The sequence below is a fragment of the Streptomyces sp. TAA486 genome, assembly GCF_000426165.1.
Map to the genome: position 1 here is coordinate 378,894 of NZ_KE384503.1, position 57,671 is coordinate 436,564.

46 protein-coding genes, 1 tRNA gene and 1 pseudogene (2 of these 48 cut by a window edge) are annotated in these 57,671 nt (G+C 71.0%); 22 read left to right on the top strand and 26 right to left on the bottom strand.

The window, feature by feature from the left end:
* Positions 1 to 775, bottom strand: partial view of a LacI family DNA-binding transcriptional regulator gene (locus I004_RS0129490; protein ID WP_028438418.1) — the 5' portion only. 377 nt of this gene lie to the left of the window's left edge; only the first 775 of its 1,152 coding nucleotides appear in the window; it begins with the start codon at positions 773 to 775; the stop codon falls past the left edge of the window.
* 344 nt (positions 776 to 1,119) lie between these two features.
* On the opposite strand from I004_RS0129490, the gene hisC reads away from it, so the two are divergent.
* From hisC to cydD, 4 genes and pseudogenes are all read left to right on the top strand, one after another.
* Positions 1,120 to 2,199, top strand: a complete 1,080-nt coding sequence (gene hisC / locus I004_RS0129495) for a histidinol-phosphate transaminase (protein WP_028438419.1) — start codon at positions 1,120 to 1,122, stop codon at positions 2,197 to 2,199.
* A 275-nt stretch (positions 2,200 to 2,474) separates the two neighbouring features.
* On the top strand, positions 2,475 to 4,001 hold the full coding sequence (locus I004_RS0129500; RefSeq protein ID WP_028438420.1) for a cytochrome ubiquinol oxidase subunit I: 1,527 nt from the start codon (positions 2,475 to 2,477) through the stop codon (positions 3,999 to 4,001).
* A 10-nt stretch (positions 4,002 to 4,011) separates the two neighbouring features.
* Positions 4,012 to 5,013 carry a cytochrome d ubiquinol oxidase subunit II gene (gene cydB / locus I004_RS0129505; RefSeq protein WP_028438421.1) on the top strand — a complete coding sequence of 334 codons (1,002 nt, stop codon included), beginning with the start codon at positions 4,012 to 4,014 and terminating at the stop codon, positions 5,011 to 5,013.
* Between the two features lie 13 nt (positions 5,014 to 5,026).
* A pseudogene (gene cydD, locus I004_RS36940) lies at positions 5,027 to 8,611 on the top strand (thiol reductant ABC exporter subunit CydD); the annotation flags it as partial.
* On the opposite strand, the gene I004_RS40625 reads toward cydD, so the two are convergent.
* Together I004_RS40625 and I004_RS0129520 are read right to left on the bottom strand one after the other, a co-directional pair.
* Complete coding sequence (locus tag I004_RS40625) at positions 8,580 to 9,620, bottom strand: HAD family hydrolase (protein ID WP_106965465.1); 1,041 nt, start codon at positions 9,618 to 9,620, stop codon at positions 8,580 to 8,582. The pseudogene cydD and the gene I004_RS40625 sit on opposite strands and share 32 nt — an antisense overlap.
* Before the next feature lie 82 nt (positions 9,621 to 9,702).
* The gene (locus I004_RS0129520) at positions 9,703 to 10,653 is read right to left on the bottom strand and encodes an LLM class flavin-dependent oxidoreductase (RefSeq protein ID WP_051345596.1); all 951 of its coding nucleotides are present in this window, start codon (positions 10,651 to 10,653) and stop codon (positions 9,703 to 9,705) included.
* A 302-nt stretch (positions 10,654 to 10,955) separates the two neighbouring features.
* On the opposite strand from I004_RS0129520, the gene htpX reads away from it, so the two are divergent.
* Positions 10,956 to 11,867, top strand: a complete 912-nt coding sequence (gene htpX, locus I004_RS0129525) for a zinc metalloprotease HtpX (protein WP_028438423.1) — start codon at positions 10,956 to 10,958, stop codon at positions 11,865 to 11,867.
* A 37-nt stretch (positions 11,868 to 11,904) separates the two neighbouring features.
* The gene (gene pspAB, locus I004_RS0129530) at positions 11,905 to 12,543 is read left to right on the top strand and encodes a PspA-associated protein PspAB (protein WP_028438424.1); all 639 of its coding nucleotides are present in this window, start codon (positions 11,905 to 11,907) and stop codon (positions 12,541 to 12,543) included.
* 65 nt (positions 12,544 to 12,608) lie between these two features.
* On the opposite strand, the gene I004_RS0129535 is transcribed toward pspAB, so the two are convergent.
* The 8 genes from I004_RS0129535 to I004_RS0129570 all read right to left on the bottom strand — a co-directional run bounded on the left by I004_RS0129535 (position 12,609) and on the right by I004_RS0129570 (position 23,730).
* Positions 12,609 to 14,087: a cryptochrome/photolyase family protein gene (locus tag I004_RS0129535; protein ID WP_028438425.1), complete on the bottom strand. Its 1,479-nt coding sequence runs from the start codon at positions 14,085 to 14,087 to the stop codon at positions 12,609 to 12,611.
* Positions 14,088 to 14,164: 77 nt separating this feature from the next.
* A complete protein-coding gene (locus tag I004_RS0129540; protein WP_051345575.1) occupies positions 14,165 to 15,751 on the bottom strand; it encodes an FAD-dependent oxidoreductase in 1,587 nt (528 codons plus the stop codon).
* Entirely contained in the window at positions 15,748 to 17,025 is a 1,278-nt protein-coding gene (locus tag I004_RS36950) for a lycopene cyclase family protein (RefSeq protein ID WP_051345576.1), read from the bottom strand. Before I004_RS36950 ends, I004_RS0129540 begins: the two co-directional genes overlap by 4 nt.
* A gap of 19 nt (positions 17,026 to 17,044) precedes the next feature.
* A complete protein-coding gene (locus tag I004_RS0129550; protein WP_028438427.1) occupies positions 17,045 to 18,037 on the bottom strand; it encodes a DUF5914 domain-containing protein in 993 nt (330 codons plus the stop codon).
* Positions 18,034 to 19,014, bottom strand: a complete 981-nt coding sequence (locus I004_RS36955; RefSeq protein WP_037978248.1) for a phytoene/squalene synthase family protein — start codon at positions 19,012 to 19,014, stop codon at positions 18,034 to 18,036. Before I004_RS36955 ends, I004_RS0129550 begins: the two co-directional genes overlap by 4 nt.
* Entirely contained in the window at positions 19,001 to 20,683 is a 1,683-nt protein-coding gene (gene crtI, locus I004_RS36960) for a phytoene desaturase family protein (RefSeq protein WP_078511911.1), read from the bottom strand. The genes I004_RS36955 and crtI overlap by 14 nt, the downstream gene beginning before the upstream one ends.
* Positions 20,684 to 20,779: 96 nt before the next feature.
* Positions 20,780 to 21,952: a MerR family transcriptional regulator gene (locus tag I004_RS0129565; protein WP_051345577.1), complete on the bottom strand. Its 1,173-nt coding sequence runs from the start codon at positions 21,950 to 21,952 to the stop codon at positions 20,780 to 20,782.
* Positions 21,949 to 23,730 (bottom strand): SDR family oxidoreductase, encoded by a 1,782-nt coding sequence (locus I004_RS0129570; protein ID WP_028438429.1) that lies wholly within the window; start codon positions 23,728 to 23,730, stop codon positions 21,949 to 21,951. The genes I004_RS0129565 and I004_RS0129570 overlap by 4 nt, the downstream gene beginning before the upstream one ends.
* A 374-nt stretch (positions 23,731 to 24,104) precedes the next feature.
* Between I004_RS0129570 and I004_RS36965 the strand changes: the two genes are divergently transcribed.
* From I004_RS36965 to I004_RS0129605, 7 genes are all read left to right on the top strand, one after another.
* Positions 24,105 to 25,145, top strand: a complete 1,041-nt coding sequence (locus I004_RS36965) for an ABC transporter ATP-binding protein (protein ID WP_486580649.1) — start codon at positions 24,105 to 24,107, stop codon at positions 25,143 to 25,145.
* Positions 25,135 to 26,073: an ABC transporter permease subunit gene (locus I004_RS0129580; RefSeq protein WP_028438430.1), complete on the top strand. Its 939-nt coding sequence runs from the start codon at positions 25,135 to 25,137 to the stop codon at positions 26,071 to 26,073. The genes I004_RS36965 and I004_RS0129580 overlap by 11 nt, the downstream gene beginning before the upstream one ends.
* Positions 26,070 to 26,987: an ABC transporter ATP-binding protein gene (locus I004_RS0129585; RefSeq protein WP_028438431.1), complete on the top strand. Its 918-nt coding sequence runs from the start codon at positions 26,070 to 26,072 to the stop codon at positions 26,985 to 26,987. Before I004_RS0129580 ends, I004_RS0129585 begins: the two co-directional genes overlap by 4 nt.
* Positions 26,988 to 27,001: 14 nt before the next feature.
* On the top strand, positions 27,002 to 27,724 hold the full coding sequence (locus tag I004_RS0129590) for an ABC transporter permease subunit (RefSeq protein WP_028438432.1): 723 nt from the start codon (positions 27,002 to 27,004) through the stop codon (positions 27,722 to 27,724).
* A gap of 191 nt (positions 27,725 to 27,915) precedes the next feature.
* The gene (gene pheA / locus I004_RS0129595) at positions 27,916 to 28,845 is read left to right on the top strand and encodes a prephenate dehydratase (protein WP_028438433.1); all 930 of its coding nucleotides are present in this window, start codon (positions 27,916 to 27,918) and stop codon (positions 28,843 to 28,845) included.
* A gap of 570 nt (positions 28,846 to 29,415) precedes the next feature.
* Positions 29,416 to 30,693 carry a serine--tRNA ligase gene (gene serS / locus I004_RS0129600; RefSeq protein WP_028438434.1) on the top strand — a complete coding sequence of 426 codons (1,278 nt, stop codon included), beginning with the start codon at positions 29,416 to 29,418 and terminating at the stop codon, positions 30,691 to 30,693.
* Positions 30,690 to 31,544, top strand: coding sequence for an HAD family hydrolase (locus I004_RS0129605; protein ID WP_486580624.1), 855 nt, complete (start codon positions 30,690 to 30,692; stop codon positions 31,542 to 31,544). The genes serS and I004_RS0129605 overlap by 4 nt, the downstream gene beginning before the upstream one ends.
* A 20-nt stretch (positions 31,545 to 31,564) precedes the next feature.
* Here I004_RS0129605 and I004_RS0129610 read toward each other — a convergent pair whose 3' ends face one another.
* The gene (locus tag I004_RS0129610; protein ID WP_028438436.1) at positions 31,565 to 32,563 is read right to left on the bottom strand and encodes a helix-turn-helix transcriptional regulator; all 999 of its coding nucleotides are present in this window, start codon (positions 32,561 to 32,563) and stop codon (positions 31,565 to 31,567) included.
* Positions 32,564 to 32,775: 212 nt separating this feature from the next.
* On the opposite strand from I004_RS0129610, the gene I004_RS36970 reads away from it, so the two are divergent.
* Together I004_RS36970 and I004_RS36975 are read left to right on the top strand one after the other, a co-directional pair.
* Positions 32,776 to 33,468 carry a TIGR03086 family metal-binding protein gene (locus tag I004_RS36970; protein WP_078511928.1) on the top strand — a complete coding sequence of 231 codons (693 nt, stop codon included), beginning with the start codon at positions 32,776 to 32,778 and terminating at the stop codon, positions 33,466 to 33,468.
* A complete protein-coding gene (locus I004_RS36975; RefSeq protein WP_051345579.1) occupies positions 33,461 to 34,894 on the top strand; it encodes an FAD-binding oxidoreductase in 1,434 nt (477 codons plus the stop codon). The genes I004_RS36970 and I004_RS36975 overlap by 8 nt, the downstream gene beginning before the upstream one ends.
* Before the next feature lie 99 nt (positions 34,895 to 34,993).
* On the opposite strand, the gene efeB is transcribed toward I004_RS36975, so the two are convergent.
* The 6 genes from efeB to I004_RS0129650 all read right to left on the bottom strand — a co-directional run bounded on the left by efeB (position 34,994) and on the right by I004_RS0129650 (position 41,703).
* Positions 34,994 to 36,244, bottom strand: a complete 1,251-nt coding sequence (gene efeB / locus I004_RS0129625) for an iron uptake transporter deferrochelatase/peroxidase subunit (RefSeq protein WP_028438437.1) — start codon at positions 36,242 to 36,244, stop codon at positions 34,994 to 34,996.
* Between the two features lie 212 nt (positions 36,245 to 36,456).
* Positions 36,457 to 38,619 (bottom strand): copper resistance protein CopC/CopD, encoded by a 2,163-nt coding sequence (locus I004_RS0129630; RefSeq protein WP_028438438.1) that lies wholly within the window; start codon positions 38,617 to 38,619, stop codon positions 36,457 to 36,459.
* 11 nt (positions 38,620 to 38,630) lie between these two features.
* The gene (locus tag I004_RS0129635; protein WP_028438439.1) at positions 38,631 to 39,116 is read right to left on the bottom strand and encodes a copper chaperone PCu(A)C; all 486 of its coding nucleotides are present in this window, start codon (positions 39,114 to 39,116) and stop codon (positions 38,631 to 38,633) included.
* Positions 39,113 to 39,772 carry an SCO family protein gene (locus tag I004_RS0129640; protein WP_028438440.1) on the bottom strand — a complete coding sequence of 220 codons (660 nt, stop codon included), beginning with the start codon at positions 39,770 to 39,772 and terminating at the stop codon, positions 39,113 to 39,115. Before I004_RS0129640 ends, I004_RS0129635 begins: the two co-directional genes overlap by 4 nt.
* 145 nt (positions 39,773 to 39,917) lie before the next feature.
* The gene (locus I004_RS0129645) at positions 39,918 to 40,652 is read right to left on the bottom strand and encodes a YcnI family protein (RefSeq protein ID WP_028438441.1); all 735 of its coding nucleotides are present in this window, start codon (positions 40,650 to 40,652) and stop codon (positions 39,918 to 39,920) included.
* Between the two features lie 109 nt (positions 40,653 to 40,761).
* Positions 40,762 to 41,703: a hypothetical protein gene (locus I004_RS0129650; protein WP_028438442.1), complete on the bottom strand. Its 942-nt coding sequence runs from the start codon at positions 41,701 to 41,703 to the stop codon at positions 40,762 to 40,764.
* Positions 41,704 to 41,948: 245 nt separating this feature from the next.
* On the opposite strand from I004_RS0129650, the gene I004_RS36980 reads away from it, so the two are divergent.
* Positions 41,949 to 42,431, top strand: coding sequence for an ATP-binding protein (locus I004_RS36980; RefSeq protein WP_078511914.1), 483 nt, complete (start codon positions 41,949 to 41,951; stop codon positions 42,429 to 42,431).
* Between the two features lie 81 nt (positions 42,432 to 42,512).
* Here the strand turns inward: I004_RS36980 and I004_RS0129660 are convergent, their stop codons facing one another.
* From I004_RS0129660 to I004_RS0129670, 3 genes are all read right to left on the bottom strand, one after another.
* Positions 42,513 to 43,514 carry a PP2C family protein-serine/threonine phosphatase gene (locus I004_RS0129660; RefSeq protein WP_051345597.1) on the bottom strand — a complete coding sequence of 334 codons (1,002 nt, stop codon included), beginning with the start codon at positions 43,512 to 43,514 and terminating at the stop codon, positions 42,513 to 42,515.
* A gap of 228 nt (positions 43,515 to 43,742) precedes the next feature.
* Positions 43,743 to 45,185: an aminopeptidase P family protein gene (locus I004_RS0129665; protein WP_028438444.1), complete on the bottom strand. Its 1,443-nt coding sequence runs from the start codon at positions 45,183 to 45,185 to the stop codon at positions 43,743 to 43,745.
* Between the two features lie 129 nt (positions 45,186 to 45,314).
* Complete coding sequence (locus tag I004_RS0129670; protein ID WP_486580628.1) at positions 45,315 to 46,808, bottom strand: PP2C family protein-serine/threonine phosphatase; 1,494 nt, start codon at positions 46,806 to 46,808, stop codon at positions 45,315 to 45,317.
* 614 nt (positions 46,809 to 47,422) lie between these two features.
* Here I004_RS0129670 and I004_RS0129675 point away from each other — a divergent pair.
* On the top strand, positions 47,423 to 48,199 hold the full coding sequence (locus tag I004_RS0129675) for a bifunctional DNA primase/polymerase (RefSeq protein ID WP_028438446.1): 777 nt from the start codon (positions 47,423 to 47,425) through the stop codon (positions 48,197 to 48,199).
* Positions 48,200 to 48,468: 269 nt separating this feature from the next.
* The gene (locus tag I004_RS0129680) at positions 48,469 to 49,023 is read left to right on the top strand and encodes a hypothetical protein (protein ID WP_028438447.1); all 555 of its coding nucleotides are present in this window, start codon (positions 48,469 to 48,471) and stop codon (positions 49,021 to 49,023) included.
* 240 nt (positions 49,024 to 49,263) lie between these two features.
* On the opposite strand, the gene I004_RS0129685 is transcribed toward I004_RS0129680, so the two are convergent.
* The 3 genes from I004_RS0129685 to I004_RS0129695 all read right to left on the bottom strand — a co-directional run bounded on the left by I004_RS0129685 (position 49,264) and on the right by I004_RS0129695 (position 52,182).
* Positions 49,264 to 50,235: a DUF5926 family protein gene (locus I004_RS0129685; protein ID WP_028438448.1), complete on the bottom strand. Its 972-nt coding sequence runs from the start codon at positions 50,233 to 50,235 to the stop codon at positions 49,264 to 49,266.
* Between the two features lie 363 nt (positions 50,236 to 50,598).
* Entirely contained in the window at positions 50,599 to 51,123 is a 525-nt protein-coding gene (locus I004_RS36985; RefSeq protein WP_078511915.1) for an ATP-binding protein, read from the bottom strand.
* 240 nt (positions 51,124 to 51,363) lie between these two features.
* Positions 51,364 to 52,182 (bottom strand): glycerophosphodiester phosphodiesterase, encoded by an 819-nt coding sequence (locus tag I004_RS0129695; protein WP_051345581.1) that lies wholly within the window; start codon positions 52,180 to 52,182, stop codon positions 51,364 to 51,366.
* Positions 52,183 to 52,386: 204 nt separating this feature from the next.
* Between I004_RS0129695 and I004_RS0129700 the strand changes: the two genes are divergently transcribed.
* From I004_RS0129700 to I004_RS0129715, 4 genes are all read left to right on the top strand, one after another.
* Complete coding sequence (locus I004_RS0129700; RefSeq protein ID WP_028438451.1) at positions 52,387 to 53,952, top strand: trypsin-like peptidase domain-containing protein; 1,566 nt, start codon at positions 52,387 to 52,389, stop codon at positions 53,950 to 53,952.
* A gap of 57 nt (positions 53,953 to 54,009) precedes the next feature.
* Positions 54,010 to 54,096, top strand: a tRNA-Ser gene (locus tag I004_RS0129705).
* Between the two features lie 295 nt (positions 54,097 to 54,391).
* Positions 54,392 to 55,000, top strand: coding sequence for a helix-turn-helix domain-containing protein (locus I004_RS0129710; RefSeq protein ID WP_028438452.1), 609 nt, complete (start codon positions 54,392 to 54,394; stop codon positions 54,998 to 55,000).
* Complete coding sequence (locus I004_RS0129715; protein ID WP_028438453.1) at positions 54,997 to 56,313, top strand: MFS transporter; 1,317 nt, start codon at positions 54,997 to 54,999, stop codon at positions 56,311 to 56,313. The genes I004_RS0129710 and I004_RS0129715 overlap by 4 nt, the downstream gene beginning before the upstream one ends.
* 423 nt (positions 56,314 to 56,736) lie before the next feature.
* Here the strand turns inward: I004_RS0129715 and I004_RS39710 are convergent, their stop codons facing one another.
* On the bottom strand, positions 56,737 to 56,916 hold the full coding sequence (locus I004_RS39710) for a hypothetical protein (RefSeq protein WP_158677143.1): 180 nt from the start codon (positions 56,914 to 56,916) through the stop codon (positions 56,737 to 56,739).
* A 699-nt stretch (positions 56,917 to 57,615) separates the two neighbouring features.
* A protein-coding gene (locus tag I004_RS40010) for a hypothetical protein (RefSeq protein WP_486580632.1) crosses the window boundary here: on the bottom strand, positions 57,616 to 57,671 show its 3' portion. 796 nt of this gene lie beyond the right edge of the window; the window shows 56 of its 852 coding nt (coding positions 797-852); the start codon falls outside the window, past its right edge — the gene reads right to left on this strand; its stop codon occupies positions 57,616 to 57,618.

Sequence of the window (57,671 nt, forward strand, 5' to 3'; positions counted from 1 at the left end):
CGAGCAGCCGGTCGGCGGCGACGGCGCCCGCGCAGTGGTCGTGCGCCGGGTAGTGCTCGTAGACGGGTTCCTGGCCCACGCGGGCGCACCAGTCGAAGTAGGCGGTGGTCGACAGCCGCGTGTAGGTGTCGGTGCTGGTGCCGGTCAGCAGCCCGATGCGGCGTGCGCCTGCCTCGGAGAGATGGTCGAGGAGGCCGCGGACGGCCTCCTCGTGGTCGTTGTCGACCCATGCGGCGACGGGCAGCGAGCCGCTGGGGCGTCCGTCGGAGACGACGGGCAGACCTGAGCGGACGAGTTCCATGACGACCGGGTCCTCGTCGGAGGGGTCGATGACGACGGTGCCGTCGAGTGCCACGTTCGACCACAAGTCGTGCCGCGAGGTGGCGGGCAGGATCACCAGGGCGTATCCGCGGGCGAGCGCGGCCGAGGTCGCGGCCCTGGCCATCTCTGCGAAGTAGGCGAACTCGGTGAAAGTGAACGGTTCTTCGCCGTACGTGGTGACCGTGAGCCCGATCAGGCCGGACTTGCCGGTGCGGAGCGTGCGGGCGGCGGCCGAGGGGCGGTAGCCGAGGCGCTGGGCGACCTCGCGCACGTGGCTGCGGGTGGCGTCGGGGAGGCGGCCCTTGCCGTTGAGCGCGTCGGAGACAGTCGTGATCGAGACACCGGCCGCGGCGGCGACATCGCGGATGCCCGCGCGCCCGCTCAGCCGGCTCCCCCCGCGTGCCCGGCGCGAGGCCGATGCCCGGCTTACCTGATGCTTCTCTGCTGCTGTCATGGCGCCCCGATCGTAGGCCCGTGGCGGAGGGGGTGCGGGACACTTCGGGGGAACCCCAGAAGGCACGATTCTGCATGTGCTGACCAAGCCAACAGCCTTGGAATACATGAAAGTTGACGACCCATCATGAACTTTGGCCTCCTCCGGGGGCGATTGCGCCGACGGACACGGCCATGTTGCGAGGAGGTCTCAACTCACCTTCATGAGTGATGCGCGCCACGGCTCGAGCCACCAGCGCGGAAGTGCGTGAGGGGGCTCATGATGCAAGCCCGTACGCCCCCTGTCGGATTCCTCTTAGGGTTAGCAGTATTGATGTTGGTGGCAGGGACGAGGAGGAGTCAGCGGTGAGTGAGAACAAGCCCAGGCTGCGCGGCGCGCTCGAAGGCATTCCCACGTACAAGCCGGGCCGGCCGGCCGCCTCGGGGCCCGCGGCGTTCAAGCTGTCCTCGAACGAGAACCCGTACCCGCCGCTCCCCGGCGTGCTGGAGACGATGACCGCCGCGGCCGGCACCGCCAACCGCTACCCGGACATGGCCTGCACCGGCCTGATGGAGGCGATCGGAAGCCGCTTCGGCGTTCCCGTCGAGCACGTGGCCACCGGCACCGGCTCCGTCGGCGTCGCCCAGCAGCTGCTACAGAGCACCGCGGGCCCGGGCGACGAAGTGATCTACGCCTGGCGTTCCTTCGAGGCGTATCCGATCATCACCCAGATCTCCGGCGCCTCGTCGGTACAGGTGCCCCTCACGGACGCCGAGGAACACGACCTGGACGCCATGGCCGGCGCCGTCACCGACCGCACCCGGCTGATCTTCGTCTGCAACCCCAACAACCCGACGGGCGTTGCCATCCCGGGAGACTCCCTGGAGCGGTTCCTCGACCGCGTCCCGGACGATGTCCTGGTCGTGCTGGACGAGGCCTACCGCGAGTTCGTGCGTGACGAGGCCGTCGTCGACGGCCTGGACCTCTACCGTGACCGCCCCAACGTGTGCGTGCTGCGCACCTTCTCCAAGGCATACGGACTCGCCGGTCTCCGGGTCGGCTTCGCGGTCGCCCACGAACCGGTCGCCGCGGCGCTGCGCAAGACCGCCGTGCCGTTCGGCGTCAGTCAGGTCGCCCAGGACGCCGCGGTCGCCTCGCTGCGCAGCGAGAACGAGCTGCTCGAACGCGTCGAGGGGCTCGTCGCCGAGCGTGCACGCGTCTCGCGTGAACTGGTCGCGCAGGGCTGGACGGTTCCGGAGTCGCAGGCCAACTTCGTCTGGCTGCGGCTCGGTGACCGTACGACCGCTTTCGCCGAGGCCTGCGAGAAGGCGGGCGTGATGATCCGGCCGTTCCCGGGTGAGGGCGTACGCGTCACGGTGGGGGAGAACGAGGCGAACGACCTCTTCCTGCAGACAGCGGCCTCCTTCCGCAAGAGCGAGTTCTGAGCGCACCGCCCCCATCACGCGAACCAACAGTCACGCGAATCACGCGAACCCCAGCCACGCGAACCCGAGCCCCGCGAACGGCCGCCGCACCAGGAGCGACGGCCGTTCCGCGTTTCGGGGGACCCCCTTGCCGTGTCCGAAAAGCCCGGTCGTAATATCTCTTGTGAATGTGAACGCATTCACGAGTACCACTTGTGGACCGGTCAAAGCTGTCCGAACGCGGACGAACATCACGCCGGACACCGGCCACAGCCGCGAGGCAAAGGAGAGAGCCGGTGGAGTTGGCAGCACTGGCGCCGGAGACCCTGGCGCGCTGGCAGTTCGGCGTCACGACCGTCTACCACTTCCTGTTCGTGCCCCTGACGATCTCCCTCTCCGTGTTCGTCGCCGGACTGGAGACGGCGTGGGTGCGCACCGGCAGGGAGAAGTACCTCAGGGCCACCAAGTTCTGGGGCAAGCTATTCCTGATCAACATCGCCATGGGTGTGGTGACCGGCATCCTGCAGGAGTTCCAGTTCGGCATGAACTGGTCGGACTACTCCCGCTTCGTCGGGGACGTCTTCGGGGCCCCCCTCGCCTTCGAGGCGCTGGTGGCCTTCTTCTTCGAGTCCACCTTCATCGGCCTGTGGATCTTCGGCTGGGACAAGCTGCCCAAGGGCCTCCATGCGGGCTGCATGTGGATGGTGGCCCTCGGCAGCGTCCTGTCCGCGTACTTCATCCTCGCCGCCAACTCCTGGATGCAGCATCCCGTCGGCTACCGCATGAACCCGGAGAACGGTCGTGCCGAACTCACCGACTTCGTCCGGGTGCTGACACAGAACACGGCGCTGGCGCAGTTCGGGCACACCCTCGTCGCCGCCTTCCTCACCGGCGGGGCGTTCATGGTGGGCATCGCCGCGTACCACCTGATGCGGGGGCGGCATGTGTCCGTGATGCGCTCCTCGCTGCGGCTCGGCCTGGTCGTGATGGTGGTGGCCGGAGTGCTCACAGCGGTCACCGGCGACCGGCTGGGGAAGATCATGTACGACCAGCAGCCGATGAAGATGGCCTCCGCCGAAGCGCTCTGGGAGACCCAGGGGCCCGCGCCGTTCTCGCTCTTCGCCGTCGGGGACGTCGACGAGGGCCACAACGAGGTCGCGATCGAGATCCCCGGACTGCTGTCCTTCCTCGCGCACGACAACTTCTCCGAGGAAGTGCCCGGCATCAACGACACCGACGCGGCACTGCGCGAGAAGCACGGCGACAAGCTCGGCATCGACGACTTCCGGCCCAACATCCCGCTCGCCTACTGGTCGTTCCGGTGGATGATCGGCTTCGGGATGTCCTCCTTCGCGCTCGGCGCCGCCGGGCTGTATCTCACCCGGCGAAGGCTCTGGCTCTCACCGGGTCTGCGCACCGCCGACGACGAGGTCCCGCGTCTCGCCCTCACCCGCGACCGTGAACTGGGTACGGCACTCACCCGCTGGTACTGGCGGCTCGCGCTGCTGACCATGCTCTTCCCGCTGATCGCCAACTCCTGGGGCTGGATCTTCACCGAGACCGGCCGTCAGCCCTGGGTCGTCTTCGGCGTGCTGCCCACGGCCGCGGGTGTCTCGCCCAGCGTCAGCCAGGGCGAGGTCATCACCTCCATGAGCGTCTTCATCGCGCTGTACGCGCTGCTGGCCGTCATCGAGATCAAGCTGCTGGCGAAGTACGTCAAGGCCGGTCCGCCGGAGCTGACCGAAGCCGACCTCAACCCGCCCACCCGGATCGGCGGACACGACACCGACGACCCCGACCGGCCCATGGCCTTCTCGTACTGAGGAGCACGCGATGCAGCTTCACGACCTCTGGTTCGCGGTGATCGCCGTGCTGTGGACCGGCTACTTCTTCCTCGAAGGCTTCGACTTCGGCGTCGGAGTCCTCACCCGCCTCCTCGCCCGAGACCGCGGGGAGCGGCGCGTACTGATCAACACCATCGGGCCCGTCTGGGACGGCAACGAGGTGTGGCTGATCTCGGCCGCCGGCGCCACCTTCGCCGCCTTCCCCGACTGGTACGCGACGCTCTTCTCCGGCTTCTACCTGCCGCTCCTGGTCATCCTGGTCTGCCTCATCGTCCGAGGCGTCGCGTTCGAGTACCGCGCCAAGCGCTCCGGGACGACGTGGCAGGACCGCTGGGAGTGGGCGCTGTTCGTCACGTCGCTGCTGCCGGCGTTCCTGTGGGGTCTCGCCTTCGGCAACCTCGTGCGGGGCGTACCCATCGACGCGGACAAGAACTTCGCCGGGGACCTCGCCGACCTTCTCGGCCCGTACGCGCTGCTCGGCGGGCTCGTGACGCTCACCCTCTTCACCTTCCACGGCGCGGTGTTCACCGCGCTCAAGACGACCGGCGACATCCGTCCGCGCGCCCGGCGTCTGGCCACCATGCTCGGCCCGGTGTGCGCCGTGCTCACCGCGGCCTTCCTCACCTGGACGCAGCTGAACTCCGGCGGCAGCGTGAGCTTCGTCGCCTCCGCGGCCGCCGTGGGCGCTCTCCTCGCCGCCGTCGTGGCCAACGCCGCCGGCCGGGAGGGCTGGGCCTTCGGCCTGTCGGGGGTGACCGTCGTCGCCGTGACGGCCGCGCTCTTCATCGCGCTCTTCCCGGACGTCATGCCCTCGTCGCTCGACCCGCGCTGGAGCCTGACCGCCGAGAACGCCGCCTCCAGCCCGTACACCCTGAAGATCATGACGTGGTGCGCGGCGCTCGCCACACCCGTCGTGATGCTGTACCAGGGCTGGACGTACTGGGTCTTCCGCAAGCGCATCGGGACCCGGCACATCGCCGGGAACCACTGATGGGGAGTCACCGATGAGGCCCGTCGATCCGCGGCTGCTCGCCCACGCCCGCACCACCCGTGTCTTCCTCGCCACGTCCGTGGTGCTGGGGCTCGTCTCGGCGCTGCTCGTCATCGGGCAGGCCGTGCTGATCGCGGACATCGTCGTCCGCGCGTTCCGGCACGACGCCGGCGTACACACCCAGCTCCTGCTGCTTCTCGCGGTGACCGCGGGCCGTGCCCTGGTCTCATGGCTCACCGAGCTCGCGGCGCACCGCTCGAGCGCGGCGGTGAAGTCCGAGCTGCGCACACGCCTCCTGGACCATGCCCTGGCCCTCGGGCCCGCCCGGCTCCCGGGCCGCCGCACCGGCGAGCTGGCCAACCTCGCCACCCGCGGGATCGACGCCCTCGACGGCTACTTCTCCCGCTACCTTCCCCAACTCGCCCTGGCCGTGGTCGTACCCGTCGCCGTACTGGTCCGCGTCGTCACCGCCGACTGGATCTCGGCGGCGGTCATCCTCGTCACCCTCCCCCTCATCCCGCTGTTCATGGCCCTCGTCGGCTGGGCCACGCAAGCTCACACGGACCGCCAGTGGCGCCTGCTCTCCCGGCTGTCCGGCCACTTCCTGGACGTCGTGGCGGGACTGCCCACCCTCAAGATCTTCGGCCGCGCGAAGGCGCAGGCCCGCAACATCCGCGTCATCACCGACGACTACCGGCGCGCCACCCTGCGCACCCTGCGTATCGCCTTCCTCTCCTCCCTGGTCCTGGAACTCCTCGCCACGATCTCGGTGGCGCTGGTGGCGGTCGGCATCGGGATGCGGCTGGTGCACGGCGAACTCGACCTCTACACGGGCCTGCTCGTCCTCGTCCTCGCGCCGGAGGCCTATCTGCCGCTGCGCCAGGTCGGCACCCACTACCACGCTGCCGCCGAGGGGCTGTCCGCCGCGGAGGAGGTCTTCGCAGTCCTCGACGAACCGCTCCCGCACGGTTCCGGCGCCCCTGCCCCCGACCTGCGGACGGCCACCCTCACCGTCGACGGGCTCCGCGTGCGCCACGAGGGCCGCGCCCACGACTCGCTGCCCCCGACGGACCTCACCCTGCGGCCCGGTGAGACGGTCGCCCTGACGGGACCTTCCGGCGCGGGCAAGTCGACGCTGCTGCAGGCGGTGCTGGGCTTCGCACGGCCCGCCTCGGGCGCCGTGCGCGTCGACGGCACAGACGTCCGCGACCTCGAACTCGGCGGCTGGCACGCCCAGATCGCATGGGTGCCCCAGCACCCGCACCTCTTCGCGGGCACGGTCGCGGACAACGTCCGCCTGGCAGAGCCCGCCGCCACCGACGCGCAGGTCGCCGCCGCGCTGACCGCCGCGGGAGCGAGCCTCGATCCGGACACGCCCCTCGGTGAGGCCGGTGCCGGAATCTCCGCTGGTCAGCGCCAACGCGTCGCCCTGGCACGGGCGTTCCTCACCGACCGGCCGCTCCTGCTGCTCGACGAGCCCACGGCGGCCCTCGACGGAGAGACGGAATCGTCGGTCGCCGAGACGCTGCGCCGCGTCTCGGAGGACCGCACGGTCCTGCTCGTCACGCACCGCCCGGCCCTGCTGGGCACGGCGGACCGCGTGGTCACCCTCGCACCGCCGGTGCCCGCCGCATCCCTGACCGGCCCGCTGCCGAATGCGACGTCCGCGGCCACAACTCACCTGCGTACGCGGTCCGTTGACGTGGAGGACGGTTCGGCGGACGCACAGGGGGACGGGCCGGCGGAGGCGACCCGTGAGACCCCCGGTCCGGGGACGGGCGACGATCCCGGCGCGCACCGTCCCGGCCGCGAGCGCGGTCCCGGGCCCCGCCTGGCGGTCGCGGCCGTCCTCGGTTCGCTCGCCCTGCTCTGCGCCGTCGGCCTCATGGCGACCTCGGGCTGGCTGATCTCGCGCGCCTCGCAGCAGCCGCCGGTGCTGTATCTGATGGTCGCCGTCACCGCCACACGCACCTTCGGCATCGGCCGCGCCGTGTTCCGCTACGCCGAGCGGCTCGTCTCGCACGACGCGGTGCTCCGCGTGCTCGCCGACGTACGGGTCCGCATCTACCGCAGGCTCGAACCCCTCGCCCCGGCCGGCCTCCGGTTCATGCACCGAGGAGACCTGCTCACCCGCCTCGTGAGCGACGTCGACGCCCTGCAGGACCGTTTCCTGCGCTGGCTGCTGCCCGCCGTCGTCGCGGCGGTCACAGGACTGGCGGCCGTCGCGTTCACCGGCGCGCTACTGCCCGCCGCGGGTGCGGCGCTCGCCGCCGGACTGCTGGTGGCCGGGGTCGCCGTCCCGGCTCTCACCGGCGCGCTCTCGCGTCGCGCGGAGCGCAGACTCGCCCCGTCGCGGGCCGCGTTGACGACCCAGGTGGTCGATCTCCTCACCGGCACCGGGGAGTTGACCGTCGCGGGCGCACTGCCCGCGCGCAAGGCCGCGGCCCGCGCGGCGGATCGGCGCCTCACCCGGATCGCCGCCCGCTCCTCCGCGGCGACGGCGCTCGGGTCCGGTCTGGCGACCCTCGCGTGCGGCCTCACCGTCACCGCCGCCGCATGGGCCGGTGCAGCGGCGGTCCACGCGGGGCGGCTCGACGGGGTGTGGCTCGCCGCCGTCGTGCTCACGCCGCTGGCGGCGTTCGAGGCGGTCAACGGCATGCCGCTCGCCGTCAGTCACCGGCAGCGCGCCGCGCGCTCGGCCCGGCGCGTGCGGGACGTCGTGGACGCTCCGGAACCCGTGCGGGAACCCGAACACCCCCTGCCCGCGCCCGCGTCACCGTTCCCGCTCGTGCTGCGCTCGGTCACGGCGCACTACCCGGACACGGAAGACCCGGAGCACCGGGGGCACCGGCACCCGGAGCAGCAGAGCACCCAGCGCTCGGACGCCGGGAGGCGGCAACTGGCCCCGCCCCTCGCGGACTTCGACCTGCGGCTCACACCCGGCCACCGCGTCGCCGTCGTCGGCGCGTCCGGCTCCGGCAAGACCACGCTGGCCCGTACGCTGCTGCGCTTCCTCGACGCGGAGAGCGGTTCGTACACGCTCGGCGGCGCACCCGCCGAAGGCGGCGTACCGGCGAACGCGCTGCACTCGGACACCGTGCGGCGCTTCGTGGGCCTGTGCGCACAGGACGCCCATGTCTTCGACAGCTCGCTGCGCGAGAACTTGCTCCTCGCGCGCAAGGACGCCACGGACGACGAGCTGCGCAGTGCTCTCGCGAGGGCCCGTCTGGACTCCTGGACGGCCATGCTCCCCGAGGGCCTGGACACACTCGTCGGGGAGCACGGCGCCCGCCTCTCCGGCGGGGAACGTCAACGGCTGGCGCTGGCCCGTGCGTTGCTCGCGGACTTCCCCGTGCTGGTACTGGACGAGCCCGCCGAACACCTCGATCTGCCCACGGCGGACGCGCTCACGGCGGACCTGCTCGTCGTCACCGAGGGCCGCACCTCCGTCCTCATCACGCACCGGCTGAAGGGTCTTGAGGCGGTGGACGAGGTGGTCGTGCTCGACGCGGGCCGCACCGTCGAACGCGGCACGTACGCCGAACTGGCCGCAGCCGGCGGGCCGTTCAGCCGGATGCTTGCCCGTGAAGCGGCGAGCGGCGCACCGGCGCACCGTGCCCGTCCGGACCGCCCCGCGCCCCAGTCGGACCGGCGTCCTGCCGCCGCCGCCCGTACCGGAGCAGCAGCCTCTCGATGATCTCGGCGACACCGTCGGCCTCGTTGGACGACGTGTGGTTCGCGGTCGCGGCGAGTACGTCGGGATGTGCGTTCGCCATCGCGTACGAGGTGCCGGCCCAGCTCAGCATGTCCAGGTCGTTCTGCATGTCACCGAACGCGACGACCTCCTCGGGGCTGACGCCCCGCTGCGCGCAGCACCGCGCCAGCGTGCTGGCCTTGCTCACGCCCGAACCGCTGATCTCGAGCAGTGCGGACTTGCTGGAGCGGGTGAACTGCGCGTGCGCGCCGGCCGCCCTGCGTCCCACGGCGAGGAACTCGTCCGGTTCCAGCTCCGGGTGGTGGGCCAGCAGCTTCAGCACGGGTTCCTCGTGCTCCGGGCCCAGCAGCTTCTCCACGGGCGCGACTGTCCCGAACAGGTCGCGGTGCAGTGCCGGGTACTCCGGGTCGAGGTGGAGCCCGCCGCTGCGTTCGACGGCGAAGCACACACCGGGGGCCGCCTCGCGCAGCGCGCCGACAACGGCGAGTGCGTCGTAACGGCCCAGCGCCCGGACGTCGACGACCTCGCCCCCGCGGTGCAGGTCGACCACAGCGGCGCCGTTCGCGCAGATGGCGAGGCCGTGGCCGTGCACATGCTCTCTGACGACGTCCATCCAGCGGGCGGGTCGGCCGGTCACGAAGAAGACGTCGAGCCCCGCTGCCTCTGCGGCGGCGAGGGCGGCGACCGTACGTTCGGAGACCGTCTTGTCGTCACGCAGCAGCGTGCCGTCGAGGTCCGTGGCGATCAGGCGGGGGCGCACGGCCCGGTCGGTGGCGGCCGGAGACACGACCGCCGGGGCGGCGGCGTGCCGGGCCTGAAGGGAATCGACTGCCGGATCGGCGGGAGGCGCGCTGGGTGCGCGGAATGCGGGCGGCTCAGTCACAGCGACCATCTTCCCGCATATGCACGCACACCAGTGCGGAGGGTGCCCCTGATGAGCGGCGAACGGGGCATGTGCCCTCCCGACCGCCCCTCTACTGCTGTGGTGCCGTACCCCTGAGCTGTGCGATCCCCTCGGTGGCGATGCGCTCGAAGACCGTCTCGTCGGCGGCGAACTGCGAGTCGGCAATCGGCCAGTGGAGGACGATCTCGGTGATGCCCGCCTCCGCGTACTTCCCCGCGAAATCGACGAAGGCGTCGACGGACTCCAGGGGCGTCCCCGGCACGAATCCCGTGAGCAGGACCTTCTCCAGATCCGACGCGTCCCGCCCCGTCTGGTCGCAGGCCGTGCCGAGCCGGACGATCTGGTCGCGTACGGCCTGGAGCCCCTCGGCGGGGGTGCCCGTCGCGGCGATGCGCGGATCACCCGTGGTCACCCAGGACTGCCCGTAGCGCCCGGTGAGCAGCATGCCGCGCGGGCCGGTGGCGGCCACGGCGAAGGGCAGGCGGGGGCGCTGCACGCAGCCGGGGATGCCGCGCACCTCGTCCGCCGAGTAGAAGGTGCCCTCGTAGGAGACGACAGGTTCGCGGAGCAGTCTGTCCAGCAGCGGCACGAACTCGGCGAACCGGTCCGCGCGCTCACGCGGCGTCCACGGCTCCTGGCCGAGCGCCGTCGCGTCGAAGCCGTTGCCGCCCGCGCCGATGCCGAGGGTGACGCGGCCGCCGCTGATGTCGTCCAAGGACATCAGTTCCTTGGCCAGCGTCACGGGGTGCCGGAAGTTGGGCGAGGTGACGAGGGTGCCCAGGCGCAGACGTGACGTGGCTGCCGCGGCCGCAGTGAGGGTGGGCAGGGCACCGAACCACGGTCCGTCGCGGAAGTTGGCCCGCCATGAGAGGTGGTCGTAGGTGTAGGCGGTGTCGAAGCCCAGCTCTTCGGCGCGCTGCCACCGCTCACGTCCGCCCTCGTGCCAGCGCAGGACGGGAAGGATCACGGTGCTCAGTCTCGGGACGCGCTCGGTCCGCGGGGGAAGAGGGGGAGGTGCCATGGCGCCGAGCCTACGGCGGGCGGCTCGGGACCGGTCGCGCCGGGTGTCGCGCCGGGTCAGCTCCCGGCTGCTCTCCGTCATTCGCCAAAACGAACGTAAAGAGTGGACAATTAGCACATAAGTGGCGTACTGGAACACCGCCCGACCCCTGGTGCGGGAGAACGGCCCGCTTCCGGAGGAGGACGGTACGGCACGCCATATGGAGGTGCGCGGAGCCGCGCCGCCGCGAAGCGCCGCAGCCCGGCGCACGCAGGGCGGTCCGGTGGGCCCGCTTCCGTAGGAGTGAGGGAGGAGCGTCCGTCATGGCAGCAGCTCGTGGGCGATACGTCGCCGACCGTGGACTGACCAGCCGCATGGTGGTCACGATGTTCCTCATCGGGCTGCTCTATGTGCTGCTGGTGGGCGTGCTGATCGCGGCGCTGGGCAACGCGTGGCCACTGATCGTCATCGCGGTGGGCGGCCTCTTCATCGCCCAGTTCTGGTTCAGCGACCGCATCGCGGCCTTCAGCATGGGGGCCCGTGAGGTGACCCCGGAGCAGGCACCCGAATTGCACGGTGCCGTGGACAGGCTCTGCGCGCTCGCCGACGTGCCGAAGCCGAAGGTGGCCATCGCCGAAAGCGATGTGCCCAACGCCTTCGCCACGGGACGAAGCCAGCGCAATTCGATGGTCTGCGCGACGACGGGCCTGATGCGGCGCCTGGAACCGGAGGAGGTCGAAGGCGTCCTCTCGCACGAGCTGTCGCACGTCGCGCACCGCGACGTCGCCGTCATGACCATCGCCTCGTTCCTGGGCGTCTTGGCCGGCGTGCTGACCAGGGTCGCGCTGTTCAGCGGACTCAGCGGAGCCGGGCGCAACGACCAGAGCGGCCTCGGCATCATCCTGCTGGTGATCCCTCTGGTGAGCATCCTCGTCTACATCCTCAGCTTCCTGCTGACCCGGCTGCTCTCGCGCTACCGCGAACTGTCCGCGGACCGCGCGGGTGCGCTCCTCACCGGTCGGCCGTCCGCGCTTGCCTCCGCGCTGACCAAGGTCACGGGTCAGATGGCCCGAATCCCGACCCGCGATCTGCGCAAGGCCGAGCCCTTCAACGCCTTCTTCTTCGCACCCGCCTTCTCCGGCGAGACCATCGCGACGCTGTTCTCCTCCCACCCGCCGCTGGAGCGGCGCCTGGAGCAGTTGAGCCGCATCTCGACGCAGCTCGGGCAGCAGTGAGCAGCACCGTCGCACCAGTACGAGGGACGTGAACCCCGTGGGCCTTCTCGACGCACTTCTGGGCCGCAGCAAACCCGTGCGCCCCGACCTCGACCAGCTCTTCGCCCTCCCCGCGGCCGCCGTCACACTCCAGGCGGGCGCGGACCTCGTACCGACCGGACTGGGATCGGTGTGCTTCGCGAGCGTGGAGGGTGGAGCCTTCAAGCAGCTCCAGCGGGACGTACGGCGGTTGCTGGACGCCGACCTCTCCCGGGGTCCCCGGCACGAAGCTGAACCCCAACGGGGCGGAATCCCGGTGGAGTTCAGCCAGGACGAGTACGGCTACACCTGGCTGTTGGCCCGGCACGAGCCGGAGGAGACGGTCGAGCTCGTCAACGATCTGCACGCGGTGAACACCCTGCTCGAGGAGAACGGGTTCGGTCCGCAGCTGCTGTGCTCCCTGGTCGGCTTCCGGGGTGCGGAGGAGACGGAGAGCGAAGGGGCGGCGGCCCGCTCCCTCGCCCTCGTCTACCTCTACAAGCGCGGCACCTTCTATCCGTTCGCCCCGCAGCCCGGGCGCAAGGAGAAACGGGACAGCACTCTGGAGCTCCAGATCCGCGGGCTGCTGACGGACGACCTGCCCATCGAACCGGACCTCGGCCGGTGGTTCCCCGTCTGGGGAGCGCCGGGACTCTGAGGTCCCCCCTGCGGCGGTCCGCGATGAGCCCCTGCGGCCGTCCGCGCCGGGCGTGCCGCAGCGCTTCAGGGACGCTGCCGGGTGCGTTCCCGCGCGACCACCTCGTCCAGGTCTGTGATGCGGTGGAGGTTGCGCAGCTGTGGTGCGAGGCGCCAGTTGCCGGCGAGGCGCTTCTCGTTGCGGGAGAGGAACCACCAGTACCCGGCGGTGTACGGACACGCGTCGTCACCGGTGCGTGCGGACGGCCGGTAGACGCAGCCATGGCAGAAGTCGCTCATCCGGTTGATGTAGGCGCCGCCGGCCGCGTAAGGCTTCGTGGTGATCGTGCCACCGTCCGCGTACTGGGACATGCCGATGACGTTGGCGGCCATGACCCATTCGTAGCCGTCGACGAAACAGCGATGGAACCAGTCGGAGAGTTCGGCGGGGTTCCAGCCCCGTTGCAGGCCGTAGTTGCCGAGCACCATCAGACGCGGGATGTGGTGCGCCCAACCCCGGTCGCGCACGTCCCCGAGCACGGTCGACAGGCAGCGGGCCCGGACGTCGTCGGCGTCGAGCCCGGCGAACCAGTCCGGCAGGCGCCGCCTCGCCCGCAGCGCGTTGCGCCGGGCGTATCCACGTCCGAAGTGCCAGTACGTGTGCCATACGTAGTCGCGCCACCCGATGACCTGGCGGACGTATCCCTCCGCGCTGCGAAGGGGCACCCTGCCCTCGCGCCATGCCCTCTCGGCCGCACGTACGCACTCCAGGGGGTCCAGCAGGCCGAGGTTCAGGGCCGCCGACAGCCGGCTGTGGCTCATGCTGGAGTCGCCGGCCAGCATGGCGTCCTCGTAGGGGCCGAAGGTGGGCAGCCGCTCCTCGACGAAGTGCTGCAGCGCACGTCGTGCCTCGGCCCGGGTCGCGGGGAACTGCCGGGGTCCGTCACGTCCGACGAAGGAGACCTCGCCCATGCGTTCGGCGGCGTCCAGGTCGGCCCGCACCTCGGCGTCGATGTCGTCCTCGTCCGGGATGTAGGGCGTGGGCAGCGGCAACTCGGCGGCCGCGGGTGGCGGCTCCCTGTTCTCCTTGTCGAGGTTCCACTGCCCGCCGGCGGGTTGGTCGACGTCCATCAGGAGGCCGGTCGCTCTGCGGGCGCTGCGGTAGAAACTCTCCATGATCAGCGGCTTGTTGCCGCGCCGGGCGGCCCACTCCTCGAAGTGGTCGCGCCCGGTGGCGAATCCGCGTGACGGGAGGACCGTCACCCCGTCGAGCCCTTGCACGAATTCCGCGGCCGCACGCGAGGTGGGTCCGCAGACCGTCAACGGGCCCCGCACACCGGCGAGCGCTTCGGTGTAGGTGTCGGCCTGCACGAACAGCGCCCGCTCGCCCAGCTCGGCGGCCCTGTGCCGCAGGGCCGAGAGGACCAGATGGGCCTTCTGCCGGTGGAAGCGGCGGCGGCGCAGCACCGCTCGCGACTCGATCAGCAGCACCGGCTGGTCCTTCCCGTCCAGGAAGTGCGGGCCCAGCTGGTCCGCGAAGCACCAGCGGCGCTCTGGATCTGCCATCCATCCACACTGCGGCAGCGTGGCGTGCTCCGCACACGCGGGCGGGCGGCCGGAGGACGGCGCCCACGACGCAGCCGTCAGCCCAGCCGGCTCAGCGCGCGCAGCGCGGCGGAGCGGCCCGCCACCGGCACCGACCACAGTGGGTGCCCCCGAACGCCCCAGGTGGCCAGCAGCGCGTTCGCGGCCTGGAACCCGGTGGTCGCCGCCCGCTCCATCAGTGCGACCGGCAGCCGCGTGCGCACCAGGTCCCCGGCGACCACGAGCCGCGGGTGGCGGGTGCGCACGCCCGGCCTGTCCGCGTATCCGCCGACGGGGAAATGGGGGCAGTCCTGCTGCCATTCGTGACGTACGTCGACGGTCCCGGCTCGTGCCGTCTCGGGGTAGACGCGGGATAGTTCGTGCCGCGTGCGGGCTTCGACCGCGGTGCGGTCGCGGCCGACGGGTACGGCGTACGCGTGCAGCTCCACCACCGAGCCGCCGCTTCGCCGGGCCCAGCGGGCGGCCTCGCCCTCCCACCGGTCGAGGACGCTGACGTTGTCGAGGGGCCCGTAGCCGCTCGTACCGAGGAAGCCCGGCCTGCCGGGAGCCACGGGCCGGTCCAGCCAGTAGCGCGAGACGAGGAAGGGCGGGGCCTGGCGCAGGCGCGCGACGCCCGCGCGCCAGTGCTCGTCCCCGAGGCGGGGGGAGCCAGCGACGAGGGTCTGCAACCCCCTGCTGTCGAGGGCCAGGACGCAGGCGTCGTAGCGGTGCACCTCCGGGTCCGCGTCGTCCGGGCGAGCGGAGAGGGACAGCGCGAAGCCGTCGCCTTCGGGCACGAGCGAGCGCACCCCGACGCCGGTACGGACCGTGACGCCGAGCTTGCCGAGGCGGCGCGCGAGCGGATCCCACAGGGCGAAGGGGAAGGGCTCTGCGGGGACGTCGAAGAGCAGGCCTTCCGCCGACCCCAGGAAGTAGATGTGGAACATCAACACGAGCTCCGCGGCGGACAGTTCGCGCGGGTCGGCGAAGAAGCTCCGGGAGAACACCTCGAAGGCCAGGTCACGGGCCTCGTCGGGAAAGCGGACCCTGTCCAGGAACTCCGCCGCGCTGACCTCGTCCAGCCGCCGGTAGACCTCCGGCACCCGCACGTCGAGAAGGGGCAGCGCCGCCCTCGGGTTCATCCTCGCCATGCCGGAGAGCGTGAAGGTGGGGCTGCGCGCCACGAATCCCAGCACGCTCCACGGCGGGGTGCGCGGTACCCGCCGGAAGCTGTCGGACGGGCCGCCGGCGCGCCGCAGCGGGTAGTCGGGCAGGGGCACGAGCGTGCCGGCGCCACAGCCGGTGCCGGAGTCGTCGTCCGTACGCCGCAGCAGACCCCGCAGGTTGTAGTACTGGCGGAAGAAGGCGTGGAAGCCGCGGCTCATCGTCGCGGTGCTGCCGTCGGCCAGCCGCGTGTGCCACCCGCGCAGCCGCCCGCCCAGCGTCGCCCGCTCCTCCAGGAGGTCGACGCGTACGCCGCGTTCGGCCAGGGCGGTGGCGGCGGCGAGCCCGGCGATGCCGCCGCCCACGACGGCGGCGCGGGGCGCGGGCTCGCGGACGTGCGGGGCCCCGGCCGCCGCCGGCCAGAGGACTGCCCGCCGGTCCCGGATGTGCAGCGGCGGCCGTGGCCGGTGGCCGTGCCTCACGCCTGCACTCCCCCGTGCTCGACGGCCGCGGACCGGACGCCCGAAGAAGGCCGCTCCGCCTGTGCTGCCCGGCGCGGTACGAAGGGGAGTTCGCCCAGCGTGCGGACCATCGGGAGGACCGGGGCGCGTAGGCCGATCGCCCACTCCTGCGCGGGAGTCGAGCGCCCTTCGAGGAAGTGCAGCACCCGGTCCAGGGGGTTGCGCCGGAAGAGGTCGGTGAAGAAGGCCGCGCCGTCGATGCGGCCGGTCGCCAGAGCCCGCAGCAGGACGGCGTCCATGGTGCGGTGGCGCCACGAGTGCGCTTCCGGCGGCAGCGGCGTACGGCCGGCCCCGTACGCGGCGGCGACGGCCGTGGCCTGGCGCTGGAGCGCGGCGAACGCGTAGCCGGTCGACGGCCGCACGGCGCCTCCCGCGGCACCGATGCGGAAGACCGACCTGCCGGCTCGGCGCCGGAAGACGCCGTCGGTCATGGGGATGACGCCGTGCTCGGTCGCGGTGACGGTGTAGTCGCCGAGCCGCCGGGTGTCCTCGAGGTAGCGGCGCAGCGCGGTCTCGTACGCACGGGTGCTCGCCACCGAGGTGGAGAAGACCGTGTACTCGACCAGGGCCTCGTCCTCCGAGAGGGGCAGGAGGTAGACGAACGCGAGGCCCCCGGGCGGCGGTTGTGGCGTACGGAAATCCATCAGCTGGGCCACGGACGGGTCGAAGCAGGCCCGCCTGGTCTGCACGAACCACCCGCGGAAGTGCTGCAACAGCGTGGTGCGGGCCGGGGGCAGCCGCCGTGGCGGGCGCGAGTCGAACACCCAGCGGCTGAGGAGCCGGAACGGCCGTCCGTCCGCGTCCACCCCGGTCGTCTCGCCGCCCCCCGGCACGTCGCGGATTCCGGTGACCGTACCGGTCAGGCGTCGCACCCCGGCCGACGAGGCCAGCCGCGCCCCCAGTTCACGCGTGTAGGCCGTGGAGCGGAGCATCTTGTACGTCGTCCCGCAGGCGCCCGTGGTCGTACGCCCGTCCCCGTCCGTGACGGACAGCCGCGTCCACGCGGCGGTCAGGAGATCGTCGAATTCGCCCGGCCCCTCTTCCCAGAAACACCAGGTCCGCTCCGGGCTGCGGAGCGGCCCCGGGGGCGGCTCGACGAGCAGGACGCGGGGGGCCGCCCGCCCGGCGCCGGCCGCGCCGCTCACCAGGCGCCACGCGAGGGACAGGCCGGATGCCCCGGCCCCGACCACGACGACGTCGGCGTCCGCGTCGGTGTCCGAGTCGGTGTCAGTCATCGGCACGTCCTTTCCGCAGTCAACCCGGGAACCGTCCCGCACTGATCAACTGCCGCCTGCGCTCGGCGTATGCGAGGTCGTCGCGCCAGAGTCGTGCCGCGGCCCGGCGCATGAGGGGGCGCAGCAGCGGCGCGGCAAGCCGGGCAGCGGCGAAACCCCTGCGCTCGGACGTGGCGAGCACGGCCTCGATCACCGCGGTGCGCGGCCGCGGATGCCCGGGAGGAGTCAGCGGGGTGGCGTGCGTCTCCACGGCGGACGTGGCTCCCTCGCCTTCGAGGATGTGCATCACGACGGTGCGCGGTTCCGGGGCGGCGAAGGCGGCGCGCACCGGGATGCCGGTACGGGCCGGCAGCCGGTAGGCGACATCGACGAGGAAGCGGTCGCCGTTGTGCGCTTCGGGCTCCTCCACCACCGTCAGCCGGGCGAAGGCGTACGGGTGGAACCACGAGCCGTGCCAGGGATCGAGCCGGTTGGCGACGACGTCCTCCGGCTCGCAGCCGCCGACCTGTGTGACCACCGCGTCGAGGGTCTTCGCGGCGGTCGGGCGGTCCGGCAGCACCGGCAGCGGCGTGGGCTCCTCGCCTCCCACCTTGTCGAGCCGCACCCAGGCCAGGACCCCGTCGTCGTATGAGGGGAAGAGATGCCAGTCGCCCATGCCGCCTTCGTCCAGGGCCAGGCCGTGCCACCGGCAGACGAGGCGGCCACCGCACAGCGCGGCCTCGCGCAGCGGAGCACCGAGATGAGGGCATGCGCCGGGTGCCGCCCGCAGGGCGCCCGCGGAGTTCCGCCAGACCACGAGCTCGACCCCCGCGACCGTGCGGCCGATCGGACGGTCGTCGGGGACGTCCCGAGAGGAGGCGAGCACGTACCAGTTGCCGGAAGGGCGGTTGACGGCCCGCTTCAGCGCGTCCGCGATGAGGGAGGGGCGGGCCGCCTGCCACGTCGGCGGCTGCTGCTCCCATGCAGAGGCGGGGAGGAGCCGCCGCGGGCTGCGCCGGCCGGGCCGCGTCAAGGGAGCACCGTCCCGGGCAGCGCGCCACGCCGTTCGGGGAGGGGTGTGCGGCGTGCGCGCAGCGCGGCGGTTCTGGCGAGGGCGGGGAGCAGGGCTCGCGCCTTGCGGCCGCGGGGGACGACCGTGCGCCGGTGCATGACGGCGCAGTCGGCGGCCTCGATCTCGTCGAGGATGCCCCGGTAGAGGAGCAGAGCCGTCTCCACGCACGGGCGGGAGACCGGATGCAGCATGGGGACGCCACGGGCGGCGTGCTGGTAGATCTCCCGTGTCGTGTCGGCGAGTTCGCGCACCGCCGCCCGCACACGCCCGTCGTTGCGCCGGTGGAGACGGCACCAGCGCAGCAGCTCCCGGTCCACGCCGTGCGCCGCCAGCAGGTCCTGCGGGAGGTAGATGCGGTGGCGGTCGAGGTCTTCTCCGACGTCGCGCAGGAAGTTCGTCAACTGGAAGGCGATTCCGAGCGATGCGGCATGCGGTCCGGCCTCATCAGGGGGCGCGACGGTGCCGAGCACCGGAAGCACCTGGAGCCCGATGACGGCAGCCGAGCCGTGCATGTAGTCGCGCAGGTCCTCGTACGTGCCGTACTCGGCGACGGTCAGGTCCATGCGCATCGAGCGCATGAAGTCGCTGAAGTGCTGCGGGTCGATGGCGTAGCGGACGGCGGTGTCGGCGAGGGCCGCGATGACGGGGTGTGTGCTGAGGCCGGAGCGCAGCGCGGCACGCAGGTCGGCGTCGAGCCGCAGCAGGCGGGCGCCGCGCTCTTCGAGGGAGATCGCCGGGTCCGGGGCGTCGACGATGTCGTCGGCCCACCGGGCGAAGCCGTACAGGGCGTGCACCGCGGGGCGCTGGCGGGGCGTCAGGAGGCGGGTGGCGAGGAAGTACGTCTTGCCGTCACGGGCGTTGAGCTCCCGGCAGCGTGCGTACGCGGCGCGCAGCGCGGGATCGAGGAGGCCCGCCGCGTTCAGCTCACCTCTGAGCATCGGCCTCGCCTTTCGGGGTGGTGACAGCGGGCCCGGAAGAGGGCGGGCCGGGCGGTACCGGTGTGATGCGGGTGCCTGTGCCGGCGCCTGTACGCGTACGGATGCGGGCGCGGGTGGCCGTGCGTGAGCCGGGGCCGGGGCCGGTGCTGGTGCTTGCGCGCGCGGGTGCGGGCGGTGCAGGTGTGCGGGTGTGCGTACCGGTGATGCGGGCGGCGGCGAGCTTCCCGGAGACGATCACGGTCGGCACGCCGACACCGGGCGTGGTGCCGCAGCCGGCGAGTACGACGTTCTCCCAGCCGGAAGGCAGGTTCTTGGTCCGGAACGGGCCTGTCTGCGCGAGCGTGTGGGCCGCGGAGAACGGCGTCCCCGCCGCGTGGTGCTGCGCGGCCCAGTCGGCCGGGGTCACCAGCCGTTCCGTCTCCAGGTCCTGGCCGAAGCCCTCCAGACCGCGGCCGTGCAGCACGGCCTGAAGGCTCTCGCGGTAGCGGGGCGCGATGGCATGCCAGTCGTGCGAGCCCGTCACCAGGTTGGGGCAGGGGGCCAGTACGTAGTGCAGGTGCCGGCCCGGTGGCGCGAGGGAGGGGTCCGTGACGGTCGGGCTGGTGATCAGCAGTGAGGGATCGCTCATCAGCTCACCGGTGCGGGTCAGCTGGCGGAACGTGTCGTGCCAGGTGTTGCCGAAAGAGATGGTGTGGTGGGCCAGTTGGGGCCAGGTGCGGCGCCCTCCCGCGTGCAGCACGACCGCGGACGGCGCGTAGCGCAGCGGCAGCGCGCGTCGCGGGGCGCCGCCCAGCAGCCGGTGGGTGACGGGCAGATCGCAGGTCAGGACCAGCGCGTCGCAGGGGATCCGCTCCCCCTCGGCGGTGTGTACGGCTGCGGCCCGGCCCGCGGGGGAGCGCTCGACGCTGGTCACGGCGGTGCTGTATCGGAAGGTGACGCCGGCCCGCTGCGCGGAGGCCGCCATGCCGCGGGGCACGGCGTACATGCCGCCGCGCGGGAAGTACACACCGGCCACGGTGTCCATGTAGGCGATGACCGCGTACGCGGCGAGCGCGCGGGTGGGCGGCACACCCGCGTAGAGGGCCTGGAAGGAGAAGATCCGCCGCAGCCTCTCGTCCCGGACGAAACGGGAAATGCGGCCGTGCCAGGTGGCGAAGCCGCCCAGCGCGGCCAGCCGGGCGAGGTCGGGGGTGAGCAGTCCGAGCGGGGAGTCGAAGTTGGCGTCGATGAAGGAGCGCATCTGCACGCGGTAGATCTGCTCCAGCCAGCGTCGCAGTCGCCGGTATCCCGCCGCCTCGGCTGCGCCCGCCGCGCGGTGGATCTCCGCCTCCATGGCCTCGGGCTCGGTGTGCACGTCGATGTGCGTACCGTCGGTGAACTGGGCGCGGTACGCGGGATGCAGCGCGAGCAGCTCGATGTGGTCGGACATCACTTCGCCGACGGCCCCCATCGCCTCCTCGATGAGGTGAGGCATGGTCAGCACCGTGGGGCCGGTGTCGAGGAGATAGCCACGGTGCTCGATGCGCCCGGCCCGTCCGCCGGGGCCCGGGGCGCGCTCGACGACCGTGACGCTTCGCCCCGCTCCCGCCAGGTGCAGGGCGGTCGAAAGACCGGAGAGGCCCGCACCGACCACGACCACGTGGTCGGTACGGCCGGGCAGCGTCCTCATCGGTCCACGGTGGCCCGTGGTGGCCCGCACGCGGGCCAGTGGCGCGCCGGGTGGGCGGGTGATTCGGTCAGACGTCGGTCAGTACTTCGGCCGGTACTAGGGAGAGCTGGGCGGTCTTCCGGAGGCCGCGGGCCGGGCAGCAGCGAGGAGATCCATGGCGCGGGAGTGCACCTCGCGCTCCGTGGCCGCCGTGATGAAGGCGCCGGCATGCTCCTCACCGACCAGTTCCCGTACGGCGGCGAGGGTCGCCGCGGGCAGCCGTACGGGTTCGGTGGCCGCCGACTGAGACGCCGGCGGCGCCGCCGACGGGGGCGTCGTTACGGAAACTGCGGGTGCGGGTGCGGGTGCGGGTGCGGGTCCGGATGCGGGACTGGGAGCCGAAGCGGCAACCGGCGCCCGTGCCGCAGCTTGCCCCGGTGCTTCCGTGCCCGGCGCTGCGATGCCCGGTCCTTCCCTTCGCGGTCCTTCCGTTCCGACCGTCGCCGCTTCCTGCGACCCCGCCGCCCGCCGCAGGTGCTCGCGCAGGCTGCGGGAGGCGAACGTCCGCATGGCGCGGGCCAGTTCGGCGTCGACCGTCTGCTTCGCCAGCGGGCGCAGCCGGCGTACGAGACCGGCCGCTTCCGAGGCGTCCTCGTCCGAGGGACGGGTGTGCAGGCACCGGCGGAAGATGTGCTCGCCGGTGAGTTCCATGAAGCGGGCCGCTATGCCCTCCACCTGGGTGCGCAGCTCGCGGAGGTGCTCGGTGAGCGCGAGCAACGGCACGCCCGCCCGGTGCAGTTCGGCGGCCACGGCCAGCTCCTGCGGGCTGGGGAGGAGATATTCCCCCGGCCTGTCCGGCAGCGGCACCAGCACGCCCAGCTCGACCGCCTCGGCCACGGCGTCGTCGCTGTCACCGGAGCTCTCGCCGAAGAGTTCGTCCAGCTCGGCGCGGGTGACGCGCTCCGGCTCCTCGTCCGTCCACGGTCCTTCGACCTCCGAGACGAGCCCCAGCACACCGCTCAGACCGCGGCCTTCGTCCCATGCCTCCAGCAGGTCCTTGATGGATACGAGCGTGTATCCACGCTCCAGCAGCGCGGCTATCTGCCTCAGCCGCGTGAGATGGGTGTCGTCGTAGACGTTGGCCCGTCCGCGTCTGCCCGGCCGGGGGAGCAGGCCGCGGTCCTGGTAGGCGCGGATCGTCCGGACCGTGGCGCCGCTGTGCCCCGCCAGGTCCTCGATGCGGTAGTCACCGCCGGCCCGTTCGACGAGGCCGTCCTGGCCCGCCGTCACAGCGGCGGCTCTATCCGGGCGATCGCGCGCAGTACTCGCGGTGAGAGCCGGGAGAGCACGCGGACACCACGGGCCTCCGGCGTCACCGGGACGACCGCCTGGTTGCGTACGACGGCCCGCATGATCACCCTGGCGACCTTCTCCGGCGGGTAGTTCCGCAGCTTGTACAGGCGGGTCACTCGTTCCCGGCGGCGCCGCTGTCCGGCCTCGTCGAGGCCGACGAAGCGAGCCGTCCTGGTGATGTCGGTGTTGACCGGCCCCGGGCAGACCGCGGTGACACCGATGCCCCGCCCTGCCAGCTCGGCCCGCAGGCACTCGCTCAGCATCAGGACCGCCGCCTTCGACGTGCCGTACGCGGGCAGCAGCCGCGTGGGCTGATAGGCCGCGTCCGAGGCGACGTTGACGATGTGTCCGCCCTGGCCCCGCTCCGCCATCTGCTTGCCGAAGAGGCGGCAGCCGTGGATGACGCCCCACAGATTGACGTCCAGTGTCCGCTTCCAGTCCTCGACGCTGGTGTCGAGGAAGGGACCGGAGACGCCTATGCCGGCGTTGTTGACGAGGACGTCCACGACTCCGTGGTCGGCCGCGACCCTCTCGGCGAGCTTCTCCATCTGCTGCTGGTCGCTCACGTCGGCGGTCTCCGCCCAGGCCTGCGGAGCTCCGGCCCGCTCCGCCGACTCCGCCGTCCGCGCGGCCCGTTCGCCGTCCACGTCGACCGCCACGATCCGCGCACCGGCAGCGGCGAACGACAGAGCCGTGGCCCGGCCGATGCCGCTTCCCGCTCCTGTGACCAGCACGAGCGAGCCGCCGAACCGCTCCGCGTACGGCCCGCTGCCCTCGTACACCCGCACGGGCTCGCCGGGCCCGGCGGCCCGGCCTGATTCCTGCGCCTCGACGAAGTCACGGATCCAGACGGCGAGTTGATCGGGCCGGGTGCGCGGGATCCAGTGCTTGGCGTCCAGCGTGTGCCGGACGAGGCCGGGCGCCCACGACTCGACGTCGTCGTAGAGCCGTTCGCTCAGGAAGGCGTCGCGGGTCGGGGTGATCAGCTGGACGGGCACGTGGGCATGGCAGTCGTCACGGGGGTGCCGCAGCCTGAAGCGCACGTTGTCGCGGTAGAGCCATGCGCCGTGCGCGGCGTCGCGCCCCAGCGAGGACGTGGGGTAGCCGTCCGCCGGCAGCTTCTCCGCCCTGCGCAGCAGCTTCGGCCAGGCCCGTGACAGCGGCCCCCTCCAGGCCAGTTCCGGCAGCACCGGCGTGTGCAGCATGTAGATGTACCAGGAGCGGGCGCCCTGGCCTGCGGCCTGCGCGAGCCGCCGCGGCGTCGGACGGCTCATCCGCTTCTTGATCCAGTGGCCGAAGTGGTCGAGGGACGGGCCGGACATCGAGGTGAACGAGGCGACCCGGCCCCTGGTCTCCTCCGCGGTGGCGAACTCCCAGCCCTGTACGGACCCCCAGTCGTGACCCACCACGTGCACGGGCCGCCCGGGAGACACGGCGCCCGCCACGGTCAGGAAGTCCTGCGTCAGCTTCTCCAGGGTGAAGCCGCCGCGCAGCGGCCTGGGGGCGGAGGAGCGCCCGCAGCCCCGTACGTCGTAGAGCACCACGTGGAAGCGGCCGCTGAGCCGCCGGGCGATCTTCGACCAGACCTCTTTGCTGTCCGGGTAGCCGTGGATCAGCACGACGGTGGGGGCCTGCGCATCGCCCAGCTCCGCCACGCACAGCTCGACGCCCTCCGGTGTGCGTACCCGCCGCTCGCGCGCACCCTCGAGAGCCAGGTCCGGGCCCGCCTCCCGGGACCGGCCCCGGGACGGGCCCGCTCCCCGCGCACCGTCCGCGCCGTTGACCCTGCCGCCGTCCCGCTCGCTCACAGATCCCCCAGCCCCTCGAGGCCGGCAGGGACCGACGTCCCTGCCGCGCCCGTGTATTCGACACCGATCAATGTGACAACGGACGATGGCGGAGTCAATAGACCACTCAAGGCTGTGGATACCAGGGGTAACTCCGAGGTGCTGTGCCTGACCGGCAGGGTTTTCGCCTCACTTGTCCTACGACCCCCTTAAGGGAGCATCACCCTTCGGTACCAGTCGGATCCAGCCCCCCAGAGGGACGTGACACATGGCTCGTAGGCCATAGCGTCAGGAGGGTGACTGTGATTGCTATCGAAAGCCTGACCAAGCGGTACCCACGGGTGACCGCGCTGGACCGGCTGACCGTGGGCATCACACCGGGTGTTACCGGCCTGGTGGGCGCCAACGGGGCCGGAAAATCGACCCTTATCAAGATCTTGCTCGGTCTCTCCCCCGCGACCCAGGGCGGCGCCACTGTCCTCGGACTGGACGTGGCACGGGAGGGCGCGGCGATCCGCGAGCGCGTCGGATACATGCCCGAGCACGACTGTCTGCCGCCCGACGTCTCCGCGACCGAGTTCGTCGTCCACATGGCGCGCATGTCCGGACTCCCCTTCACCGCCGCACGCGAGCGCACGGCCGACACCCTGCGCCACGTCGGTCTGTACGAGGAGCGCTACCGCCCCATGGGCGGCTATTCGACGGGCATGAAGCAACGCGTCAAGCTCGCACAGGCCCTCGTGCACGACCCGAAGCTGGTCCTGCTCGACGAGCCGACCAACGGCCTCGACCCCGTCGGCCGCGACGAGATGCTCGCGCTGATCCGCCGCGTCCACACGGACTTCGGCATCTCCGTGCTCGTCACCTCCCACCTGCTGGGCGAGCTGGAACGCACCTGCGACCACGTCGTCGTCATCGACGGCGGCAAGCTGCTCCGTGCCTCCAGCACGGCCGACTTCACCAAGAGCACCGCGTCCCTGGCGGTGGAGGTCACCGACACCGACGCCCACCCGGACGGTGCGGAGGCGCTGCGCTCCGCGCTGGCCGCCGCCGGGCTGTCCGCGCAGCTTCCCGGCACGGCCGGCGCCCCCGGTGCCGGACATGTGCTCATGGTCGACGCCACCGACGAATCGGCGTACGACACCGTCCGCGACACCGTCATAGAACTCGGCCTCGGCCTGGTGCGGATGGAACAGCGCCGCCACCACATCGCGGAGGTCTTCAACACGGAGCCCGGCGCCGGGGCTTCCGCCCCCTCCGCCGACGCCCTGACCAAGGGCGGCGGTCCCGCATCCGACCGCGAACTCCAGCCGCAGAAGGGAGGCAGCGGCGATGTCGCCTGAGCCTCACGGCAGCACGCCCGTCGCGACCGCCGGCAAGCCGCCGGGGCAGCGCGGCGAGGACGTCATCCACAACATCGGCTACCGCAACTACGACGGTCCCCGGCTGGGCCGCGGATACGCCCGCACCTCCCTCTTCGGGCAGTCGCTGCGCGGCGCGTACGGGCTGGGCCGCTCGGCCAAGTCCAAGGTGCTGCCGATGATCCTCTTCGCGGTCATGTGCGTACCCGCCGCGATCGTCGTCGCCGTCACGGTCTTCACGAAGGCCAAGGAGATGCCGATCGACTACAACGCCTACGTCATCCAGATGCAGCCCGTCATCGGCGTCTACATCGCCGCGATGGCACCACAGGCCGTCTCACTCGACCTGCGCTTCCGCGTCGTGCCGCTCTACTTCTCGCGGCCCATCCAGCGCGGGGACTACGTCGGCGCCAAGTACGCGGCGCTCTCCGCCGCGATCTTCGTCTTCACCGCGACGTCCGTCCTCATCCTCTACGTCGGGGCGATGCTGGCGAAGCTCGACTTCGGCAACGAGACGAAGGGCTTCGCGTACGGACTCGTCTGCTGCGCCGTCTTCTCCGTGCTGCATGCCGGCATCGCGCTGACGGTGGCCGCGGCCACACCGCGTCGCGGCTTCGGCGTGGCGGCCATCATCGCCGTGCTGACCATTCCGTACATGCTCGTCAACGTGCTCCAGGGGATCCTCGCCTCCCAGGACAACACGGACTCCATCGGCTGGATCGGCCTGGCGTCGCCCGGGTCGCTCGTCGACGGCCTGCAGAGCAAGTTCCTGGACGGCAAGCACGCGTTCCCGGGCGGCCCGCCCGACCTGACGAGCGCCCAGGCGTCCGCGTACGCCCTGCTCACCGTCGTGCTCATCGCCGGCACGTACGCCCTGCTGCTGCGCCGCTACCGAAAGGCCGGGCTGTGACTACTCTGCACATCGACCACACCTCCCGCTGGTTCGGGAACGTCGTCGCCGTCAACGACATCACGATGGACATCGGCCCGGGCGTGACGGGCCTGCTCGGCCCGAACGGTGCGGGCAAGTCCACACTCATCAACATGATGGGCGGGTTCCTGCCGCCCTCGACGGGAAGCGTCACGCTGGACGGGGCGCCGATCTGGCGCAACCAGGAGGCGTACAAGGAGATCGGCCTCGTTCCCGAGCGTGAGGGGATGTACGACTTCCTCACCGGCTGGGACTTCGTCCTGGCCAACGCGGAACTGCACAAGCTGTCCGACCCGGCCGCGGCCGCCCGCAAGGCGCTGGCCACCGTCGAGATGGAACAGGCGCAGGACCGCAAGATCTCCACCTACAGCAAGGGCATGCGCCAGCGCGTGAAGATGGCCTCCGCCCTGGTGCACGACCCGTCGGTGCTGCTGCTCGACGAGCCGTTCAACGGCATGGACCCGCGTCAGCGCATGCAACTGATGCAGCTGCTGCGGCAGATGGGCGACTCGGGCCGCACCGTGCTCTTCTCCTCGCACATCCTGGAGGAGGTCGAGCAACTCGCGTCCCACATCGAGGTCGTCGTCGCCGGCAGGCACGCGGCCAGCGGCGACTTCCGCAAGATCCGCCGCCTGATGACGGACCGCCCGCACCGCTACCTCGTACGCTCCAGCGACGACCGGCGCCTCGCGGCGGCCCTCATCGCCGACGCATCCACGGCGGGCATCGAGCTCGACTGGAACGAGAAGGCGCTGCAGATCCAGGCCATCGACTTCGGCCGGTTCACCCAGGTCCTTCCCCGGCTCGCCCGCGAGCACGGCATCCGGCTCTACACGGTCTCGCCCTCGGACGAGTCCCTGGAGAGCGTCTTCTCGTACCTCGTCGCGGCCTGAAGGGAGCCCTCTCGATGTACAACAAGACAGTCGCAAGGCTCACCTACAGGGGACTGCTGGGACGCCGCCGCGCGCTGCTGCTCTGCGCGCTCCCGCTGCTGCTGCTCGTCGTCGCCCTGGCCGTGCGCATGCTCGGCGACGTGGACGACGACGTCACCAAGCAGCTGCTCGGCGGCTTCGCGATGGCCACGATCGTCCCGCTCATCGGTGTCGTCGCCGGTACGGGCGCCATCGGCCCTGAGATCGACGACGGCTCGGTGGTCTACCTGCTGGCCAAGCCGATCAGGCGCTCCAGCATCATCGTGACGAAGCTGGTGGTCGCGATCGGTGTGACGGTCGCCTTCTCGGCCGTCCCCACGTTCGTCGCGGGCTACATCCTCAACGGCAACAGCCAGCAGATCGCCACGGCCTACGCGGTCTCCGCCGCGGCCGCCTCCGTCGCCTACAGCGCGCTGTTCCTGCTGCTGGGCACGGTCTCCCGGCACGCCGTGGTGTTCGGTCTGGTCTACGCCCTGATCTGGGAGACCCTCTTCGGCAGCCTGGTGCCGGGGGCCCGGGAGCTGTCCGTACAGCAGTGGGCACTGACGCTGGCGCAGAAGGTCGGCGGCAGCGGCGCGGGCATCACCTCGGAGGTGGGCATCGCCACCGGCGTGACGCTGCTGGCCGTCGCCACCGTCGGCGGCGCCTGGTACGCGGCCCGCCGGCTGCGCGTCTTCACGCTCGCCGGGGAGGAATGAGAGCAGCCGCCACCGGCGGCACACGCGGGGTGGGGGTCACGGTCACGCGACCGTGGCCCCCACGCTCGTGTCGTCCCGGTACACGGCCCGTCACGCCGTGCCGACCGCCTCGCGTCAGCGCGCGCCGGGCCCGCCGCCCGGCAGATGAGACGCCGGAAACGCTCCGTCCCCGACGCGGCTAACGTGGGCTCATGTCACCAGCGAGCCGCTATACGTACCTCGGTCCCGAAGGAACCTTCACCGAGGCCGCCCTGCACACCCTCCCGGAAGCGGCCACCCGCGAACTGACGCCGATGGTGTCCGTGCCCGTGGCCCTCGACGCCGTACGCAACGGCGAGGCCGCGGCGGCCTTCGTCCCGATCGAGAACTCGGTGGAGGGCGGTGTCACCGCGACCCTCGACGAGCTGGCGAGCGGCCGGCCCTTGATGATCTACCGCGAGGTGCTGCTTCCCATCGCCTTCGCACTGCTGGCCCGCCCGGGCACTCCGCTGGAGAGCATCAAGACGGTGACGGGGCACCCCGTCGCACAGCCGCAGGTCCGGCGCTGGATGGGGGAGCACCTCCCCGACGCGCTGTGGGAGTCCGCGGCGTCCAACGCCGACGGTGCGCGGCTGGTCCAGGAGGGCCGCTACGACGCGGCCTTCGCCGGTGAGTTCGCGGCGGCCACGTACGGCCTCGAGCCCCTGGTGACGGACATCCACGACGCGGACAACGCGGCCACCCGGTTCGTACTCGTGGGACGTCCGGCGCGGCCCGCGGCGGCGACCGGCTCGGACAAGACCTCGGTCGTCTTCTGGTTGCGCGACGACCATCCCGGTGCGTTGCTGGAGGTGCTGCAGGAGTTCGCGTCGCGCGGCGTGAACATGATGCGCATCGAGTCGCGGCCGACCGGCGAGGGGATCGGCCGCTACTGCTTCTCGGTGGACTGCGAGGGCCATCTGCAGGACCGCCGGGTGGGGGACGTGCTCATGGGCCTGAAGCGCGCTTGCGAACAGGTGCGCTACCTCGGCTCGTATCCGCGGGCGGACGGCGGGCACGCCTCTGAGCGTCCGGGCACGACGGACGCCGAGTTCGTGGAGGCGGCCGACTGGCTGACGCGCTGTCTGGACGGGCGGGGCTGAACGAAGCTGTCCCGGCGCGCCGCGCCGGGACAGCCGGTGCAGCGCTCAAAGTTATCCACAGGCACTCGTGTGGGCTGTGCACAACCCGGGAGACCGAAACGGGCAATATCGACAAAACCGCATGGAGACCACAAACGTGTCCCCAACGCGTCCAGGGCGGTTTCGTCACAGCAATTCTCCTGGATCACTCTTCGGTGTGAGTCAACCCCCCTCGAATGAGTGCTTGTTACAGGTTTGTTCCGGGATATCCCGGGTCTCGGAGGATTCCCAGGAACGATCTCCTCCGCAATCCACAGGCCCCACCCGAGCCCTGTGGACAACGATGGGAAGAGTCCGGCGTGCTGTGGATAAGTCCCCGGTCCTCATCACTCCCGACGCTGCGTCAACTCCCTTCGGGGGCGGGTGACATGGCAGGTGAGAGCGCCTCCGCCGACCATGCGCACCTCCCGTGCGGGGTGCCTGTGGCCGTCCCGCACTGCACCTCAATTCCGGCATAGCGCGGCAATTCTCGTGAATTCACCAGGCCGGTACTCGGTCGAGCCGAGGTGGTCCCACCGGTACCCTGACGGGGTGATTGACCTCCGACTCCTCCGCGACGATCCAGACCGTGTCCGCGAATCCCAGCGCGCCCGTGGAGAGGACGTCGGCATCGTCGACGACCTGCTCGCCGCGGACGAACGGCGGCGGTCGTCCGGTGTCAGGTTCGACGAACTGCGCTCCGAGCAGAAGCAGCTGGGCAAGCTGATCCCCAAGGCCGAGGGCGACGAGAAGGCCGAACTGCTCAAGAAGGCCGGCGAGTTGTCCGCCGCGGTGAAGGCCGCCGACGCCGAGCAGAACGAGGCCGCCGAGGAGACCCAGCGCCTGCTGCGCCTGCTCGGCAACGTCGTGTACCCCGACGTGCCGGTCGGCGGCGAGGAGGACTTCACCGTCCGCGAGACGATCGGCTCGCCCCGCGACTTCGCCGCCGAGGGATTCGAGCCGAAGGACCATCTCGAACTCGGGCAGCTGCTCGGCGCGATCGACGTCGAGCGCGGCGCGAAGGTCTCCGGCTCGCGCTTCTACTACCTCACCGGCATCGGCGCCCTGCTGGAACTCGCGCTGGTCAACGCCGCGATCGCCCAGGCCACCGAGGCCGGCTTCACGCCCATGCTGACCCCGGCGCTCGTCAAGCCGCAGGCCATGGACGGCACCGGCTTCCTCGGCCAGGCCGCGCAGGACGTCTACCACCTGGAGAAGGACGAGCTGTATCTGGTCGGCACGTCCGAAGTCCCGCTCGCCGGCTACCACATGGACGAGATCATCGACGCCTCGCGGCTGCCGCTGCGCTACGCCGCCTTCTCGCCCTGCTTCCGGCGCGAGGCCGGGTCGTACGGGAAGGACACCCGAGGCATCTTCCGCGTCCACCAGTTCGACAAGGTCGAGATGTTCTCGTACGTCGCACCGGAGGACTCCGAGGCGGAGCATCTGCGCCTGCTGGAGTGGGAGAAGCAGTGGCTCACCGGGCTCGGGCTGCCGTTCCAGGTGATCGACGTGGCGACGGGCGACCTCGGCTCCTCCGCGGCCCGCAAGTACGACTGCGAGGCGTGGATCCCGACGCAGGGCAAGTACCGCGAGCTGACCTCGACCTCCGACTGCACCGAGTTCCAGTCCCGCCGGCTGTCCGTCCGGATGCGCGAGGGCAAGCAGGTGCGGCCGCTGGCGACGCTCAACGGCACGCTGTGCGCGGTGCCCCGCACGATCGTCGCGCTGCTGGAGAACCACCAGCAGGCAGACGGTTCCGTCCGGGTGCCGGAGCTGCTCCGCCCGTATCTGGGCGGGCGGGAGCTCCTGGAGCCGGTGAGCCAGTGACCGGGACGACCGGGGTGACCCACGATTCCGGCGGCTCCGGAAGCGCGGGCCCGTTCCCGTACCGGCTTATCGCGACCGACCTCGACGGCACACTGCTGCGTGACGACGAGACGGCCTCGCCCCGTACGCGCGCGGCGCTGGACGCCGCGGCAGCGCGCGGCGCGGCGCACATCGTGGTGACGGGGCGTTCCGTGCCGTGGACGACGCACATCCTGGCCGACCTTGATTACCACGGGCTCGCGGTGTGCGGACAGGGCGCCCAGGTCTACGACGCGGGCGCGGAGCGTGTGCTGACGTCGGTGACGCTGGACCGGAGACTGGCTCAGCTGGCCATCGACAAGATCGAGGCGGAGACGGGCCCGGTGCTCGTTGCCGCTTCGCAGGACGGCATGGACGGTGAGGTGCTGATCGGCCCCGGCTACCGCGAACAGGGCAAGGGCCTGCCGGTGGTCCTGTGCGCCGACCGGGACGAGCTGTGGTCGGCGCCGCTGAACAAGCTGTACCTCCAGCATCCCGTCCTCGGCGACGACGAGCTGGCGAAGGCCGCGAGCGCGGCGGCGGGCGACCTGGTGAGCATCACGATGTCGGGCCAGGACCTGGTGGAGATGCTTCCGCTGGGGCTCAGCAAGGCGAAGGGCCTGTCGATCGCCGCACGGCGGCTGGGTCTCTCCTCGCGGGAGACGATCGCGTTCGGCGACATGCCGAACGACATCCCCATGCTGGCGTGGGCGGCCCATGGCGTCGCGATGGCCAACGCGCACCCCGAACTGCTCTCGGTCGCCGACGAGATCGCCGGATCCAACAACGAGGACGGCATCGCCGTACTGCTGGAACGCCTCATCGCCGGGTGACCCGGGGGCACGCCCGATCCTTACCGGTGGGTCTCGTCGTAGAGGGCGGTGACTGACGCGGCGGCGCGGGCGACCTCGTCGCGGGCCTCCGCCGGCCCGCGCACCTCGACCTCCCCGCCGAACTGCAGGAGCTGGCGGACGGCGGCAAGCACCGGGTAGGCGATGTCGACGGGGATCCACTCGTCGGGACCGGGAGCCGCCGCCGCCTCCTCCCCGCCGACCGCCGGATCGTGCACTTCCAGCACGAAGGGTCCGACGATCCGCCGGAACATCTCCAGGCGGTGACGGCGAACGCGTACCTCGACCCGCACATTCGCGGGCCGTTCCTCCACCTGGCGCCGCAACACCTCCCATGCGTCGGCCAGTTCGACCCCCTTCCTCCGCTGCACGGGTGTCTCCGTCACGCTCGCGTCCAGGATGCGGTCCGCGCGGAAGAGCTGCGCACGGCCGCGCCGGTCCGCGACGAGGTACCAGGTGCCGGCCTTCGCGACCAGCCCGTACGGGTCCACCGTGTATGTGTGCGTGGTGGTCTCGCCGCCGTGCCGGTAGCGGATGCGCAGCCGCCGGTCCGTGAAGACGGCCGTGTTGAGGGTGTCGAGGTCGACGGAGGGCTGCGGCCGGGCCAGCCACCGGTCGGGGTCGACGAGGATGCGTCGGCTGGTGAGTTCGGCGGCGGGCCTGTGCGGGGCGGGCAGCGCGGCCATGACCTTGCGCAGGGCCGAACCCAGTGCTCCGTCCAGGCCCAGCGCGGAGTGCGCGCCCTGCGCGGCGAGTACGAACAGGGCGCGTGCCTCGTCCGAGGTGAGACCGGTGACGTCGGTGCGGAATCCGGCGAGCAGCGAGATGCCGCCGTGCCTGCCGCGTTCGGCGTAGACGGGGACGCCTGCGGAGGAGAGGGACTCGATGTCGCGGTAGATGGTTCTCGTGGAGACCTCGAGGCGGCGTGCGAGTTCGTCTGCGGGCACGCGGCCGCGTGTTTGGAGCAGCAGGAGGATCGAGAGCAGGCGGTCCGACTTCACGTTCGCCAGCATGCCGGAAAACTTGACGGAGGGTGTCAGGAAATGGGGGGAAGGTCTTCTCGTCCGCAGGTCGGGGCCGTCACAGCCCGGACCGGCGGCGCACGGCCGCCCGACCCGTCCCCGGACCTGAGGGTTGCCGAGTCCGTGACCCGACCCCGGCGCACCTGGCCCGTCAGTGCCGCCTGCCCTTCCCTCCGAACGGAGCCCTTCACATGAACGCCGACACCTCCGCCGCCACCCCCGGCCCCGCGATGGATCCGCGGCCCGTGTACGAACGTGCCGCCGACAAGATGACCGCTGTGTTCGCCGCGGTCGAACCCGGAGCGCTCACCCGCCCCACCCCCTGCGCCGGGTTCGACGTGGGCAGCCTCCTCAGCCACGTGGTCGGGGGCACGCTCCGCACCGCGCAGGCCGGTGAGGGCGGCGGTTACGGCGAGGTCGACCCCGACGCGAAGGTCGACTCCGGGGTCGCCGGCGTACCGGAGAACGGCTGGCGGGAGCCGTACGCGCAGGCCCGTGAGCGGTTCGCGGCAGCCTGGGCGGACGACGCGAAGCTCGATGCGCCCATCACCATGCCGTGGGGCACCATGCCGGGCCGTTTCGCGGTGGCGGGCTGCGTCATGGAGATCGTCACGCACTCATGGGATCTGGCGCAGGCACTCGGACGCCAGGACCTGCTGGACTCGTCCCTGGCCACGTTCGCGCTGGGCGTCGCCCGTCAGGCGGTGCCGGAGGAGCGCGGCGAGGATGTGCCGTTCGGGCCCCCGGTGAGCGTCCCCGAGGACGCGGACGACTACAGCCGGCTGGCGGCGTGGCTGGGCCGCGACGGGAATGCCGCCGCGAACGCCGGTGACGGCGGTCCGGCCGGACGTTCGGGGACGACGCAGGGCAGCGGGCGTGGCTGACGGTCCGCGAACGTCCGCACCGGGGGCGGGTCTTCCCGCCTTCCCGGCGGGCCGCGTCCGCGGGCCCGTGCTGCTTCCCGGCGACGAGCGGTACTCCGAGGAGGTCTCCGGCTTCCAGGCGGGCTACCGGCACCGTCCCGACGTCGTCGTCTGCGCGACGGAGGCCGCCGATGTCCGCACCGCCGTGGAGTACGCGGCAGCGCACCGGCTTCCTCTGGCCGTCCAGGCGACGGGCCACGGTCTGTCGGTTCCGCTGCCGGGCGGTGTGCTGGTGAGCACGCGCCGCATGACGGAGGTGCGCGTGGACGCCGGCGCCCGTACCGCGTGGATCGGGGCGGGGGTGCGTTGGGGCCACGTCGTCGAGGAGGCGAGGCGGTTCGGGCTGGCCCCGCTGAGCGGATCCGGTCCCGGTGTGGGGGCGGTCTCGTACTCGCTGCACGGCGGCATCGGGCTCCTGGCCCGCGAGTTCGGCTACGCCGCGGATCATGTGAGCGCCGCCGAGATCGTCACGTCCGACGGGCGGGTGCGGCACATCACCGCTGACAGCGATCCGGAACTCTTCCTTTCGCTGCGCGGCGGCGGAGGCAACTTCGGCGTCGTGACAGGCCTGGAGATCGGGCTGTTTCCCGTCGAGCGGTTCTACGGCGGCCAGTTGCTCTTCGACGGGGAGTCCGCGGAGGACGTGCTGGAGGCGTGGCGTGAGTGGACGGCTACGGTGCCGGAACGCCTGACCTCGTCGGTGACCGTGATGACCTACCCGGACATCCCCGTACTCCCGGACCATCTGCGCGGCCGGCGTGTGGCGCAGGTGCAGATCGCGTACAACGGCGACGAGGCCGGCGGCGATCGGCTGGTCGCACCGCTGCGCGCGGCCGGGCCGCGGATCGCCGAGACGCTGCGGACGATGCCGTTCACCGAGTCGTGGAGCGTCTACAACGAACCCGACCAGCCGCACTCCTACCAGGGCGCCAACGCGCTGCTCGGGGAGGCGCTGCCGGATCCGGCGACGCTGCGTTCCGTCCTGAAGTGGACGGGACCGGACGCGCCGTCGATGACCGTGCTCAGCCTGCGCCACATGGGCGGTGCGCTCGCGCGGCAGCCCGCTGTGCCGAACGCGGTGGGCGGACGCGACGCGGGATATCTGCTGGTGGTGCTGTCGGTGCTGGACGGTTCCTCGTCCGCGCAACTGCGCCGTCTCCAGGAGCGGGTGCTGCACGCGGTGGCACCGTGGACGGTCGGCTCGAACCTCAACTTCCGCTACGGGCGTTCCGCGGGGGCGGTGCCAGGCGGAGCGGCCGCGGCCTTCTCGCCGGAGGATCGCGTGCGCCTTGCCGCGGAGAAGGCGTCGGCGGACCCGTCGAACCTCTTCCGCTTCCACCACGTGACGCTGGATCAGGAGAGGCGGGAGGATCGGCACGAGCAGTAGGGCGGGGGCGGAGGAGAACAGAGCAACGCGCCGGGACGACAACCCTGGACAGGCCGTCCCGGCGCGCTGCGGTCATCCTCCGGAGGACGCGCGCTGCGGTCATCCCTCCAGCAGGCGCTCCCCGACGTATTCGCCCTTGGCCGGGCCGCCCGGAACGGCGAACAGGCCGCTGGCTTCGTGCCGGATGAAGCGCGAGAGCGCGTCGCCGCGGTCGAGCTTCCGCTGCACGGGCACGAAGCCGAGCTGCGGATCCGCCTGCCAGGCGATGAAGAGCAGACCGGCGTCCGGAGCCCCGTCGTCGCGGAAGCCGTCGTGGTACGAGAAGGGGCGTCGCAGCATGGCCGCACCCCCGTTCGTCTCGGGGGCGGCGACACGCGAGTGGGCGTCGGCGGCGATGACGGGGGAGCCGTCGGCGTCCCGCTTCTCCAGGTCGGGCTCGGTGTCCTCGTTGCCGCCGCTGAGCGGGGAACCGTCGGACTTGCGGCGGCCGACGACCCTCTCCTGCTCCTTGCGCGACCTCTTGTCCCAGTCGTCGAGCAGCATCCGGATGCGGCGCACGACGGCGTACGAGCCGTTCGCCATCCACGCCGGGGACCCCGAGGCGGGTACGAAGATCCGTCTGTTGAAGTCCGCTTCGGAGCGCTTGGGGTTGTTGGTGCCGTCGACCTGCCCCATCAGGTTGCGCATGGTCATCGGGCGGCGGGTGGCTCCCGGTGTCCGTGTGAAGCCGTTCATCTGCCAGCGCACCCGTGCCGTTCCCTCCGCCTGGCGCTGGATCTCGCGCAGTGCGTCGAAGGCGACGAGCGCGTCGTTGCTGCCGATCTGCACCCACAGATCGCCGTCGGAACGCTCCTTGTCGAGGACGTCGCCGGAGAAGTCGGGGAGCGGGGTCAGTTCGTTCGGACGCTGCCTCTCCAGGCCGGTGCGGGAGAAGAAGGAACGGCCGAAGCCGAAGGTGATGGTCAGCGAGGAGGGCCCGGCGTCGAGGGAGATGCCCGTCGAGTTCGCGGTCGACTCGTTCGCCATGAGTTCGCGCGCCGTCCTCGACCAGCGCTTCAGCAGCGCCGCGGCCTGCTTGCGACGGGCGCCGGCGACGAGGTCGAAGGCGACCAGGTGACCGACGGCCTGGAGCGGCGTGACGATGCCGGCCTGGTGCTTTCCGTGGAAGGCAACGCGCGTCGAGCCGACGGACGCAAGGGGAGTGGGGGCGGCCCGGCTGTCCCGGGCCACGGCCTGTGCGACCGCGCCGCCGGTGGCGCCGACGGCCAGACCGCTGGCGCCTGCTGCTCCGACCGTGCTGACGAGTCGGCGGCGTGAGACGCCCTGGGGTTCGTGGTCGTGCTGTGTCATCGCTGCTTCCTGGCGTCGTCCGGCGTGGGCGTGTGTGCTGGAGCGGGGCGCGCACAGCGCCCGTTCATGCGTGCACCTGCTTCTGTCCGTGTGGTGCCCGGCGCTCGTACGTCGTCCTGCTGCTGTTCAGCTATATCTCTGGAAACGTTCCGGCATTCACGAGGTTCGTCCATTTGCGGATGTGTGGTTCGTCTCCGCGACCGGTGCCCGGGTCAGTCGATCTGGATGGTCTTGCTCTCGGTGACCTGGTCGATGTCCGAGGTGCGGATGGTGACGGAGGCCTTCCACCGTCCCGCCACCGGCATTTGGATCGTCTCCGAACGCCACCGGCCCTTCGCCTTGTTGATCCTCTCGAACTCGACCTTGAACGGGCCGAGATCCTGTTCGGGGAGGGTGAGCGAGGCCTTCACCTCTTCGGTCGGCAGCTGCTTCCCGTCGGCGTCCCTCGTGATGATCCGCAGGGAGTTGCCGCCCGCCTGGCCTGGTGTGATCCACAGCAGGGCAGTGCCCTTGCCGTTCCGGCCGCCGGTGTCGAAGGGGATCTTCTGCTTGATGGTGAGTCCGTCCCGTACCTGACCCGTGGCCGCGCCGGGGGTGCCGCCGGCCTTCGTGAGCTCTTCCGTGCGGCCGGGTTCGGTGCCGGTGAGGACCGTCGCCACGACGAGCAGCACGACCGCGACGCTGGCCTCGGCGAGTACGGAGCGGCGCAGCCCGGCACGCTCAGGGTCGGCTTCGCGGGCCTTCCTGCGGTTCTCGCGGGCCACGGCTGCGCGCTGACGGGCGAGTTGGGCAGTCCGTGCGGTGGATCCCGTGGTGCCGGCGGTGTCCTCGGCCGGTTCGCCGGTGCGGGCGCCCGCGTCGGCCTCCGTCCTGGCGCTGGTGCCGGCGCTCGCCGCAGCGCCGACGGTTGCCGGTGCCTTCTCCCGTGCGGCGGCCTCCTCGCCGGCCGCGACGTCGGTGCCCGCGTGCCGGCGCACGTCACCCAGTCGTGCCGTCCACTGCCGGGAGACGTATGCGAGACCGATGAGGAGGACGACGAGGCCCACCTTCGCCAGCAGAAGTCGCCCGTACGAGGTACCCGTGAGCGCAGTGAACGTGCCGAGCTGCCGCCAGGACTGGTACAGCCCCGTCACCGCGAGCACCAGCACGCTGCCGAAGGCGACCCGCGAGAAGCGCTGCACGACGACGCGCTCCGGGGACGGCCCCCGGTGGAGGACCGTCAGCAGGGAGGCCAGCCCGCCCAGCCATGTGGCTACCGCCAGCAGATGGACCACGTCGACGGGCATCGCGATCTGCGGCTGCAGACCCGTGGACGCGTGCTCGGCGATGGCCCATGTCGCCGCGAGCCCGACGGCCACGACGCCGCCTCCGAGGGTGAGCCCCAGCGTGACGTCGCGGCCGCGGTCCTCCTCGTCCTCCGCCCCGGGCTCCTCTTCCCGCTCCTCCTCGGACCCGGCCTGGTGCTTCGCGTCGGACGTCGCCGTGCCGTCGGCGTGTTCCTCGTCCGGTCGTTCCGCCGCACGCTCGTCCCGGTCGTTCGCGTACGGGCCGAAGAGCACCGAGATGATCACTGCGGCCGTTCCCAGGAGCAGCAGCCGGGCGGCGAGGGCGGCTCCGGGCTTCGAGCCGAGCGCGTCCTGCAGCCCGCCGAGGTCGAAGACCTCGCTCAGCTCTCCGGTGCTCGTATAGGCGTTGCGCAGCATCAGCATCAGCAGGGTGGCGCCGGTGATCGTCAGCCACCCCGTCACCACGAGTCGTTGGAGCCGCCGGACCGCGGCGCTCTCCGGCCTGCACACCAGGACGAACGCGGCTCCGCCCACGAGCAGGACGAAGCCTGCGTAGGCGGCGTAACGGCTCACCTGGTAGAGCGTCCCGACCGGTCCGCCGCCCGTCGCCTGGCTCTCGTCCTCGATGTTCGCCGAGGTCGCCGACGTGTGGCCGACGGAGAACGTGAACGCTCCGGCGACGGGGTGGCTGTCGTCCGAGACGGCCTTCCACGCGACGGTGTAGGTGCCCTTCGGGCCGTCGGGCTTCAGGCCGACGGAATGCGTGTTCGCCTTGCCGGGCACATCCCTGACCTTGTCGGTGTCGAGGCGTTTGCCGTCCGGCCCGAGCACACGTATCGACCCGTCCGACATCGAGACGCCCTCGGAGAAGGTCACGGTGACCTGCTTGGGCGCGCTGCTCACCACCCGGCCCTCCGCCGGTGTGCTGTCGGTCTGTACCGCGTGGGCCGCGGCCGGGGCGGCGGTACCGACCACGGCGAGCAGCGCGCACAGCGTCGTGCCCAGCAGCGCGAGGAGCAGCGCGGCGGGTGTGGCGCGGCGCCCGGTGGCGCGCGGACGCGGGCGGGGACGCCTGGTGGTGAGCGGCACGGGTCAGTCCCTCATCTCTTCGGTACGAAGTTCGTCGCCTCGACCGGCATCGAGACTTTGATGTCGCCTGACTTGCTGAAGTGGAGCGTCACCGGCACCTTCTCGCCCTTCACGGGCTTGCGCTCCGGATTGAGGAACATGATGTGGTTTCCGCCCCGGCTCAGACGGAGAGTCCCGTTGGCAGGCACCTTCAGGGACTTCACGCGCTGCATCTGCTGATCCGAGGTCCTGTGGAGCTGCGCCTCGCCGAAGGAGCCGCTCGTGACGGAGGTCAGCTTGTCGGCGGTACCGCCCGTGTTCTTCACGGTGAGGAAGCCGCCCGCCATGTCCTTCGTGACCGGCTGCGGCATGTAGGCGCCGCTCACCGACAGCTTCGGCCGGGAGCCCCCCGAATCGGAAGCCGGCTCCTGCCCGGAGCCGCACGCGCTGAGCACGAGCAGTCCCGTCGCGAGAGGCAGCAGGGTCGCGAAGCGCCGTCCGCGGGAAGTGCGTGTCACGGGTTCTCCCCCTTGATGATGTCGGGGAGTTCCTTCTTCAGGATCTGCGGAGTGGAGTTGCCCTCCGTGTAGATGACGTGCGCCTTGTCGTCCTTGGGCGAGAAGGCGAGGAGCTGCGCGCCGTGCGTGGAGACGACGTCCCCGTTCTTCTTCTTGTACGACGGCTCGATGCTGACGCCGACCGTGCGCGCGCCTGCCTGGATGGTGTCGAAGTCGCCCGTCAGGCCCGTGAAGGAGGGGTCCTGGCCGCGCAGCCAGCTGCCCAGCTCCTTCGGGTTGTCGCGCTTGGGGTCGGAGGTGACGAAGACGACCTTCAGCTTCTTCTTCTGCTCCGCCGTCAGCTTGGACCTGGCCACGGCGATGTTGCTCATCGTCAGCGGGCAGATGTCCGGGCAGTGGGTGTAGCCGAAGTACAGCAGCACCGGCTTGCCCTTGGTCTCCTCGATGAGGTCGTACTCCTCGCCCTTGGTGTCGGTGAGGGTGAGGTCCGGCTTCTCGAAGGGCTGGTCGAGTACGACTCCGCCCTTCTTCTGCGGCGCGCCCGAGGCGACGGCCTTGTCGCTGCCGCCTTCCTTGCCGCTGCTGCCGCATCCCGCCAGGGCGAGCACGCTCGCGAGGGCGAGCGCCGCGGCGCGGATGGTTGTGGTGTTACGCATAGAGCACTGGCTTTCTGACTTGTCGCTGCTTCGCAGCGCTGACGCCGCACGGCCGCAGCCCCGCTCCGGGGCTCGCCGCGCGGACCGGGCGACCGGGGAGGCGGGCGCCCGTACCGCGTGGACACGGGCGCCCGGACCGGTCCGGTTAGGAGCTGCGGCGCCGTCCGGCCAGCACGCCGAAGGCGACGCCGGCGATTCCGGCGATGATGCCGACGATGCCGAGCACGCGAGCGGTGTTGTCCGTTCCCGCGCCGGCCTTCGAGGCGTCGTCCGAGGTGCTGCTCTCCGCCGAGGCGTTCTCCGAGCTTCCGGCGTCGCCGCCCTTGGCGTCGGAGTGGCCGGCCGCCGCCGGCGTCAGCTTCAGCACCGGAGCCGGGTTCTCAGGCTCGGGCTGGCCCTCCTTGGTCTCCTCGATCCAGCGCACGACCTGGTCGTCGTCGTAGGTCTGGAGAGCCTTGAAGACGAGCTGGTCGGTGTCCTCGGGCAGTTCGCCCATCGAGACGGGGAACTGCTGGAACTCGCCCTTCTTCACCTCGCCGCCGGTCCAAGTGATCTTGGTGACGGCCTCGTCGATCTTCTCGCCGTGCATCTCGATCGGCTTGTCCAGCTTGGACTTGGTGACCTTGACGTCCCAGCCGGGCACCGGCTGCGGCATCACGGACGCGAGCGGGTGCTTCTCGGGAAGGTTGACCTCGAGCTTCGTCGTCGAGGCGTCGTCGCGCTCGTTGGGAACCTTGAAGTTCACAACGCTGTAGTCGCCCTGCGCGGCGGTCTCGGGGTCGACGGACACATGCGCGAAGGCGGGCCCCGCGCACAGCAGTACGGATGTGGCTGCGAGGGCGCCGACCGCGGTCAGGCGGCGGCGCGTTCTGGTCTGCATGGTGGTTGCTCCTGAACGACAGGACGGAACGCATGACGGATGTATCGGGTACATGACTGGGTGCGCGGCGAGCGCGCACGCCGTCGTTCCGTCCTTGGGGCGCCGTGCGTCAGGCCGCGAGTGCGAAGCTCTCCTGCTGCGTCCCGTGCGGCGGACCACGCCTGTTGACCGAATGCTGGAGCAGCACGGAACGAGCCGTGCCGTGCAGATGTGCGTCCAGGAAGCCGGTACGCGCCGGCATCTCCGGGATCGGACCGCTGCGCCGGTCCCGTACATGGGCGAGCGCGGAACCGAGTGACGCCCTTACGTGCCGGACGGCCTCGCGCGCGGTGCGGGCCGAGAGCCGGACCAGCCGCCACAGCGCCGCCTCTCCGCGGTGCAGGAACCAGCCGAGCGCGAGGGCGGCGAGGATGTGACCCAGGAGCATCGGGCCGTCCATCAGGCTCACGGCGGCGTGAGCGGCGGTGCGCAGGCACTCCAGCGGGGTGTCTGCCGAGGCCGCGGCGCTGCCGGCCGCCTCGTGCCCCGCGTGACCAGCCTGGCCGGCGTGATCGGCGAAGCTCCCATGGGACCCGTGCCCGGCGTTCCCCGTATGACCTGCGTTCCCCGCGTGACCGCCGAGCCGCCCGGCGTCGAGCCCGGCGTCGGAGACCACTTGTCGTGCACGCGCGTCGCTCATGCGCCCCGGGGACTGCTCGTTGCACAGCAGCCGTGCGGCGAGGCTCCGCAACTCGATCCCCTCGCTGCCCGCATGGGTCCCGTGCGGCGAGCCCGCCGGCGTCGCGGCGGCCCCGGTGACCTGGCGTCCACAGGCGAACAGGGTGTGGAGCAGGATCTGGCCTGCCGTGAGAAGCGCGGCTATCCCCGGAAGCGACCGCTCCCGCCCCGCCAGCGGCGCCGCCACCGCGAAGACGACCGCGAAGCCGAGCCCCAGCGTCCACAGCGGCATGCTGTGCCCGCCCGTGAGTGAGTGACCGGCCGCGGACAAGGTCACGCAGACCGCGGTGAACACCGCGGCCCGTGCGAGTCTGAGATCCGCCCCGGCAGTCATGGCGGCGTCATCATCTCACCGTCACCGCCCCCGCATCCTCCAGGGGTCGAAACGCCCGGAATCCTGCGTCTTCCGTCCGTGCGCAGGAGAAGAACGGCTCAGCCGGACGGTGTCGCGTCCTCCGAACGGACGGGATGAGCAGACACGGGTGCGTACTGCCCGCACAACCGGCAATACGTATGCGCATGGCCGGGCTGGCCCCTTCGGGTGCCGACCGTCGAGCCTCGGCCTGTGGAGGGTTGAGCATGAGCATGTGGTGGTGTCTCCAATTGAGGCGCGAAGCTGCCAGCGTGCCGCTCGCCCGGCGGCTGCTGCTTGATGCCATGGACAGCGCCGGGGTGGACAGCGAGGTCTCGTTCGAGTTGTCGATCGCGCTCTCCGAGGCGTGTGCGAACGCCGTCGAGCACGGCCGGGGCGAACACTCGGACGCCTACTGCGTGACCACCTACCTCGAAGGCGACCGTTGCCGCATCGAGGTCGCGGACTCCGGCCCCGGCTTCCACACGTCCGCGCTGTCGCCCAGTGTGCCCTTGGACGCCGAGAGCGGACGCGGCCTGTTCCTGATCGAGTCGCTCGCCGACCACGTACGCGTCCGGAACCGTCCGGGCCGCGGGGGAGCCGTCGTCACGTTCGACAGGACCCTCAAGTGGCAGCACGCGGACGGCGGCCCGGGAAGCGGCACCCGTGCGGCAAAGAGCGGCGGGGGCCGGCTGCTCGCGGCCGGGTGAGGTCTCGCTTCGAGGTGAGCCGGCCGAGCCCGGGACCCGGGAGCACAGGCAAGCGGTCCGCGACCGAACGCGGGGGCCGCGCTACTGGCCCCGGTAGCGCAGCAGCAGCATCGCCGCGTCGTCGTGCGGCGGGCCGCCGATGTGATCCGCGAGGTCCAGTCGCACGGCCGTCAGCGCCGCGTCCGGATCGGGGTCCTTGAGCAGGTCGCCGCGTTCCTCGAGCGGGTAGAAGCGGTTGGCGCGGTCACGTGCCTCGCTCACCCCGTCCGTGTAGAAGAGCATCTGGTCGCCTGGCACGAACGGCACCTGGTGCGGCACCGGTGCCGGTCCGTCCTCCAGGTCCAGCCCGAGCGGCATGGCGCGTTCCGGGGGTTCGGCGTAGTCCACGGAGCCGTCGGGACGGATCATCAGCGGCGCGGGATGGCCGAAGTTGAGGAGTGTGGCACCGTCCCGCTCCCGCACCTCGGCCAGCACGGCGGTCACGAACTTCTCGCCGAGCAGGTGCCTGGCGAGCGCTCTCTCCAGGCGCTTGCCGACCGCCATCAGGTCCGGTTCGTCGAACGCGGCTTCGCGGAAGGCGCCGACCACGACGGCCGCCGTCTCCACGGCCTCAAGTCCCTTGCCCTGGACGTCGCCGACTATGACCCGCACACCCGTCGGCGAGGTCACCATCTCGTACAGGTCACCGCCGATACGGGCGTCGGCCATCGCCGAGGTGTAGGACACGGCGGCGCGCAGTTGACCGGCGTTGCGCGGCACCGGGCGCAGAAGTACGCGCTGCGCGGCCTCCGCGATGGAGCGCACGCTGGCCAGTTCGGCCTCGCGCCGCTTGCGCATCGACGTCGCGGCGACACCGGCGACGGCGACGCCCCCCACCGAGATGAGGGTCGTGTAGCCGCGGCGGTCGTCCACCTGGGAGTTGAAGATGCTCAGCACCAGCGACAGTCCCAGTGCGACCGCGCCGATCACCACACTGCGGCGTACGTTGCCGATGAGCCCCGCGAACGCCGGACCCAGCGCCATCATCGGCAGGAAGCCGATCGAGGGGCCAGCGGTGATGTCGACGAGCGCGACGATGCCCATGGCGATGAAGGGAAGCGCCGCGAGCAGCCGGGGCCGGAACTGAAGCGTGACCACCCTGAGCTCTCCTCCCCCCGTCGACGACGGATGCCGGACACGTGCAAGGTTAGGCACGCGATCCCGATTCCGGACCCGCTATGTGACGATCCGTGTACGGAAACGGTTGTACCGCCTGCCTCACCGGGCCGCCGGCGCCGCTGTGCGGCACCGGCGGCCCTTGCCCGGCGGGGGTCAGCCCTTGAGGTTCGCCATCCAGGACTCCACGTCTGAGCTGCTGCGCGGCAGTCCGTCCGAGAGGTTCCGGTTGCCGTCCGCGGTGACGAGGATGTCGTCCTCGATGCGTACACCGATTCCGCGGTATTCCTCCGGCACTGTCAAGTCGTCGGGCTGGAAGTACAGTCCGGGCTCGACGGTCAGGCACATGCCCGGCTCCAGCGTGCCCTCGGCGTAGCTCTCGCGTCGCGCGGTGGCGCAGTCGTGCACGTCCAGGCCGAGCATGTGGCCCGTGCCGTGCAGCGTCCAGCGGCGCTGGAGGCCCAACTCGAGGACCCGCTCCACGGGCCCCTCCAGCAGGCCCCACTCCACGAGCCTCGTGGCGAGGACGCGCTGTGCGGCGAGGTGGAAGTCGAGGTACTTTGCGCCGGGTTTGACGGCGGCGATGCCCGCTTCCTGAGCCTCGTGGACCGCGTCGTAGATCTTCCGCTGGAGCGGCGTGAAGCTCCCGTCGATCGGCAGCGTCCGTGTGACGTCGGCCGTGTAGAGCGTGTGCGTCTCGACTCCGGCGTCCAGCAGCAGCAGTTCGCCGGAGCGGACGGCGCCGTCGTTGCGCACCCAGTGCAGCGTGGTGGCGTGCGGGCCCGCGGCGCAGATCGACCCGTAGCCGACGTCGTTGCCCTCGACGCGGGCGCGGAGGAAGAACGTGCCCTCGATGTAGCGCTCGGACGTGGCCTCGGCCTTGTCCAGCACCCTCACGACGTCCTCGAAGCCCCGCACTGTCGACGCGCAGGCCTTCTCCATCTCGCCGATCTCGAACTCGTCCTTCACCAGGCGCATTTCGGAGAGGAAGACCTGGAACTCGTTGTCGTGCTCGGCGGTGACCTTGTCGGTGAGCGCCTGTTCCACCGAGGCGTCGTAGCCGCGCACCACACGCACCGGTCCCGTGGCCTCGCGCAGATCGGCGGTGACCTCGCGGACGTCCGCGCACTGGATCCCGTACAACTGCTGGGCCTCGCTGAGGCTGTAGCGCCGGCCGACCCACAGCTCGCCCTCGCCGTTGAGCCAGAACTCGCCGTTCTCACGGTTCGAACGCGGAAGCAGGTAGAGCGTGGACTGGTGTCCGCTGCCCGCCGGGTCCGGCTCCATGACGAGTACGCCGTCATCCGTCTGGTCGCCGGTGAGGTATGCGTACTCGACGGACGCACGGAAGCGGTACTCGGTGTCGTTGGAGCGGGTCCTGAGGTTGCCCGCGGGCACCACCAGTCGTTCGCCGGGGAAGCGGGCGGAGAGGCGGGCACGCCGGTCCGCCGTGTGCCCTGCCTGCGGGACGGGCTCGAGTCCGCGCAGCTCGGTGTCGGCCCAGCCGGTCTTCATGTTCTCGGCGAGCTCGTCGGAAACGGCCGGGTAGAGGCCGTTCTTCCGCTGCTTGATCGGCTGCTCGTCGGCGGATTCCGCCACGTCTGCCTCCTGATTCCGGTGTTTCGACCGCTTTCCATCGTATGGGGGCCCGAGGGCGCGCGGAAGCTGGTCAACGACGGCCTGGGGCCGTGGCCGGGGGAGGCACCCGGCGCCGGCGCAGGCTCCGCCTCAGAAGCGTGCGGCGAGCAGGACGACGTCCTCGGCATCGCTGCCCGGGTGGCCCGGCTGTCCGTTGCCGCTGGAGCCCGATGCCTCACCGGCCGGGAGGGCCGTGCGCAGCACATGGTCGACGAGGGCCTCAGGATCGGACCGCGCGGCGGGCGGCGCGCACGCGGCGGCGGAGTGCAGCCGGGCGAAGGCCCGGTCCATCTCCTCGCCGGTGCGGTGCAGGATCCCGTCGCTGTACAGAAGCAGCGTTTCTCCTTCGTACAGCGACAGCTCGACGCTCGGCGCCTCCCAGCAGGCCAGCATTCCGAGCGGCGCGGAGAGCGTCGTCTCGACGTACTCCGTGCGGTGATCCCCGACGATCAGCGGCGGGCAGTGGCCGGCGCCGGCCAGCAGGACGCGGCGCACCGACGGCTCGGCGTAGGCGAAGAGCGCCGTGGCGGAACGCGCGGGTTCCGTCAGGCGCAGCAGCAGCTCCAGGTCGGAGAGGACGGCGACAGGGTCCTCGCCTTCCATCACGGCGTACGCGCGTAGCGACGCGCGTAGGCGCCCCATCGCCGCGACCGTGCCGGGGCCGCTGCCCGTGACGCCACCGACGGAGAGCCCGAGGGCTCCCTCGGGCAGCGGCAGCGCGTCGTACCAGTCGCCCCCGCCGCGCGGGCCGGTCAGGTGCCGCACGGCCATCGTGACGCCGGGAACCCGCGGGAGCCGGCTGGGCAGCAGGCCCTCCCGGAGCGCCGTGAGATCCGCACGCGTGCGGGCGAGTTCGAGGTGCCGGGCGATCTGCTCGCTGGCGCAGCGGAGGTAGAGGCCGAGCAGATGGCGCTGGCGGGCGGTCGGTTCGGCGGGTTCGTCGTAGAGCCAGACGGCGGCGCCGATGCGGGGGGTGTCCGAGGTGGCGATGCGCGTCGCGTAGCTCGCGGCGTAGCCGAGGCGGGCGGCGACCTCGCGGTGACGGGGGTCGAGAGTGTCGTCGGTGGCGATGTCGGGGTGGGTGATCTCGGGATAGCCCCTGTCCTCGCCCCTGCCGGGGACGAGATCGCTGTCCTCCTCCGGGGCGGCGCCCGCGTCGCGCGCGCGGATGCCGTCGGTCGGCTCCGGGACGGACGGGAGGCCGTCGAGGATCCGCGCGTAGGAGGACGAGTTGCGCGGCACCGTCTCCAGTTCGCCGATGTCGGCGCGACCGAGCCCGAGGCCGATGGTGCGCTCCGGGCTTTCGCTGTCGACGGGTTCGAGCGCGACGAGCCCGCGCTGGGCCCCGACGAGGGTGGCGCCCGCACGCAGCGTCTCGCGCAGCGCGTCGTCGAGCGTGGCGGTGCCGGACAGCCGTTCAGCGAGTTCCTGAAGGGTCGTCAGGTCCGTGACCCAGCTGGCCAACCGGTCGTGAACAGCGGCGAGCTGCTCCGAGGACGCGTCGGAAGCGGGGGGCGCAGTTTGCTGTGGCGGGGAGATCACGGGTTTGAATCCGGCCACTTTCGACCGCTGCGGGGCGCTCATGGGAGCGTTCTCCCGCCTCGGTTCCTCTCTCTGCATTGCATCGCAAACCCCCATGTCACGCTGCTCCGCTGCCAATGCACAAGATGTACACGTAGCGGTAACAGGATGTCCAGCATCAGCCTTGCACTACGAATGGTGTCCGTGTGCTGTTGTTGACTTAAGGGGGGCGGGCTGCGGTTGCAGGAGGTTGGCGTAAAATCGCCTCTGAGAGACGGCATTTGCTGTCGACTGGAGCAGCCCCGCACATCTGCTCGCTTCCACGATGGTGAGGAAGTGCAGGCCGGAGCATCGGCACAGCTGTCGCGGGTACGGAACCCGGTGAGGGAGCAGCGCGTCTTATGAGGCAGTGGCCTCCCCCTTTCCGGTTCGGCGGACACGCACAGCCAGCACGGCCAGCACAGGCGCAATACCAAGCGGTTTCGAGGGCACCAGCACAGGTGGCGGCAGGGCGCACGAGCTCGGACGTCGAGTGGTCCACCGCCGTGTTTCACGCTCGGCTTACGGTATGACCGCGGTTTTCCTACGCGCAGTGAGTAGTGAGTGACGTGTTGTGATGGGCTGAACGATCTCTGTCGGGACGATCTGTTGGCGTTCACGGAAAGGAACGAGCGCAAATGCGCGAGATCCTCGGAAGGCGACGCATGAACCGGTCATCGCTGCGTAACGCGGCGCTGCACTGTGCCACCCACTGGGAGTGGCCCGTACTGCCCGGAGCGACCCTTACCCCTCCTTCGTCCCCGTCCCCCAGCGGTGCGAACCATTCCAAACGGCCGCACAGCGCGGTCTGCTCGTGTCCCGACGCCGACTGTGTCGTACCCGGCGCCCACCCCTTCGACCCGGTGCTCCTCGCCGCGACGACGGATCCGCGGATGGTCCACTGGTGGTGGACCAACAGGCCCGCCGCACCGCTGATTCTGGCCACCGGCGGCCGTGCGCCCTCCGCGCTGAGCCTCCCGGCGATCGCGGGCGCCCACGCGCTCGCCGAGCTCGACCGGCGCGGGCAGCGGCTCGGACCGGTCGTGGCGACGCCCACGCGCTTCACGCTTCTCGTAGCCCCGTACGGCCTGGCGGAGCTCGGCGAGCGGCTCTACGCCCATGACTGGGTGCCGAGTTCGCTGCGGTTCCACGGCGAGGGAGGCTACATCGCGCTGCCGCCGTCCCACACGGGCGCGGGGCGCGTGCGCTGGGAGCGGGAGCCCGTGGCGGCGGATGTGCAGGACGACGCGGGCCGCAAGCCCCGGAGGGGCGCCGTGCGCGCCGCCTCGCGCGGCGCACGCCGTGGTGGCCTCACGCCCGCTGTTCCGTTTCTCCCCCGCATGGAGAGCGTGCTCGACGTCCTCGTCGAGGCGAGCGCCACGGCGCCCGATTCGGGGACGAGCCTTACGTATTGAGACCGGTGCCGGCCGCCCTGCCCGCTCGAGCGCGGTGCGGGGCGGCCGGTCCGTGTCACTCGTACGGGTACGAACTGGCAGGCCCTGTAGGGGGAATGGACGCTCTCGCGGGGGAGCGGGTCTCCTCCGCCCGATATGTTCGGTTCATCGTCTCCGGTGCACACACAGGCCCATCCCGGCCGGGCACCGGTCCGCCCTCTCCCGGCAGTGAGCCCTCCCCCATGCTTCAGCAGCAGCCGCGTTGCCTTGCGTCGGCGTCGCGCTTTTCCTTGATCACCCTCGCGTGCACGGTCGTGCTCGCCGTGGCGCTGCCCATCGCGGCGGCCACGGCCGGGCCCGCCGCCGCTCCTGACGACGGCCCGGCGGCGGCCGCGCCCGCTCCCTCCGCATCCGCGTCGCACCGTCCGGCGGTCGGGGGCGGTACGGCACACGCCGCCCGCTCCCGTGGGTCCGCGGAGGGGGAGGCCGCGGACGGGAAGCGCGTGCGCGGGGCGTCCGCGTCGTGCGGACCCGAACTCAGCACCCCGGAAGGGCTGTCGGCGCAGACCTGCGTCATGTCGGAGGGCGGCCGCAAGTGGGCGCGGACGTACTACCGAAACGCCACCGGCTCGCCGCTGAGCGCTGCGCTCACGCTCACGCGCCCCGACGGGAGCGCTCTGAGCGCGGACTGCGCCATGTCTGCGGGGGGACGTTCGGATGTGTGCGAGACGCCTCGGGAGCGGATCCGTGCGGGCGGCCGTCCGTACGCGGCGATCGCCGAGGCGGGCTCCGCGGACGGGGACCGGATGTTGCTCCGCTCGGCGAGCAACTCCCTTGCACGCTGAGCGAGTTGGGGAGGCGTGGCATCCGCGCCGGGCCCGCACATGCAAGAACCCGGTCGCTGGCGACGGGGGATGCACCAGCGACCGGGCTCCTAGAAAGGTAACAAGAGATCCGCCGTTGGCAAATTCGATCGCGCAGATCCGGACGTTGATTTACCTGCCGGTATGCGCATTCACGAGCCAGCTGTGACGGGTGTCACGTCACACTTTCTCCCTCGGCTCCTTGCGGAACGGTCTACTCCGTCAACTCAGAGTGATCTGCCGGTTCATGAGGCCACTGCGCGCGCGCCGCTCGTCCGCCGTCAGCGCCGCACCGCTGGAGAGCGCCTCCGACAGCCGCTCGTTGAACCCCGCCGCGGGCTTCTCGCAGTCCTCCGAGGTCATGCCGCTCGGCAGGTCCCATACGGGCACCATCAGGCCGTGCGCACGGAAGGAGCCCACGAGGCGGGTGTCGTCACCGAGTGAGGAGGCGCCCGCGGCGTGCAGACGTGCCAGTGCGTCGAGCAGCTTCTCCTCCGGGTGTGTCATCACCCAACGCAGGTGATTCTTCTCGGGCGTCTCACACCAGTACGCGCCATCGGACACCGCCAGGCGGGCCGTCGGGATCGCGGCCGAATTGGCCCGCTCCAGGGAAGCGGCGACCTCACCCGTCGCGCTGTCGCTGCCGTCCCCCAGCCAGAACTCGAAGCCGCTGTGCACCTCCGGGTCGAAAGGAGCCTTCGGATCGAGCAGATCCTGCAGCCGTGGGCCGTCCGGTGACGGCCGTCCCGCGTCGACGGGCGAGCCGGGTTCGGTGTCGAAGGCGCGGGTGAGGGTGTCCGCCAGGTCGCGGCTGATGTCGCCCGAAGAGGTGTCGTTCTGCAGGCCCAGCAGCACCTCGCCGTTGTCCCGGCGCAGCGCGGGCCAGGCCATCGGGAGCACCGTCGCGAGTGTCACGGCGGGGACGCCCTCGGGCAGGCCGCCCTTGAGCGTGAGGGGTGCCGTGGCGGCGGGCACGAGTTCGCGCAGCGCGATCCAGTCGGGCTCTCCCGTCAGGCCTTCGAAGGGGCGCTGCACCAGTTCCGTGACGGCGTGCGAGGCCGCGCGTCCGTGGCACGCCTTGTAGCGGCGCCCTGAGCCGCAGGGGCAGGGCTCGCGCGCGCCGACGACGGGGACCTCCCCGTCGACGAGTTGCGGTGCTGTCGCCTTGGACTGGGGGCGGCGCTTCTTGGCCATGGCGTGCGGTTCTCCAGGTCTGCGGTCGGGAGGGTCTGCGTCGGGTCCGGTGCGGGACCGTTCGGCAGCCGGTGTCCTTGCTCGGTCCGGTCGGTCTGCTCGTCTGTGGCGCCGGCGCTCGATCCGTGTTGCACCGGCGTGCGTTGGGCGCTCGGACCGCGTGTCCGGGGCGGGCGACCGGGGCCTGCCCGCGAGGGGAACGTGCGCCAACTGTCGCCGCGAGCCTAGCCGGTGAGCCCCGGTGCGTAAGGAGTTCCGCGTGTCGGCGCCGCGTGCCCCGGGAGGCGGGCAGGGGGCAGCGACGGGCCGCGACGAGGTGCGGCAGCGACATCGAGCGTCGGGCCCGGTGCCCTCGATGCCGGCTCAGTGCACCTCGTCGGCCGCCGCCATGTCGAATGCCAGGCCGTCCGCCACCAGACGCTGCGCGACGCCGGAACCGGCCGCCAGTACCACCCAGACGGTGACACCCCTCGACGGTTCGGTCTCCGACTGCCGTATTCCGCCCCTGAATTCGTGCCGTTCCTCTCGCACACCCCAATCACGTGCGAGCGCACCGATGATGGCCAGACCGCGGCCGCCTCGTGCACTGACCGATGGGGTGGCGGGAAGGGGCCGGGTGGGACCACCGCCGTCGGTGACGGAAATCGTCACGTCACCGTCGCCGCCGTGGTTCCAGCTGGCCCGTACGGAATCGTCCTGACTCAGCGGCCTCGCATGCCGGCAGGCGTTGCTGAGCAGTTCGGAGAGGATCAGAACCGCGTCGTCGACGACGGATTCCGCCGCTCCGCCGGCGAGCAGGTCGGCGCGCATCCTGCGTCGTGCGGCCCCTACTCCGGCTGGGCCGTGAGGCACGGCCATCGTCGACGAAGCAGGCACGTTCTGTGCCATAACCAACGCCACCCCCGAGACCTCCTTTGCCCCACGCCAATTCGATGAATGCCCACCGAACGTCTGGCGGAAACCGGCCACGCAGGGCTGCTTGACGCATTCTGTGGGATCGAATACAGGGAGAATGCCCGGTGCACCGCAGGTAAGAGGCATGGAAAGAGGGCGAATTGGGCCGTGCGGGACACCCGCCGCAGCGCGCGCCGTGTGTCGCACGTAACACCACGACGACAATTCGGTGCCTCAGCGCAGTTGCGAGAGCACTTCCTGTGGCCGGTTAGTGATCACGGCGTCCACACCGAGGCGCACGCACAGCTCGACGTCCTCGGGCTCGTTCACCGTCCACACGTGCACCTCGTTGCCCAGCCGGTGGGCACGCTCCACGTACTCGGGGTGCGCACGCAGGATGCGCAGGCTCGGCCCGGCGATCGCCACACCGGGCGGCAGCCGCCCGTCCCGGTGCCTCGGCAGCAGCAGCTGCATCAGGTAGACGGTCGGGATGTGCGGTGCGACGGATCGTATGCGGTGCAGGGAGCGCGCGGAGAAGCTCATGACGCGCACGGACGGGACGACGTGCCGGTACCTCTCCAGCAGCTGCAGCAGCCGGGTCTCCACCTGACCGGCCCAGCGCGAGGGGTGCTTGGTCTCGATGGCGAGACCCACGGGCTGCGGGGCGTCGGCCACCAGCTGGAGCAGGCGCTCCAGGGTCAGCACGGACGTGCGGTCACTGGCCTCCTGGTCCGGTGACTCGTACGGGTCCTCGTCCTTGCCCTCCTTCTTCCAGGAGCCGAAATCCAGGGCGGCCAGCTCGGCGAGCTCCAGAGCGGAGACCGCGCCCTTTCCGTTGGAGGTGCGGTTGACCCGGCGGTCGTGCACGCACACGAGATGCCCGTCAGCCGTGAGCCGCACATCGCACTCCAGGGCGTCGGCGCCGGCCTCGATCGCCTTGCGATAGGCGGCAAGGGTGTGTTCGGGCGCCGCCTCGGACGCGCCCCGGTGTGCGATGACGGCGACCGGGCGCGAGGGGGACAGTCGAGACCCGGGGCTGATGTCATTGCTCACCGGGTTATCGTGCCACCCGGGCAGGGGCGGACGCCGAGGTCTGCCTCGGGGGCAACCGTAATGTCCGCATGTAAGGGACGGCTTCTCCGGCTCGGGCGGCGTCTTACGTCCGTCTGACGCACGATGGGAAAGCCTGTGCACACGGATGCCGGAATGTGTGATCGTCCCGGCTTGCGACGGCGTGTAGCTGATGAGGAGATACCTGTGAGCACCGAGAACGAGGGCGCTGCCGCCACGCCGGCGGCGGGGCCTGCACCCACGCCCCCCACGGTGCAGGACAGAGAGGCGCAACAAGCTGCCGCCGGCGCGCCCGAGCCCGAAGCCGCCGACCGTCAGGGGCAGAGCATGAGCAAGTCAGAATCCACTCCGCCTGCACCGTCCGCACCCCCCGAACCGTCAGCGCCCCCCTCAGCCTCCGCGTCCTCCGGCCCGCCCACGCAGCCGCTGGCCGGCTTCGGCGACGCCGGTACGCCCGGCGGCGGGCACGGTCAGGGCGCCCAGCCTCCGGGCGGTCCCTGGGGCAGCGGTGCTCCCGGCCATTCCCCGTACGGCGGTACGGGCGGGGGCGACGCCGGCCCGGGCGGGCCCGGTGCCAGCGGACCGCAGTACCCGTGGGGTGCCCCGCCGGCGCCTCCCGGTCCGCCTCCGGGCGGCAAGCGCGTCTCGACGGGTCTCGTCACGGCGATCCTCGTGGGCGCGCTCGTGGCCGGTGGCATCGGGGGCGGCATCGGCCAGTGGGTGGCCAACGAGGAGGACGGCTCCTCCACCACAATCAGCTCCGGCTCGGACTCCGGGGCGCTCAACCGCTCCCCCAAGTCCGTCGCGGGCATAGCCGGCAAGACCCTCCCGAGCGTCGTGACGATCGAGACCAAGGGCGGCGGTGAGCAAGGCACCGGCACCGGCTTCGTCTTCGACAAGCAGGGCCACATCCTGACCAACAACCACGTGGTGGCCTCCGCCGCCGACGCGGGCGGCCTCTCGGCGACGTTCTCCGACGGCAAGAAGTACGAGGCTGAGGTCATCGGCAAGGCCCAGGGGTACGACGTCGCGGTCATCAAGCTGAAGAACGCCGACGACCGCAAGCTCGCGCCGCTGCCGCTCGGACAGTCCACCAACGTGAAGGTCGGCGACGCCACGATCGCGATCGGCGCACCCTTCGGCCTCTCCGGCACCGTGACCACGGGCATCGTCAGCGCCAAGAACCGCCCGGTGGCCTCCAGCGACGGCCAGGGCAGCAACGCCTCGTACATGAACGCGCTGCAGACCGACGCCTCCATCAACCCCGGCAACTCCGGCGGCCCCCTGCTGAACGCGCAGGGCGCGGTCATCGGCGTCAACTCCGCGATCCAGTCGGCCGGAGGCGACAGCGGGCTTGGCCAGGGCCAGTCCGGCAGCATCGGCCTGGGCTTCGCCATCCCGGTCAACCAGGCGAAGCGGGTGGCCACGCAACTCATCAAGACCGGCACGCCCGTCTACCCGGTCATCGGAGCCACCGTGACCATGGACCAGAAGGGCGGCGGCGCGGTCATCTCCGACCGCGGCGAGAACGGCCAGGGCGCCGTCACCAAGGACGGCCCCGCCGACAAGGCCGGCCTGAAGCCCGGCGACGTCATCACCAAGCTCGACGACACGACGATCGACAGCGGGCCCACCCTGATCGGCACGATCTGGACGCACAAGCCGGGCGAGAAGGTCGAGATCACCTACAAGCGGGACGGCAAGGAATCCACGACCGAGGTGACTCTCGGCTCCCGCAAGGGCGATCAGTGACGGCACCGGCCATTCGCTAGGCTGGCCCCGCGTCGCACGCCACGGCGGGCGACGCGGGGAGGTGTGCCCGAGCGGCCGAAGGGAACGGTCTTGAAAACCGTCGAGGCAGCGATGTCTCCGTGGGTTCAAATCCCACCGCCTCCGCGCTGAGAGCAGGCAACTCGGCCCCCGACCAGGGAACTTGGTCGGGGGCCGTTGCCGTGTGTGCTGCCCGGCGGCGACCGCGGTTCCCCGTGGCTTCCCGGTGGATGGGGCACGCGAGGGGCACGGACGCGACACCTCTCGTTGCGAACTTCGGCTCGCGATCAGGTGACTTGCCGCGGCTGTCGCCGTTCCCCGCGCTGTACCCAGGTGCTGACGAGGTGCTACGGACCAGACCGCCGTCGACCAGAGATGTGAGAGTTGACTCTCACGAATTGTGAGAGGAGACTCTCACGTCATGGACTCCAGCAATCTCTTTGGCGATTTCGAGATCACTGACCCGCAAGCCATGCGGGCGTTGGCGCATCCGGTTCGGCTGGCGATCCTTGACCACCTTCAGCGGCATGGGCCGGCGACCGCCACGCAACTCGCGCCTGATGTAGGGGCGACGCCATCGGTGACCAGCTGGCATCTGCGCCACTTGGCTGGCTTTGGGCTGGTCCGCGACAGTGAGCCCGGAGCGGACCGTCGCCAGCGACGGTGGGAGGCAGTAGCACGCGGGTTCCGATTCGAGGTGCCACAAGACCCGGCTGATGAGGAGGGTGAGTCAGCAGCCCGGGTGCTGTCGCAGCAGATGTTCCTACGCTACGCGGACCTTCCGAGCCGATGGGCTGCTGAAGTCGAACCAGAACTCGATCCGGCATGGCGCAGGCTGGCGGGGTTGGCCAACACGAGAGTGGTCGTTTCCGCTGAGGAACTCGCCGCCATCGAGGACGGGATCGCGCGCATTCTCGCGCCGTATGTCACTCGCGTCCCGGCGCAGCGGCCCACCAACGGCCGCGGCGTCCGGCTCATGCGCTACGTGCTGCCGGAAGATGCCGACGAGCAGCACGGGCAGACGCCGTGAGTACCCCGGACAAGACCGCCGCGATATCGCTGTGGCGGGATCGACGGTTCCGCCGCTTCTGGGCCGGTCAGTCGGTCTCACAGTTCGGCGACAGGATCACCGAACTGTCCCTGCCCCTGATCGCCATCAGTGTCCTGAACGCTACGGCCAACCAAGTGGCGTGGCTGACCGCCCTCATCTGGACCCCGAACCTGCTCGCAATCTTCCTGGGGGCATGGGTCGATCAGCGCGCCAGCAAACGCCGACTGATGATCCTTGCCGACCTGGCACGCGCCGCAGTGCTACTCAGCGTCCCGGTTGCCTACCTGTTGGGGGCGGTGACGCTCGGACAGTTGTACGCCGTGGCGTTACTGATGGGCACAGCCGGGGTGCTGTTCAACACCGCCTATCCGCCCTTCTTCGTGCGCCTGGTGCCACGCACGTCCTACGTCGACGCGAACAGCAAGCTCAGCGCTACGCGGTCCGCATCGTATGTCGCTGGCCCGGCCATCGGCGGTTCTCTGATCCAGGCGCTGACCGCGCCCGTCACCGTCCTTCTGGATGCCCTGACCTTTCTGGCATCAGCAATCCTGATCGGTCGGATTTCGGTGGACGAACCGCCTGCCGCCTCCGGCAACGCAGAGGCCCCCTCGCTATTGCAACGTACCCGAGGGGGACTGTTGTTCGTCGTCCGTCACCGGGTGCTGCGGGCGGCGCTCGGATGCGCGGCGACCGTCAACTTCTTTACCTTCGTCGCGGGCAGCGGGCTGATTGTATTGTTCGCCAGCCGGAGCCTCGGACTATCTGCGGGAGTGATCGGCATCGCGTTCGGGATCGGCGCGACCGGTTCCCTCCTTGGCGCGGTGTTCGCGCCGAAGATCTCGCGACGGTTCGGCGTGGGACGCAGCATCCTCGTGGGCGCGGTGCTGTTCCCGGCACCGATCGCCATCACCGCCGCAGCAGATGGCCCGTTCTGGCTCCGTGCCGGAGCCTTGGCTACAGCCGAGTTCTTGTCCGGCGTCGGCGTCATGCTGTTCGACGTCAACCTCAACTCTCTCCAGACGGCAGTGATCCCCGACGGCATGCGCAGTCGCGTGGCCGGCGCGTACAGCACAATCAACTACGGCATACGCCCACTCGGCGCCATAGTCGGAGGACTGCTCGCTACCCTCATCGGTCTGAGGGCCACTCTCCTCATCGCCGCTGTCGGCGGAGCCCTGTCGCTGCTCTGGCTCTTGTCCTCACCGATACCCCGCATCCGCTCCCTGGCCCCGAACAACACGGCGGATACACCTGCTGATACGGACGACGACCCACAACCACTACCGCGTTGACCCGGCGGCAATCGTCTTGCCCTGATTCGAGCTTCTTCGGCCGCTTCCTTATCAGGTCGGTCAACGATGGGTTCCGGTGCTGGCGACCCTTCTTCTGCTGCTGGTGGGAGGGTTGTTGACGTCCGGTCCCAGTTGCCGAGATCTGCGCCTGTTGTTGTCAGCTGGTGTTGTCACTGATGTCATCCCGGCCGCACTGTTCCACGTGGAACCACTCAGCGCGGCTGTGCTGACGCAATGATGCGACGCCTCCTGATCCGTAGCTGTGGACAGCTCGGACATCTACGGTTGGAGCGGTCACGCAAGCGACGACAAGAGGGGCTTACGGCTGCCAACGGTCAGCAAGGTTGCTGTACTTGGCTGCTGTACGGCAACGGCCCCCTTCCGTCGACGTTCGCTGCCGAGTGCCGGTGTTCGCCAGGTTGCCTATGTGGCGTCGATCGTGCCGAGCGGTTTGTTGGCGGTCCAGCACGGTGAGTCGAACCGGAGGGTTCCGGTGCCGGCGGCTCCGCCGTTGCGCAGGAAGCGGTTCATGTCCGAGGCACGCAACTCCGTGATCAACCGGCCCAATTCACGTGCCCACGTCTCATGCGAGGTGAGGGTCACTGCTGCCTCGGGATTTCGGCCGTGTTGTCGGGTGCAACACGGTTCATCCGTGCCAAGTCTGCTCACAAGCAGAGCACTATCGGTCCTGTTGCTGCAATCCCCTTTAACGTTCAACCCAGCCTGCGGACTGTGCGCCGTGCTCGGCGCGTGAACAGTGCCGCAAGGGAACGCGACACAGCGGATCCGTTGAGGAGGCCGAGGGTGGCAGCGCTAACGTGCTCAACATGCGGGGCACTTATCCAGATCGACGGCACATCGCCCTGTCCGTGCGTGCTCATGGCCGCAGCAGAAGTCGATCGGGCCTTCGAGACGTTCCTGTACAAGTGGAATCCCGCCCCGTCCAAGCCCGCCGAGGCCACCGCACCGCCTGCATCTGCCTCGGACGGCACAGCCGGCTCGCGTCCGGGCCGACGCCGCAAGACCGTTCTCATGGCCATTGCAGCGGCCGCGGCGTTCGGGACAGTGGCATTCAGCGTGCAAGCGTTGAATGACGGTGAAGCGAGAAACGAGAGCAGCGGCACGCCGGGCCTCTTGATTCCACCCGGCCTGGGCACTGACCCGGATGATGCAACTGGCGAACGCCCGCCTGCTGGGGACGCCGATGCCCCCTCGCAGGTCGACTGGTCGGACCAAGTCAGTGACAGTGACGGCGGGTTGCACCCCAATATGCCTCCCCCCGAGAGGCACAACGATGACCCCTCACCGCCTCCCCCGCCGAGTGATGGTGGGGGTGTTCCGCCGAGTGATGGTGGGGG

Coding starts and splice junctions, on each gene's coding strand:
- I004_RS0129660 (WP_051345597.1), bottom strand. CDS start 43,514: ATGGGCATCGTCGCGCTCGTCGACATCACCGCTGGCCCCTCGATCGGC.
- I004_RS0129590 (WP_028438432.1), top strand. CDS start 27,002: ATGTACAACAAGACAGTCGCAAGGCTCACCTACAGGGGACTGCTGGGA.
- I004_RS36970 (WP_078511928.1), top strand. CDS start 32,776: ATGAACGCCGACACCTCCGCCGCCACCCCCGGCCCCGCGATGGATCCG.
- I004_RS36985 (WP_078511915.1), bottom strand. CDS start 51,123: ATGGCACAGAACGTGCCTGCTTCGTCGACGATGGCCGTGCCTCACGGC.
- I004_RS0129640 (WP_028438440.1), bottom strand. CDS start 39,772: ATGCGTAACACCACAACCATCCGCGCCGCGGCGCTCGCCCTCGCGAGC.
- I004_RS0129710 (WP_028438452.1), top strand. CDS start 54,392: ATGGACTCCAGCAATCTCTTTGGCGATTTCGAGATCACTGACCCGCAA.
- I004_RS36980 (WP_078511914.1), top strand. CDS start 41,949: ATGAGCATGTGGTGGTGTCTCCAATTGAGGCGCGAAGCTGCCAGCGTG.
- I004_RS0129650 (WP_028438442.1), bottom strand. CDS start 41,703: ATGACTGCCGGGGCGGATCTCAGACTCGCACGGGCCGCGGTGTTCACC.
- pheA (WP_028438433.1), top strand. CDS start 27,916: ATGTCACCAGCGAGCCGCTATACGTACCTCGGTCCCGAAGGAACCTTC.
- I004_RS36955 (WP_037978248.1), bottom strand. CDS start 19,014: ATGCTCAGAGGTGAGCTGAACGCGGCGGGCCTCCTCGATCCCGCGCTG.
- I004_RS0129645 (WP_028438441.1), bottom strand. CDS start 40,652: ATGCAGACCAGAACGCGCCGCCGCCTGACCGCGGTCGGCGCCCTCGCA.
- I004_RS0129675 (WP_028438446.1), top strand. CDS start 47,423: ATGCGCGAGATCCTCGGAAGGCGACGCATGAACCGGTCATCGCTGCGT.
- htpX (WP_028438423.1), top strand. CDS start 10,956: ATGGCAGCAGCTCGTGGGCGATACGTCGCCGACCGTGGACTGACCAGC.
- crtI (WP_078511911.1), bottom strand. CDS start 20,683: ATGAGGACGCTGCCCGGCCGTACCGACCACGTGGTCGTGGTCGGTGCG.
- cydB (WP_028438421.1), top strand. CDS start 4,012: ATGCAGCTTCACGACCTCTGGTTCGCGGTGATCGCCGTGCTGTGGACC.
- I004_RS0129580 (WP_028438430.1), top strand. CDS start 25,135: ATGTCGCCTGAGCCTCACGGCAGCACGCCCGTCGCGACCGCCGGCAAG.
- I004_RS0129670 (WP_486580628.1), bottom strand. CDS start 46,808: ATGAGCGCCCCGCAGCGGTCGAAAGTGGCCGGATTCAAACCCGTGATC.
- I004_RS36950 (WP_051345576.1), bottom strand. CDS start 17,025: ATGACTGACACCGACTCGGACACCGACGCGGACGCCGACGTCGTCGTG.
- I004_RS0129520 (WP_051345596.1), bottom strand. CDS start 10,653: ATGGCACCTCCCCCTCTTCCCCCGCGGACCGAGCGCGTCCCGAGACTG.
- I004_RS0129685 (WP_028438448.1), bottom strand. CDS start 50,235: ATGGCCAAGAAGCGCCGCCCCCAGTCCAAGGCGACAGCACCGCAACTC.
- efeB (WP_028438437.1), bottom strand. CDS start 36,244: ATGACACAGCACGACCACGAACCCCAGGGCGTCTCACGCCGCCGACTC.
- I004_RS40625 (WP_106965465.1), bottom strand. CDS start 9,620: ATGGTCGCTGTGACTGAGCCGCCCGCATTCCGCGCACCCAGCGCGCCT.
- I004_RS0129535 (WP_028438425.1), bottom strand. CDS start 14,087: ATGGCAGATCCAGAGCGCCGCTGGTGCTTCGCGGACCAGCTGGGCCCG.